The organism is Chitinophaga oryziterrae, from assembly GCF_009758125.1.
Lineage (GTDB): Bacteria > Bacteroidota > Bacteroidia > Chitinophagales > Chitinophagaceae > Chitinophaga > Chitinophaga oryziterrae.
This window is the reverse complement of record NZ_WRXO01000006.1, coordinates 403,699-461,369: the sequence shown is the minus strand read 5'-3', so window position 1 is coordinate 461,369 and position 57,671 is coordinate 403,699. Positions and strand designations below refer to the sequence as shown.

The window sequence follows — 57,671 nt, the reverse complement described above, 5'->3', positions numbered from 1 at the left end:
CAAATCAGAATCCTCTGACGAAACAACAATAATGCTAATGTTTTTTAAATCAGGGTTACGACGCAATTCTTTTATGACGGTCAGGCCATTGGCATCAGGCAAACGAACGTCCATCAAAATCATATCTGGTATTTCGACCCTGGCCCTTATAATGCCTTGTTTGGCATTCTCTGCAGTCATTCTATTAGCACACCCCAATAGTTCAAAGCAATGCACTGCCCAGCTTCGCATTACCGCATCATCCTCGACTATTAGAACGGATCTCGGCACCATAAAAAAAGGCTTTGTTTGACTTTCGGGATGAGCAGTTTTTACTGGCTTTTTAACAATAAGCGACTGAACCTTAACCGGTATTTCAATGGTGAATGTAGAGCCCTTTCCTTCGATGCTTACTGCCTTAATAGAACCGCCCAATAAATCAACGAGGTGTTTAGTTGTCACCATACCAACACCATAGCCTTGCATTAAACCACTCTCTTCTGAGACATATAAACCAGAGAAGATCGATTCTAACCTTTTCTGGTTCATGCCTGCCCCATAATCAACTACCTCCATAACCAGGACTTCCTGGTCCATCTTAATGTTTAAATCAACAGTTGGTTGATTCATATTCAATGAATCAGTTGATTGAGCAAGATGACTGAACTTAATCGCATTGGACAATACATTGGTAAGAATCGCTTTTAATTTTAGACGGTCTGATTCTATCCAATCGGGAACGCCAGTGAGATTATTGATACGTATCAATACGCCATGTTTAGTTGCTGAAGCACTGTATTCACGTAGAATCTCTTCCAGCAGAAAGCGAATCTCAAACAGACTAATTTTAATCTCAGATAATCCGGCCTCAATTTTAGTAAAATCTAATCCATTCTTGACTATTTCAGAGACGCTTTTAATAGCTGCATCAATCCCCCGAAGATCTTCTATTGTCATGGTAATCTGGCCGGTTAAGGGAGCATCATGTAGGTATTTATCCAGGGTTGTTCTGAGCGTATCAGAGGACTTATTGACTTCATGGTTCGTTTCCCGCAAAAAATTACTTTTGTTTTCACTCGCGCGCTTCAACATACGATGAAAAGAATTAACTACAATCCAGGTAAGCGCACAAATAATCCCATCCGCTAAAAACTGTATGAGCAGATAATCTTCGCTGGCAAAAAACCAGGGAACCATAAAATGATATTTTTCATTGAGATTCAGGATAAACATAGAAGCGATACCCACTAAGAGCGAAATAATACGTGCCCTGCGATCCTGGAAAACAAATGTTGACGTAATCATCATTGAACTCAGCAGTATTTTGATAGTCACACCCTGACCCAATAAAATTCCGAAATAAATCGCTGCCAAAGTTTGCGTTAATAACATAACGATCGATGCCGCGAAGTAACGCCGTCTGTAGTTTAGGTATAGAGAAAAGGCAAATCCAGATACTTCTATCATTCCAGGCAGGGTGAATGGTTCATGAGTCACATATTCTAAGGCAGGAGCTAAAATTAAAGCAGTACAACCAGTGACTATGTTTAATGTGTTGACCAACCTTATGCTTCGCTTAGTATCTGAAGCACATTCAGGAGTAATACCAATTTCTATAAGCCCATTTAACCAGTTTGAGACGGGGAATTTCATTGACAAACAAGTGTTTACATGAGGGATGATACAAACTATCTTATATTATTAAGATACGGAAAAATTATATAAAATCTCCTTAATTGTTCAAAGTAGCTGGGAAATTTCTAAAAGCATTATAGTTCCTACATATAAGAAACTCAAATGATGTCGTTTGAGAATTGTTTGGATCAGCATTGATGAGTTAATAAGTGATTTTCATGATTAATTCATTAGGTATTAGGGCATTCAACCACATACAAAATATAATTGCACTTCTTCATAAAAGGTAACATACAGTTTTAACTTTTAAACGGGGACTCACTGGTTGAGCTTTATGGCATCGGGTTAGGATAAGCCATTTTTATTGATGTCATTCAGTACCTCCTGCTCTCAGCAATTTAAAACGGTATTAACGAAACCCTTTAATAACCTGATTGTATTTCTAAGTAAATTCTATTATAATTTGTTAATTAAATCAGGCAATGGGGTTTAGAAAATATTATGATCTGAAAAAATCGGAATGGCGCCACAATCAAGAAGTAGGTTAAGCGTTTCCAATAACTGTGTTGGTTCTATAGGATGAAATAAACAGACATCAGCCCCGGCAGCGATTGCCTTTCTTCCAGCTTCGGGAAAAATACTGTTAGCTATAGCAATTAATGGTAGGTGAGTTGACACAGGGTGTTGCCGGATATCTTTTATCATTCCCAGGCCATCCAGATCAGGCAATGGTATTTCCATAATGATCACATCAGGCTTAAAATGATCCAATGTATTTAATATATTCTGACTACTAACTGAAAAAATGGTTGGGACTCCCATTTCTTGCAGGTATAAATGAATGGGAATCCTATCAGGCTGATTTTCGGATAGGACCAGCATTTTAGTATTAGCTAGTAAGATATTTACAGAGGGTAAGGCTGTCTTCTTATAAAGATCATTTTTATGTATAATACGACTGAACATAGGGAATCCAGGCGATAATGGCCGTACTATATTACGCAGTAGCCATCGATATATGACACGATAGTAATTAACTAAGAGTACAATGAGTAACAAAATAACAGGAGCAATAATAAATACCTCAGTCATGTTTTTCATAACAGATAAATCCGCAAAAGGTTTCGGTCTTCTATAACGGCCGATTAATAATATCTATGATATAAGTCCGCGCCGGTATTGCCCAGACAATGGGACTGCCAACCTATTTTGTGTCTGATAAAACAGTAAGGAAAAGAATGCCACATAACAGGAATATGGCAGAAATGATTTTGTGCAAGAAAAATGCATAACAGGAAATTATCAGGGAGAATAATATAATAAATGCCGGATATGCGGGGTGTCCTGACCAATTTTACATCGAACCAATTTCTGGAAGATTTGGCAAAATTGTATAAGTTGAAAGATGTTTTAGACTTAAATAAGAAATAGGTTAAAAGGTATATTGCAAGATTAAAACTAGACACATGGTAGTAAAAAATAATGCAGACGAGTGGCAGGACTCTTATTTTGATGAAAACAGGGGCAGGCTAACTATACAAGAGCTTAGAACCTTCCCAGGATGTGAACACTATAGTGATGAACAAGCAGAGGAAATAGTTGAATCTATCTATCAGATAGCTCTTCTAGTATTTGATATAGCTGATTGGAAAAGGTCACAAGAAGGCCCTTCCCATATGGACGGCACCTTGTGACCTAAAATGCATATATAAATTGTTGAACTTCCCGATTTCATATCGAACCAATTCTTGGAAGATTTGGCCAAATCGCATAAATTAAGGGAGATATTAAAGGTAAAATCAAGCGATTAACACATCGTATAATCGAGTAGGAAGTAAGGGAAATAATCACTTACTTCCTGCTCGATTCGGGATGTCGTGATCCGTTCCCCATGTTTTTCGCCCAGTTGACGCTCAAGGATTAGACTCTAGGAATAAGAGCCTTCGTTGGCGGATCATCTGGCAATTCAACCAACTTATAAATGCCGTAAACGAAATCCCATATTGTTAAGTTAAGATCAGCCACGATCTGCTTAGTTATTACAGGTTTAGGATATTTATTGTGTACAATATCATTTCTCCACTCGCGTAACTGCAAAATTTCTTTCCACAACGGCTCTAAAGATGAAAAATCCCCAAATTTCTGTATGATCGAATAGTAGTTAATAATTATATTCCTTTTGTATCTGGGAATAATTTTATCGTCGTGATCTAAATAGTGAGATTTACAAATTTCCCGCAATACTTCTTCTAAGTAAGTATATATAGTTAGGAACAAAGAGTTATATAGGATCTTTGGATTAATGGTTTCCAGCACGCCCAGTTTATTTCGCTCAAATTGATTAACATCCCCCAACTCCTCAAATTCAAAAGCATATTCCTTGTCCAGTCGTTCGAGTTCCTCCTTTGCCGTCTTGGCTTTTTCACGTATCCAAGTCTCAGACAACTCCATATAGCCTTCATAATACTCCTTCTGATCCCAACTACTCTTCATGATTTCCTCAAGCCAATCAAAAGCCTCGCCACGGTACCGTGTGGTGGTCTGTCCAGTAATCATTATAAAATCATTTAAAATTCACAATGTTATATCATCAACAAAATTAAACGCGCTGTGTGCAATCTTTTTGCGCACATGTCTCTGGATTATAAAATTAATATACGATAGATCACTTATCAAATAATTTCCAGCTCCACTCTCAGTCGTACCCGAACCCAGGAGGAACAACTCATCCGCCCCTTAATATACAACTAACCATAAATGCCAATAACCTCGAACTCTAATTATATTATTCTAACTTATTTGAGGTAAATTCACCTATTCCCGCTAAATCTCGCATAATTAGGTGCGAGATTCCAATACCCAGACACCTAATTCTGGCAAGCTGACAAATTGATTAATTTTCTTATCTTTGTTTGGACAGGTAGAAAGAGTTAGAAAGTGTGAAAAACTAGCACTCTTTTTCAAAATTGAAATTCTAAGACAATTATTTGACGCTCGGATAGCATAACGCATTGGTATCCAGAACAATAGTATTCCAGTTCTGGGCACTTGGCGAAAAGCCGGAGATTATATCTCCGGCTTTTCTTGTTTTAATATCTTCCGCTGTTCATTCTATTATCGAAGAAATTCAGGATGCCTAAATAATGTTGCTGTATAGTCTTATCAAGGGTTTTGAAGGATGGCAAAAATTGTAGTCTCCCTTTACCAATTATCTATCGTAAAGAACTCAAACAAAACTTCATCAACCGCGATTTTTGCCCACAAAGGCGTGATAGTCACACGCTATATTCCTTTAGCTACTTTAATTCTGCTGAAGAGGGCATCACAGATATTTATGGCAGTTTAGGTATCCCCTGTCAGCGGTGTCTTATTTCTTTTAGTTATTAATTGCGGTTTAACAGTAGCTTTTCCTTCGCCACTGTTGGATAAATTTCTAACCTGTCAATATACGATTTAAAGGTTGCTATTAATAGAAAATACAAGTAAGCTAACTGTGAAACATCGGTTCGTTATGGTACTTTCAGGAACTGAAAATACCTCGTTTTACCAGATTTTCTTCTCGTTTCTACAAAGTACGCACCACTTGGCAGGATTGACACATTGATGGTGATCTTTTCCTGTCTGCCGGTATTGTTCATCATTAGTACCCTTGTACCTAAAGTGCTGAAGACAGTAATCGTGGAAATCTGGTCAAGTCGATTTTCGTCCTGGATATAGAGCGTTGAACTTACAGGATTGGGATACCAGCGGTAATCAGTACCGACTGACGGAGTTCCGGGTGTAGATGTAGGCACATTAATACTTATGGCAATTGGATTGCTTATAGCCATGCAACCTGCATAGGTCTTGCCTATACATCTGATCTTATCGCCGCTTCTAACTGGTGCGTAGTCTATCGTAGTCCCGGCAGCTCCATTGATGTCCTGCCAGGTGTGTAAATGGGTGCTATCCTGCCATTGATATTGTAAATCCATGCCTGAATAGGAGCTGGTAGCTGTTAAATGGCTCTTAACTCCTACTACAACAACTACTGTATCCCCGAAAATCCTGATATCGGGTGCAGGATTGGCCGTAATGATTACAGGAGCGCTGGCGATACTATCAGGGCTGGCGCAAGAAGCGCTACTCCATAGCAAAACAGAGACCGTTGTATTTTTCATAAGCCCGCTGATGGTATAGGTCGGAGAATTATTTTCAATTATTACTCCATTGTTTTTCCATTGATAAACAGGTGCAGAACCCGGGTTCACAGGAAGAGCTGTAATGACGACTGTACTTCCGGCACATACAGAGGTATCATTGGCCGACAGAGAAACGGATGGGATTACGAGACTGTTCACGGCCATTGTAATTATACCGCTGTTTGCCTGATACTGAAGTCGACAGGAACTAGGACTGGTAAGCACACACTGAACGATGTCCTTGTCCTGCAGCGTTGAACTGTTGAACGTGTTTGCGTTTGTACCTGTGCCAATCCCGTTAACCGTCCACTGATAGCTGGCTACAGGACCGGCATTCCCTGGAGTTGCTGTAAACAACACATCCGTTCCGTTACAAACGGTAGAAGTTGCGGTTGATATGCTAACGGACAGCGCACTCGTATCCGCCACCTCCATTGTAAGCACATTGCTCGGGGCAGGGTTGGGATATGCACAGGTGGCAGCGCTTTTCATAAATACCTGCACGAGGTCATTTTTTTTGAGGCCTGAGCTGGTAAATATCCCATTATCTATCCCCTGAGATACATTATTTACCTTCCAGTCATATACCGGCAGGCTGCCAGGATTCACAGGCGTTGCTGTAAATGTAATGGGAGTTCCCATACAGGCCGCGAGGTTGGATGCGCTTATCTGCACAGAAGCAGGATAGCTATTTACATGCACGGTTATAGCATTACTGGTATCTCTGTGTTCGAGGCCGCAAGCATCAATATAGATGAGAATCACCCGCACCTGGTCCAGATCCTTCAGCGTATTGGTTGAAAGCGTATTATCATAAACATAGCCGGTATTCTTTCCATTGATCTGCCACTGCCAAAGATAATCATGTTTATAGCCGGTAGAGTCGTTTGCGGTAAAGGTTACATTTGTTCCAGGACAGAAAGTGGTGTCAGTAGCTGTAATGATTGAACCGGGACTGACATTATAGTTTAGTTGCAGGACAAAAGTGCTGCTGTAACGTCCATCTACTACGCACCGGTATTTATACCCATTCCACGAGTCAGATGTATTATCAAATTGCAGAATGTACGTAGTTTCGTCGTATAGGTTGGTACTATGAACGACATTGGTAAACCCACTGCCGGTATCCTGCTGCCATTGATAAGTGTTTCCGCTGATATCGGACGCCAGCGCGTTATGTCCTTGCGCACCGGTACACATAGGAGCGATGATCGGAACATTGACCGCATTTTTATACACAACGACAAGTTTGGCATCCAAAAGGGTTGACGCAGCAAGGTCAGGTTTCCCATCCCCATCAAAATCCGCCGCCCCAACTGACCGTGCAAAGATACGGGCGGAGTTACCGCTGGGTCCGTATACCATGTTGTCTAGTTTGGGAGTACCGGGCAGGGAGGTATTCTTTCCCAGGATGATCTGTCTATCTCTTATACCAGCAGGGATTACATCAGGTCTGACACTTCCGCTGAAATTTGACACACATCCTCCAGCACCGCTTCCTCCAAAACCAAAGACAACAGGAGGCAAAAAGGAAAAGTTCCCCATAGTACTATTGTTTCGAAGTATGCAGATATTATCGTCATTGCAAATAACAATATCCGATTTACCGTCCCTATCGAAATCAACGATCGAAATAAAGCTAGCTTGAAAACTAACACCCGGCACGCTTACACTGACAAATGAATCGAAAGAAATATTTCCCCGCATGCTGGTATTCCGAAACAATAAAATACTACCGGTGGAGCTACCATTGGGATAGGCGACAACATCTTTCAACCCATCGCCGTTCAGGTCGCCGGCAGCGATCCCCACAACCGTCCCTGAAGCACTGAAATTCTGTGTGGCACCAAAAGACAGGGAGCCCGGCACGCTTGTATTCCTGACTACAGATATGAGAGATTCCCCAAATGACGTCACTGCAATATCATTTTTCCCGTCGTTGTCCAGATCCGCAATTACCGCTTGTTGGGTGCCTTTTCCGGCGGGGACCAGGTATTCCTTGTCAAACGAAACAACGCCCGGACTGCTTACATTCCGAATCACCTTTACCAACTTGTCATTTGTTGGTATCACAACGTCGGGACGCCCGTCGCCGTCCAGATCGTTTATAGCAAAACCACCGAATACGGGGTAGAAAATATAACCGGCATTCACTCTTGGTGCAAAGGAAAGCCGCCCTCCTTTGGTTGTATTACGGTAAACCGCTAGCGAATCGCCCTGTGCTGCGCTTATATTTAAAACCAGGTCAGGTTTTCCGTCACCGTCGATGTCTTTTCCCTGCAAGCCTGAGGGGATTCCCGCGCCTTTATTTACAATAATGCCCTCGGTAAAAGAATTAGGTGTAAAATTCTCAGTGCTGTCAGCGAACGACACATTGAACGTGGATGAGGATTCTCCCGAAAGGCCATTGTCTTTGTTAAGCACCTGAATGGTACCCAGGCTTGCCCCAACAGGCACAGTACATACAATTTGCACGGAAGAAACCGACTGTAGCTGTGCCGGAACAGTTCCAAAGAAAACGTTGTTCTGTGAAGGGGTTGCACTAAATCCGCTGCCGGTGATTGTTACGGTGGTGCCTATCACGCCCGCCGAGGGACTGACGGTCTGGATTACCGGAGGCGGTGAAACTGATGGTGCATTATACGTGAAGTCACCAACCGGAATGCTCCCATAAAACTGCTTTAACGTGATGGTTCCTGTAGCGCCGCCGGCAACGACAGCAGTCATCTCCGTGTCTGACAAAACAGTAAAGGAAGCCGCAGGCGTACCACCAAACGAAACACCCGATACATTGGAGAATTGTGAACCGGATATCGTTACGAACGTACCTGTACTGCCCGATTTTGGATAATAGGAGGAGGCTTTGGGAATGCCCCCTGCATAAAACTGCGGGTATTTTGTGAGTGTGTCGGAAACTCCTCCGGCAGAGACGATCAATTGTATTGTATCAACACTCCTGACGATATCATGTATATAGGATGCGTTATAGCCCGTGCTTATCAATGAACCATTAACCAACCATTGGTATTGATATCCTGTTTTGGAAAAATTCAATAGTTGAACGTGGCCAGCTGTATACATTCCGGTTGTGTCTGTTTTAAAATAAGCAGCAGGTATTGGGGTTCCTCCGCCGTTCGTCGTCATTTCCAGATATCCATGATCGCCACCTGCCCACAGCTGTGTTGAGGAAAGGCACTGCAGGTCATTATGTGAATAACCGAGGTAAGTGAAATTATTTTCCCTTGAGAGCGGTTCCCACGTTACGCCGCTGTTTGTTGTTTTATAAACCCGGTAAGGAGCTACAAGGGCATAGCCGGTATTGACGTCGGTAAATCGCATCTTATCGCAATTGAAGGGAGTGGCGTCAACGTCGTTTTGAAGGATCCATTGCTGGCCCCCGTTTATTGTTTTATAAAACTGCCCGCTACTCATGCTTAACCACCCGACGTTGGTGTCCAGAAAATATGCGTAGGTGAGGACGCCCGTCTGAGGCAATGTTATGTACAGCCAGGACGTTCCGCCATTGCTGGTCTTTAATAGCCTGCTTGCATTATAGTTGGTACTTATAGCAATTACATTATTGTTATCAACCGCCTCGAGATGGTCAAACCAGGCGCCGGGCTGGGTTGCCTGCACAGACCAGTTCAATCCTTTATCTGTCGTCTTCAGAATACGGTCTGCGTCGACAGCATAGCCAATATTATCATTTTGAGGAAAAACGATGTCCTTTATCCCGGTCCTCAGTTGTGAAGGATCATACTGTGAATAGAATACCAGCTTAAAAGAATTTCCGCCATCGACAGAATATAAAATAGATGGTACCAGTCCATAATCTCCATATACGATAAGGGTGTTCTTATCGAAGGCCTTCACGCCCTGGATACCAAACCCGAAGGTTAAATTGATGTTCGTATAGCTACCGTAATTGACGTCGCTGGCTGTAATAAATTTCTTTGTATACGTTCTGCCGCTGTCAGTCGTATAGCCGATCCAATTCGCAAAAGCCACATATCCCTCATTCGGCGAATAAAAACTTACTTTCCTGATATCGTTATCTTCGTCAGTATCCAGGTACATCTGCCGCATCTGCGCCAAAGCAGGTGAAAGGGAAAAAATATAAATAGTAACAAGGGATAAGAAGCCTTTAAAGACTGTTTTTAGGTGGGATCGCTGCATTAATGTGAGATTAGTAGCATTATAGGATGCAAATATATTCAATTTATTTTACCTCAAAAGCAGTACATAAGCGGCTACTCCTACAGAAGATAAAGTTATTATCGATTTAGCTTTCATCAGCTTCGTTTTGCTCCTTTGCTTTTTCCTCCTTAGCAAGATCATCCATCTTTATCACAGTATCCTTCACCTTCTGCATAGAAGCAAGCAGATTTTTACCATGACACTGACTATATGGTTTCAGGCTTCCGCAATAACAGGCGCTTCCCAACTTCGCTCCTGCCCTGAAAAAGAGCAATGCATTATTGAATAAGGTGTCATAGTGATTATAGATATTTCCCGTAAATGTGCTGAAATGATGCTCTTCATTACCTACCCGGGTAGCAAACTTTAGCAGGAAGTCTTTCATTCCGGCGAATAAAATAATATGCTCTGCCAGGGGATTATCTACAATGCTGTTCCTGATACTCCCGATATGCTTCCCCTCATACATAAATCTGTCATCAGGAACAAACAATATTTTGGCTATCGGTATACTTGGAGGTGTGATATCAACTAGATTCCCATCTTCATCTTCCCATACTGCATGGTGCTCTCCCTCGCAAATGATATCACTCAACCAAATGGCCCATCCATAGACTAGCTTTCCGCCATCTTTAGCCACTTTATCCTGTACATTAAAATAACAATTCCCAGGAGTAGTCGCCGGCTCCGGCTTTATAGGAACTATTTCATATTCATATTCCGATCCTATTTTGTCAACTAGTTTCCGGACCGGAGCAATCATCTCAATTGGACTTGTCATACTTAGTAAAAAACATTAAAATGATGTAAAAGTGCAGCTTATACCCAAATAAACTCATCTATACCGCTGTACATGGGCAAAATTAGTGAAGTCCGCTGAATAATCAAGATCCTTGGAGTAGCGGAATAAAACCATACTCCATTTCTATATCTGTCCTTGCTGAAAGAAACACGTTCTCCGGATTCTCCGTAAAATACCAGATCAATTTATCATTATCATAATGAATGATGAGTTGATTATGATCTACTACCTTTCCCAATGTAATGCAGAAAGATACGCTTTAATCTCCTCCGCATCATCAAGCGTGGCGGCATATTCATACCCACATTCCGCGAACTGATAATACAATATCAGTTCAAGAAATTCCAACAACGCTGACCCTTCATTATACCAATCTCACCCTTCATACGCGCGTTGAACGACTTTTTCAGTGACAAGGCCGACTCCACATTAACACACTTCCTGATTTTCTTCCAGGAATACCACGGACTTTGCAGAGCGCAATCGACAATCTACCGGTAGTGTTTTTTTTGCAATTTTCATTCTCACTTTAACTCCCACTTAGTCAATCATAAAAAGTTCGATTCCAGTAGAGTGGTCGAGTTATAAAGCATGCCATTTAGAGGACTTGGACACTGGCAATACATCTAAATACATTTCTCAAAAATCAACTTCTTCACCTCATCTCCATACATCTCTGTAAAACCCTGTTTCATTGCCTGTTTAAGATCCTCACAAGCCTTATCTTTTTCTTTCATTGCAATATATACAAGCGCCCTGTTCATGTAAGCATATGAATTGCCAGGATATAACTCAATAAAATGAGGGATTGCCCACCTTTACGATTCAGATATAAGAATGACATTACCTGCGCTGAAACAAGATCTGATAGATAGCTGGATGACGGCTTATGATGAATATGCAACCAGAAAGGAGATGAAGGATACATCTGTGAAGATGGTGTATGTGAAAACAGTGTACCACCAGGCCAATGAACGTTTTTTATATTTATTGCTATATAGAAGATTCTGATCTAAAATAAAGACCTGACAATTCAAGCTCGTTAATATTTGAAGGTCGCGTTACAATTATAATCGTATACACATCCTTTGAAAAACGGTTACTATTAGCAATATTGGTTAAATACCCAAACCATCGTTCGTCCTAACAGTTTTTTTCGAAACGCCTATAGTCCATGTCAACATTCTGATTGGAAGACGCATTCCCCAAATATTCCGTTACATGAAGGTTTAAATTAAATTTCACAATAGCAATGGGGAGAAAATGCAATTAGCTTTTTCTCCCCATTTAGGTTCGGTATGCATGCCAGCAATTAGTGTCTGACGACCAGTTACCGATAATTCCTTATGCTTTCTTATTAAAGATGTAATTTATCTTTCTTCACCAGCAGTTCTTCTTCAGATTCCTGGCACATTTCGTCTGGTACACAACAATCTACCGGACATGCAACTGCACATTGAGGTTCCTCATGAAATCCCTGACACTCAGTACATTTATCTGAAACAATATAAAACAGATCGGTAGCCAGGGGAGCATTGCGCTGGCTGGCATCAATAATAGATCCGTCCCTCAACACAAAATCACCTTTAACCGTTGTGCCATCAGATATTGCCCATTCTACGCCTCCCTCATAGATCGCGTTATTCGGACATTCAGATTCACAAGCTCCACAGAAAATACATTCATCTGTAATTTTAATAGCCATAATTAATTTTAATTTGGAAGCTGTCTATGCTTCATTATATAATAATAACCAATAAGGTGATAAAATTAGTAGAAAAATAGTTTATGCCACCAAAAACTTCTGAACATTTGTATTTTATTTAACTACCCATAAACGATTTATTTAGTGATCACTCAAAGGCATTTTTATAGTTGTTCATATACAAGAAAATTAATAACAGCAGCCGTTATCACATTTAATTCTAAATTCACAAATTTCAGAGGTGACCTTTATTATATTTCCTTGTGGGGAGCTCCCACCTTCGGCAGCAAAGTAGATAATATGTATTTTTACACAAATATTGCATTGAATGAAATCAAAACTTCTAATCTCCTTTCTAGTAATTATTTTCAGTGTTACATGTAAGGCGCAGACCAAAACAGCTCCGGATCAGAACATTAGTATGTTAAAGCAGTTTTATACCAGTTATATTACGCAAGTCGCAAGCAGCGAGGGTACGGAGAAAAAACTGGATATAATCAAAAAGCGGTATTGTACAGCTAAATTGTTAAATAAACTAGATAAGGAAGAGCTGGATAGTGATCCTTTTATAGATGCACAGGATGCTGATATTGATTGGGTAAGGACATTGTTTGTAGGTAAGGATGCCCCAAAGCACGACGTATATATTGTATCTTATATGGACAATTACAACAAGAAGCGAACTGTGATTAAATTACAGGTAATAAATGCCAAAATAACTGCAATTCTGTAGATAAAAGTAAATATTGAAAAACGGCCAGGGTGTAATAGATATTATTGGAGGAGAACACAACTCTTCATCTTCATTGGCTACCCTGATTTGAGTATCACCCTTCCCATTTTCTTTAACGAGATTACTTATTGATGTTAATTATAAATAGGACAGATTTCATAAATCAAAATCAAGAAGTTATTTTGAATATTTAGACTTCTTTCATATATTACGCATATTTTTTAAAGTTTAACAAAATATATAAACTAATTGCGGCTTAATCACTGCTGTTTTAGTATTAGAATGTGATTAATTATAATATATCAATATACTTTATACTATCGGGATGCAAAAGCTAACATATGAAAGGGAGCGGGAATTACTTAATCAGCTTACACTTGACGATGAGCAGGCATTTACCACACTTTTTCACAGCTATAAAAATAAGATTTACGGTTTCATTCTCGGGATAACCTCCTCCAAAGAAATCTCAAAAGACATTGTCCAGGACGTTTTTTTTAAAATATGGAAAATGCGTCGTCGTGCCTGCGAAATTGAAAACTTTAATGCCTTAGTCTATCGTATGGCCAGGAATGCTGCGCTTGATCATCTGAAGCGGGCTTCACGCGAGTCTACAGTGCTTTCACATCTTAGTGTAATCTCAAAAGAATCTACTTCTGATGATCCTTTCGAGGATATCAAAGCTTCAGAAATTAAAGTAAAGTACGAAAGCGCTTTACAAAAATTACCCAAACAACAGCGTCTGGTTTATGAACTAAAGCATCTTCAAGGGATTGAATATGCTGAGATTGCAAAAAAACTCAGTCTTTCTGTTCCAACCATAAGAAGTCACTTTAGAAACGCCCTGAATTCCTTAAAATCCAACCTTTTTTTGACCCTGTTCATTATAATTACCCACTTTTAAAAGTCGGAAAAAAAATCTGAATCTTTTTTGCACGTTTGGGTCTTTTGATCGTCTTACAGATATATGCATGGGAAACCTGTGCTAAATAAGTTTAAACAAATGTCTGAAGATAGAATAAGATTTTTACTGTCAAAATATATCCACCGCCAGTGTAACTCGCAGGAACAGTCTGAATTGTTCGGATTGTTCAACGAGCTTAGCGATGAACAAAAGGACGCTCTCCTAAGCAATTTCTGGGATGATTTTGAGTCTGAAGAAGAGCTTCCTGAAGATGAGGCTGAGCAAATACTGGATACTATTTTGGCCAGAAGGAGCCGGCTCTCGCTTAAATTTATCTCAATTGCCGCATCCGTCCTGATTGGGTTGTTTACCGGTGCATATTTATTATTAAACTCACACAAGCACTTATCTGCTGACAATAATAAGATTGCACTCGCTGATATCAGGCCAGGTGAAAATAAGGCTGAACTCACCATGGCGAATGGCAAAAAATTCCTGCTTGGCAGCGGCGTACAAAAAATTACAGTTCCGAATACGGATGTTGTGATTCAACAAAATGATAACGGATCGCTTACTTATAATAAGGGTACGACCACTGATGCTGAGCAGATAGCCTACGATACACTCAGGACGCCGAAAGGAGGGGTTTACCAGTTAAACCTGGGTGATGGTACCAAAATCTGGCTGAACACAGCAAGCGCCATCCGTTTCCCGGAAAAACCTGGACACAGGAGCCGCGATGTGGAACTCCTTTATGGCGAAGCGTATTTCGAGGTGCAACATCGGACAGATGCGCCTTTTACTGTTAAAACTGCAGCTGGTGTGATACGTGATTTAGGTACTCATTTCAATGTTAATACCAGCATTGGCGATGGCCATGTAGCTGCTACCTTGTTGGAAGGTGCCATTCAGATTGAAACAAACAATAACATAAAGAGAATAAAACCAGGTCAGCAAGCCTTATTTAATGGGAAAAAATTATCAGTGCACGAGGTAGACGTTGAAGAAATGATTGCCTGGAAAGAGGGGTATTTCATGTTTGATGAAACCATGGCAAGCGCCATGCAAAAGATCAGTTTGTGGTACGATGTTAAAATTGAATATCAGGATGAGGGGATAAAAGGAATTCCTGTACTGGCAACCATCACACGTTATAGCAACATCAGTAATGTATTGAGCATTCTTGAAATGACGAAAAAGGTCCGCTTCAAAATAGACGGCAGAACAGTCAAAGTTTTTTACTTCAACCAAAATACAGCCAATTAAGTAAAATCACGATTACCAAAAAACACAAAACAGCATGAAAATAATTAAATGATCTTTTCTATAAGAGGAAAAGAAAAGGAGTGCTGGAACACCCCTTTTCAAACTCTTAAATCTTTCCGACGTGATCGGGAATGAACGTTTCCTATAAGATAATTCACGATTTAAAAGCATGTAAATGTATAAAATTTCTGTAACAGATTTTATGCAGCACCCTCGCTGTGCCCTTAATGTTTTAAGGGATGTAAAGCTATCTGCTATTATTTTACTCTTGTTATTGCTACAAGTGAGTGCGTCCAGTAAAGCACAAAGTATTACACTCAACCAAAAAAATATTTCTCTGGTAAAAGTGTTCAGAGAAATCCGAACCCAAACCGGCTATAGTTCCGTATGGTCAGTTACTGATGAAAAGGATAAACTGGTAAATGTGGCTTTTAAGAATACACCCCTGGAAGTTGCACTTAATCAAATACTTACACCCTATGACCTGACTTATAACATTGACAGGGAAAATAAAGCCATACTGATCCATCCGATACAAACAAGTACTCAAACTACAGCTGTCCCGCTCATAGATGTGAAGGGTGTTGTGGTGAATGTTCTGAAACAGCCATTGCAAGGAGCTACGATCAAAATAAAGGGTGGGACCAGGTCTACACTATCAGGATCTGACGGATCATTTCGCCTGACAGGAGTTGCCAGTGAGTCTACTTTAATAATCTCTTTCGTGGGTTATGCCAGCAGGGAAGTGAATGCATCGACAGATCTGGGTACAATTCAGCTTGAGTTTGCTATTAGTGATCTGCAAGAGATAAAAGTTACCTATTCTACCGGCTATCAGACGTTGTCACCGGAACGAAGTGCAGGCGCTTTTTCTAAACCTGGTCTGCATGCGATGTATGACAGGTCTAACAGTACAAACATATTACAACGGCTTGATGGCTTAGTTCCCGGTTTAACAGTAAATAATGCTCCTGACGCCGGCTCTAACCCTTTTTTAATCAGGGGGCTGACCTCTATTAATTCAACAAGAGGTCCCCTGGTAGTTGTTGACGGTGTTCAGGTACCGGATAATTCTATCCAGAATATCAATATGCAGGACGTTGCGGACATCACCATACTCAAAGATGCTACCGCCGCTTCTATATGGGGCGCCAAGGCAGCAAACGGTGTAATTGTAGTTACAACAAAAAAAGGGAGCCCCGGTGATAATCTGAAAATTGATTACGATGGATATTACAATTTTCAGGGTACTCCAGACCTAAGCTATATTCAGAAAATGAATAGTAGCCAGTTTATAACTACGGCAGAGGAACTTTTCCCTCAATACGTTGATGGTAATTCCTGGAGCTCAGTACAGTTGATAGCACCTGTTACACCACATTTACAATATCAGTATGACGCATACAGAGGCCTGATATCCCAGGATCAGGCTAATGCGAAATTAGACAGCCTTGCCCGTATTGATAATGCTGGTCAGGTTAAAAAGTACTTTTACCGGCCTGCAGCGACCACCAATCATACCGTATCTGTTTCCGGTGGCGGAAAGGCATACTCTTTCTATGGCTCTGCTAATTATACAGGAGTAGTAAACAATACGCCTGGTCAAAAAGACAACCGGTACAAGATTAATTTACGACAAGACTTTAAATTCAATACAAACCTTCAGGCTTACCTGATAACCGATTTAACTAATCGTGTTACAAGTAGCAACAATTTAACCATACCAAGCCTGGATTTAGTGCCTTATCAGCTTTTCGCCGATCCGGCAGGTAATCCGCTAACGGTTAACCATATGGGTAATTACAGTGATGAGCTTCGCGAAGATTACCAGGCAAGAAGCCGTATTAATCTGGATTATTCACCGTTGCAGGAAATCAACAGAGGGTATTCTAAAGGAACGGTACTGTCCACCAGGATAGTGAGCGGAGTAAAATTAAAGATCTTAAAAGGGCTGCACTATGAAGGAACCTTTGGCTACAGCATCAACTCTTCAAAAAATCGGGTTCAGTTGGATCAGAACAGCTATCCGGTGAGGGATGAAGTGATGACCTTCACGCAGGCGCCAACGATCAATAGCACCCCGGTTTATAATGTTCCGGCTTTTGGTGGACGACTTACCGCCACTGATGACATGCTGAAAAGCTGGACAGTAAGAAACCAATTGTTTTATGATCATAATTGGCTGGATAAGCATCAATTTACCATAATGGCCGGACAGGAAGCAACCAGCAGCTCGCCAATTTCGACTACTGTGATTTATAGAGGATGGGACGACCAGCTTCAGATAGCAAGACCTGTTAATTATGAATTATTGGGTGCTGGAATTACCGGAACAGTTCCCGGTGGCACAAGGACTTTAGATAATAATATAACAGGAGGAGAAGGTGTTATAACAAGAACATCATCATACTATGCTAATCTGGGCTATACATATAATCATAAATATACCCTAAACAGCAGTTGGCGTGTAGACCGGAGTAACTTATTTGGCTTTGACAACTCCGCCCAAAACAGGCCGGTTTGGAGTATTGGCGGCAAATGGGCACTGGGCAGCGAACACTTTATGCAACCTGTCACATGGTTAAGCCATTTGGATGTCCGGCTCACCTACGGTATCACCGGTAACGCACCTACGCCTGGTACCGCTGCATCCTGGGACATATTACATGCTGAAACAAATGTGAATTACCCGACAGGAGTTGGCCTGGTTGTCACCGCACCCGCAAATAAAAAACTAACCTGGGAACTCACTAAGAACTACAACTTCGGCTTTGACTTCGAAATAAAGAACGGCATATTGCACGGATCGGTGGATGCTTATCTGAAGAAGACAAGTAATCTGATAGGAACCCTAAGCACTGCCCCACTTACGGGATATCCTTCAGTCATTGGTAACTATGGAGATTTGGATAATAAGGGAATTGATCTTTCCCTCAACTCACTTAATATCAGTACGGGTGTTTTCACCTGGTCTACTTCATTTAATCTGGGGTACAACAAAAATAAAATTACGCAACTGGCCAATCCTGCGCCAATTACAACAGGACCGGGCATGATCTCCACAAGATTTTTGGTAGGACATCCTGCATTTACAGTATTCGCCTACAACTATGCAGGCTTAAACAATTCCGGGGATCCACAAATAACAAAAGCTGACCGAACCATTACCTCAGCACCCAATGCATCAACTGCGCAGGACGTAGTTTATAAAGGTAGTTCACAGCCGGTTTATAGCGGTGGCCTGTCTAATTATTTTCGTTATAAAAACTTTGCCTTAGGAGTCAATATTATCTATAACGGCGGTAACGTCCTGTTTCGTGATGTTAATACTTTTTGGTCTGGCGTGCCTTACTCTAATTATATGCACAGCGAGTTTATAAACCGTTGGAAAGCGCCAGGTGATGAGAAGTTTACAAACATTCCCAGGTATGCTGCTACAAGTGCAGTTAGCGGCAATAGGAACACAAATTATTATACCTATGCCAACTCCAATGTTTTTAATGCATCATTTGCAAAAGTCCGGGATATTACTTTATCCTACGATCTTAAGAGCGCTCTCCTGAAGAGAATTCACGCCCAGGCTGTTACATTCAGGGCACAGGTTTCTAATCTGATGCTATGGAAAGCAAATGATTTTGGCATCGACCCTGAGTTTCAATCTTTAGGAAACATTGGTCCAATGCTCACAAATGGAAGCACGGGCGCGATAAGAAACCTGCGTACCGGACAGGGAACAATAACATTAGGAGCCCATATCACACTTTAAAAGATTAACAGTCATGAAACCATCAATACAATACTTTTTGATGACGTCGCTTGTCTGCGCAATGCTACTAGGTAGCTCCTGCAAAAAAAGTTTTTTGGAAATACAGACCAAAGGATCACTGATTGCGCAAACTACGAATGATTATGAGCAGATATTAAATGGTACATTCCTGCAGACTACACTGTCGGCGCCCGTGTATTTGGGAGATGATGTTGCTTTGCAGAAAACTTATATAGACGGAGTACCATTAAGGGTGCAACGTCTCTTTAGGTATGAAGACAGAGTTTATGAGTCGAATGAATTGCCGCAGGAAATAACAGCAGCTACAGGTTATATTCAGAGATTATACCTTTTTAACAAAATAATAAACGAGGTAACGTCATCTTCAGAGGGTACTGATCAGCAAAAAAAACAGTTACTCGCCGAAGCAAAAGTTGGCAGAGCCGTTTGCAACCTGGCCTTTTTAAATGATTTTTCTTTACCCTATAACCCTTCGTCAGCTACAACTGACCTGGGTATACCAATTATAACCACATCTGATGTTACCCGCACATCTTTTACCCGCTCAAGTGTTAGCGAATGTTATTCGGCGGTTATTAAAGATCTTACAGAGGCACTACCAGATGTAGGTGTCTTGGTGCATAGACGCCGGTTTTCAAAAATGGCTGCTGAATTCTTCCTGACGAAGGCGTATATGAATATGCTGGATTTTACCTCAGCCAAAACACATATTGACGCCGCATTTTCTGAGTCATCGAAATCAACAATTCCGTTAGCGTTATATGATTACAATGTTGTTTTGGATCCTGATACCGACAGTACATGGTTTCCAGTTAACTTTTTAGGGGCATTGTCAAACATGCCACTTGCAGCTAATAATAGTCAAACTATTTACAACATATCAACTACGGTGTGGGGGTTGGATTTTGCCGACGCAATAGTTTACACTCCATATGTTGCTTCTCTTTTTAGCACAACTGATAAACGTTTGCTGCTTTATTCAGACACTGAAATGTTCGGTACATTTATTTACCCAAAACAAGTTCGCCGTTATCCCAATTTTTTCTTAGACCTGGGACCGTCTTTACCTGAGATGTATTTAATGCGGGCGGAGATCAATGCCCGGAATAATGACCTTTCAAATGCGAAAGCAGACCTTGAAGTACTCAGGTCTAAAAGAATGCCGGTAGCAGACGCCATAGTACCTTCAAACGTCGCCTCAGACCAACAGGCACTGGTACGCTTTATTCTTGATGAGCGGGTAAGAGAATTTGCGCTTTCAGGCCTGCGATGGTCAGACATGCGTCGCTTATCGGTTGATCCTGTTTACCATGACCATATTAAACCGAATCATGACCTGATTGACGCTGACGGGAATGTGGTAAAATCTTATACATTAAAGCCTCAACGCTACGCCATGAAATTCGGAGAACTTATGTTAAACCAGAACAAAGGGTTAATAGATAATCAATAATAGTTTATAGCGGATCGTTTGGTCCCGCTGCCTTTAAATTAAAATCTAAAATTTAAAATATGAGAATTAATACGTTGTTTAATGTCTTCAGGGGGGTGGGTATTGTGCTCATGATCAGTATGACAGCCAGCGCACAGCAGTCCAATCCTATCGCAGAGAAATTTGAAGACTTCAAAATACTTGGCAAAGTGCAGGACCAGGAAAAATTTTATAAAGATTTGATAAAAAAACAACCCATAAACAATACCAATCAAAAGATATATAACGCGTTCCGCGCTGAATTGGCAATAAACTGGCTGGCACAGGAAAACATAGACAAGTATAAAGAATACAGAAAGACAACCACTATTGATAATGGACTTCAACTTTTCGAATTAACAAATGTCCTGGAGCCATGGGTGGATGACAAAAAACATCTTGATTGGATCACTGAAATCTCGAACGAATTTATACCCGGTCTCGAAAGCGGGGCTATTAAGGACGAATTTGAACGCGCCCACGAGATATTCCTGGAAATATCTGCCCTGTCCGATAGTTACAATGGACACAACCAGTCTGCTTTAGAAAAAATTCAAAAAGCATTATTGGAACCTAAGATGAGAGATCTGAATTATTTCAAGGATTCTAAACCCAATTTTATTAACCGTTACGCAATAATACTGGCAGCGTCCGGTCAAGACCAGAAAGCGATAGATACCCTGTCTGCTGCTGTTCGAAATGCAGAGTCCAACCCTAAATTGCTGACAACTCTTAAATCTGTCTATGAGAAAGTACATCCGGGTGAGTCAGAAAAATATGCCATAGCACTTCAAAAGGAAGCTTACCAGCACTATTATAACGAATTGGAAGCCGGCTGGGATGCAACAGGGAAGCCTGCTCCGGATGTTGTGATACATAAGTTGAATGGCAAAAACTTTAAAATCTCAGACTACAGGGGAAAGATCCTGGTGATTGATTTCTGGAGTACCATCTGCAAACCTTGTATTGCTGCCTTTCCTGCGTTTGAGCGTGTGGCCACAGAGTATAAGGATCAGCCTTTTCAACTGTATGTAACAGATATTGCAGAAGATCAGGAATCTGTTCAGGCATATGTAAACCACACTAAGCTTACGTTGGATGTATTACGGGATCCTGATATGGAGCTTTTTAAAGCGATAGGAGCAAAAGGAACCCCTCATAAATTCATTATCGACCCGCAGGGAGTTATTCGTATGGAAGGAATTGGTTATGCGGGTTCTTCAGATCGCGAGTATTATAAATTGAAAGCGATGGTAGAAATTACAAAAAAGCATGCTGCAATTAATAATTGATATAAAATATAAGCTGTAAATGAAAAAATCTGTTATCCTCCTTGTTATAGCCACTTTTCTTGCATTTAAAGGGTTTGGCCAGATATTAGATCCGGTGAAGTGGAGTTATGCTGCTAAGAAAACAAGTAAAAATGAAGCTTTAGTATGTGTAACAGCTACACTGGATAAAGGTTGGCATTTGTATTCCATGTATGTTAAACCTGGTGGGCCGCAACCAACTAAATTTAAATTCGAAAAATCAAAGGCTTATGATCTGATGGGCAACACCATTGAGCCAGCACCAACTGTTCGGCTGGAGCCTGAATTTATGATGGAAGTCGGTTACTTTGAAACTTCAGTAACATTTCAACAAAAGATAAAATTAAAGGGGAAAAAGGTAACCGTAAAAGGTGTGGTGAAATTCATGGTTTGCAACGATAACCAGTGTCTCCCTCCTGATGAAGCAAAATTTACAGTTGAAGTACCTTAAATATAACATCACTACATTAAATTTTCAATAAATTATATGAAGAAATTAACGATTGCGGCCTTGTCAATATTTCCGTTAACTGCGTTCTCTCAGGGCAATAGCAAATATTTAATTGAAGGTAAATACGGCACTTATGACGCGCCTGTCAAGGCTTACCTGGCATATACTGTTAATGGCAAAGACATATTAGATTCCGTAATACTGAAAAATGGATTTTTTAAATTTACAGGGAAAGCGTCATCTACGCCGGTATCCGCAAGTCTGACTTTTGACCCAAAAGGCGTTGGTAGAAATAGTCTTGAACAGTGTACTGTTATTATAGAACCTGGTACTATCAAGGTTGAAGCAAAAGGTAGTACAGTTGAAGGTATTCAGATAACCGGAACACCTTCCAATAACGATAATACCGACTTCAATAACATTGTAGACGTGGAGTTCGACAAAATGAGCCCTGAGGATAAACGTTTCATGGAAGGCAAGGAATCTCCTACGTCTACACCGGATTATGAAACTAAATTAGAGGCGTTTAAAAAAAGGTATAGCAAACTGACAACAGACGCATATACAAAATTTATACAGTCCCATCCTAACGCAATGCTCAGTTTAGAACTATTGCCTAAGGTAGCTTATGAACAAGAGTATGAGGCAGTAAAACCCATATTTGACGGATTAACAGCAAGGGTAAAAAATAGCCCTGAAGGTAAAAAATTCGCCGAAAGCCTCCGGCAGATGAAAGTGACTGCAATTGGACAAAGGGCACCGGATTTTGAGATGTCTGATACAAAAGGAAAGCCGGTTAAACTTTCTTCTTTTCGAGGCAAATATGTACTTCTTGACTTTTGGGCATCCTGGTGTGGACCTTGCCGTGCTGAAAATCCTAATCTTATTAAGATGTATAATAAATTTAAAGACCAGAACTTCACTATCGTAGGTATATCACTTGATAGAAAAGAAAGTAAAGCACTATGGTTGGCTGCAATCAAAAAGGATGGGTTGACATGGCTTCAGCTTTCTGATCTTAAATTCTGGGATAATTCGGCGGCTAAATTATACGGCGTTCGTGCAATTCCACAGAACTTTCTGATTGGTCCTGACGGGAATATTATCGGTAAAACCTTATTTGGAAAAGGTCTTGAAACTAAACTGACCGAAATACTTACTCAGGTAGCTGAAAGTAATTAATTTGCGTAATTAAACAAAGTTTAAAAAGCACCCTGATTAACATCGGGGAGCTTTTTAAACTTTTCTTTAAGAAAAAAATAAGACTATTTCGCTAGTGTATGTATTTCATAATTTATTTACTCAGCAACCGCCTTTGCGAGGGGCACGTTTATAAATTATTTTACTATCTCGTTCTACATAGTCGCCCGATACTATTGGATATGAATACTTTGGCGCATACGATACAAAATGGCTTCTTATAACTATTTTGTCGTTAACTTTCAGGCTATGCAATTGCTGAAATTCATTGGACCCTTCCAGCCCAAAACTAAGAATATAATCGTCACCATTAATCCTGGCCATCACTCCGAAACCTAACCGTGAGCCTGGCGGAAGAGAAAGAGAGGTTATAACAGCCTCCATATTGGTAGAATCACTTATCTGGTTACTTATTTTAGCAGCACCGGCAAGCACTTTTTTACCTTCTGGAGACGCTTCCCATTTTTTGAACTTTATACCTTCAGGGGTAGCCTCCCATTTTTTCAATTCGGCTTTCCTTTCAGCAGCAGAGAGTGGCTTTGGGGTTGATTTTTTAGAAGTTTCATTTTTGATTTCGCGATTGGCAAATACTAGTCCGCTTACCACAACCAGCAATACGATCAGCGCATAAATAACTTTTTTCATATTTTTTTTAAGGTTTAATTAACATAAATTATCTCCTGATAAATCAGATCCGTTTAAGGCATTTCTTTTTATTTTACGTATCCTTTTAAAGTTGATGCAACAAAAATACTTTGATTTATTTCTGCCTAAGGAATCTGTATTGTAAATAAAAGTGTAAACATTGTAAATAAAAGCTTGACACTATGCATCTTAGGCAAAATCTCCTCTCCGGACGACGCAAATAACTGTCTGGATTGATAATATTCCTATTTATCTCTGGAATCTGCGTGGCTTTCAATATGGAGGATAGTGACGATTTTGGAGGTGGCCGCCTCTTTAAACTGAGACTCAGAGTAGCCATTGTGTCCTTTACTGAAATTATCTTGTGGTACGTTTGTTTGATTTTGTCCGCAGGAAGTGTGAAAAACAAAATGTTACAATCGGAAAATATTTTTTATTAATTGTGAAGCCAGGCTTCATTCCTGTAACAGATTTGCGCGCTTGCGAACATCATAGATGCAAATGATAAAACAGCAAGTCCGCCCCAGATTGGTTGGGCTGACCTTAAAAAACAATTAGGCGTCTCAATTTGAGGCGCCTAATTGTTTTTTATACTCCTGAGGTGATAAACTGGTCTTTGCTTTGAATAAGCGGCTAAGGGACTGTGGATGCTCGAACCCCAATATATAGGCAATTTCACTTATTGAGTGATCAGTTGTTGACAACTGGTCTTTGACATGTTCAATAACTCTATCCTGTATATAGTGCTGTGTACTTTCTCCAGTTAGTAATTTTAGTAAGCTGCTCAGATACCCCGGCGATATGTTCAGAGATGAAGCTATATCTTGTACGGTTGGAATACCTTTATTAGACAAATGTTCTTCGTTGAAATATTCATCCAATAATTGTTCCAGGCGGTCAATAATTGAATGGCCCGACTTTTTGCGGGTAATGAATTGACGTTGATAAAACCTGTCGGCATAGGTCAGCAGCAATTCGAGTTGTGCAAGGATTACAGGCTCGCTAAATTTGTCAATATTATTTCTATATTCCTGTGCCATAATTTCCATAATGCCAAGAATGGACTTTTGTTCCTTATCGGACAGAAACAATGCTTCGTTGATGGAATAACCAAAATATTCGTATTGCCTGATCGACCTGGACAGTGGTGTTTTCCAAAGAAAATCCGGATGAATGAGTAATACCCAGCCAGAGCGGTCGATCGGATCTGTGCTCAGTAGCTCGACTTCAAATATCTGTCTGGGTGCCATGAAAAACATTACACCATCTTCAAAGTCACCGGACTGCTGACCGTATTTCATACGGCCTTTAAAATCTTTGTCCAGCAGGATAGTGTAAAAATCAAGGGTAAAGCTCATGCTGGCTTTGCAAGGCAAGGTTATTGATTCGTAGTCAATTACGCTGATGAGGGGATGTTCCGGTTTGGGAAGTCCCATTACCTTATGGTATTCACTAATCGTTTTTATATTATGGATCACTCTTTTTTCCATACTTAAAGTTAATGATTAATGTTGCGTGATATCTTCCAGTTTTCTCACGAGATTTTCGGGTTGTTCACGCATGGCGTAATGTCCGCCTTCAAGGGTATAGATTTTCCAGTTTCTTGCTTTTGCTCTTAAAAGACCCATTTTGTCGTGGGCTGGACTTCCTTTTCCGTCTTTGGTCATCTGGAGAAATGCTGTCGGTATTTTTTTGACAATAGGATTGTTAAGTATTACTGGTTCAGTAAAAGTATTCAGGGGCTGTGAGACATCTTTTTGCGTAGCACCAAAGGGATAAAGAACCATGCTATCTTTGATATTGCCTTTGGTCATGGGAGTCCATAGATCGCCACATACATCTCGTGCGCTTTCTCCGTTGTTTGGGACCATAGCATCCAGGTAAATAAGTTGTTTTATGCGAAAAGGGGCCTGTTCTGCTACTCCGGAAATCACCATGCCTCCGTAGCTGTGTCCTACAAGAATAACGTTATGCAAGTCCTCGAATTTCATGATATTCAGAATGTCGTTGATGTAGGTCGTCAGGTTAACGCCTGGGTTTGCCAGATGCACTCTTTCTCCCAGCCCGGTAAGCGTTGGCCGGTAGACGGTGTTTCCGTGTGCGCTTAAGATGGAATCTACCGCTGCGTAGTCCCATCCCCCATCCCATGCACCGGGGACGAAAAGGTAAGTATTATGCTGCTGCCCATGACAGATGGACGAAATAGTGATACTTAAAATGAAAATTAGTCTTTTCATGAAATGATGTTTTTATGGTACAAAGTTGGGACGTCTACTGGTGGCAGAGCTAACCGAATCTGCTTTTGTCGTAACAGAATATTATATATAAAGAGAACTCCGGGATTATCAAATATCAGGAAGTTGACGTCTATTGCAGATAGAGGAATGATGATGTAGAATTTAAGACGAATGATGTAGTTATATGACCCGGCAATAGATGTGATCAAGGTATCCCCGAACAAAAGAAATCCTGATACCGTTACTCTAAAATGAAGAATTCTATACGTCTGAATTTCGGTACATACTACATTAAAATTCAGTTAACACCAATATCAATCATTAAAGGTAGTGCCTCAGTTTGATTATATAATCTTCGCGCCAGATGTTGCTGATCTACGTGGTCATAATATTCAAACTGAGGCACTGCCACATTAAAAAGTATTTGTTCTTTTTCCTGAAATCTTCCTAAATTGCCGTTGTTAAACACCTATAGCCACGAACTTAAATAACCCTGTATCATTTTCCATTACCCATAATCACAAACCCAAAAGTCAGATGAAAACAAAAATCTGTACGTTGCTGCTCTGTATGTCAGCAATCATGTTCGGCTGTAAAAAAGAAGCAGCCAAAGAAACCCACAAGGCCCGCGCCGCAACAAATGCCCGTACACTCGGTGCACGCCTACAGGATCAGGGTGCATACCGGAAATTAATTCGTGAAGACCGCTTAAAAGGTGCAAAAACTGCGGCCCTTTGCAGCGCAGTAGACATTGCCTACTTATTCCCTGCCCCCGGAGACCAGGGCTTACAGGGAAGCTGTGTGAGTTGGGCAGTAGCATATGGCGCTAAAAGTTATTATGAAAGAGGTGAGATCGGCTGGCCACTAACCTCAAACAATCATGTTTTCAGTCCGCAGTATGTGTACAGCCAGACGCACTACGATAATTCTGAAGGAGGTGGCGGTTCCTTTTTCAGTGATGCATTGAATCTTGTGGTAAACCAGGGTGTGTCTACCCTGGATGTCACTCCTTATGATCCATGGGATGCCTATGGGTACCAGTCCACTCCAAATCCTGATCAGCGTCGCCAGGCATTCTACTTCAGGAACACCACATGGTCAGCACTTCCTTCCCGTAATGTAGAAGAAATCCGCGTGCACTTATGTAACCGCGAGCCGGTAATATTAGGCTTTCCGGTATATCCGGATTTTGACAATCTTGGTCCCGGTAATGAAGTATACGACGACCTTTCCGGCACCTCTCGTGGTGGCCATGGCGTGGTAATCGTCGGGTATGACGATGCCCGCCAGGCATTCAAGATCCTCAATCAATGGACGCAATGGTGGGGCTTAGATGGCTATGGCTGGATCAGCTATGACCTCATCGCCAACAACAACTGGGAAGCTTATGTGATGTACGACAGTCCGAACCCGCTACTTGGTGAAACCTACAATGCTACCACTGCCGCCGGAATGAGTACGATCGGTTATGTCAGCGGTGACTTCAACGGAGACGGTAATACGGACATTATCCACCCCTGGGATTATAACGGCAACCTTGCTATCCTGGTACACAACATCTCCGGCGGGTCCGGCACAAACATCATCTGTGACCAAACCAGCACAGGCGCCGGCTCAGGAAACGTTGGGATGGTAGCCGGAGACTTTAACGGGGATGGTAAATGTGACCTGATCCAGGGCTGGAATAACGGTGGCCAACTGGCACTCACTGTATTCGCCTCCAATGGCTCCTCGTTCAACGTTGCCTGGAATGCCCCTATGGGACAAGGCTACGGTAATATCCGCCTCCTGCCTGTAGACATGGATGGCGACGGCAAAACAGACATCGCCCAGCTCTGGAACAACAATGGTAAACTGGGTATCTTCATTTATCGCTCTACCGGCTCCTCCTATTACCAGGCAGCCTACCTCCCTACAGACATCAGTCCCAGCAATGTTGGCATCTTCCCGGCCGACTGGAATGGTGATGGTAAAACAGATATCATCCAATGCTGGAATAATGGTGGTGCACTCGGTATTATCGTCTATGGCTCCAACGGAAGTGGTTATTCCGTCGTTCACACTGGCACTGCACCTCAGGGCTATGGTAATGTAGGACTTGTACCGCTGGACTACGATGGAGACGGTAAAACAGACTTCGTACAATGCTGGAATAAGAACGGTATGCTGAACTTAATCCTTTACAGGTCTACCGGTTCTTCATTTGAATATATCGGTAATTATGCCACTATGGAAAGCGCCACAAATTATGGAATGCTGCCGGTAAAACGGTCTGGCATGAAGGATGGAATTGCGCAGATATGGAAAAATGGGTCCAGTACAGCGATCTTCAGATATGATGTGTTAAATTATCAGTAACCCCTGATCAGGTTGTAAAGTAACTAATACATCCCCGATATATTTGTAGAAAAACATAAATAGGCTCTTAACGGAGCCTATTTAATATCTCCTGATACTTTTCATTGTTTGTAAATCGTATCCGTCTTCCAACATCCGGCAGATAATTACAGCGACATACCACCAGTTACCTCAATACGCTGACCATTCACCCATTTGGCATCATTACTACAAAGGAAAGCCACCACGCCACCCACATCATCAGGCAACCCTACACGTCCCAGCGCCGTTATTCCTTCCACAAATTTCCGTATATCAGGATTATCCTCCATTGCCCCTCCGCCAAAGATAGCCCCAGGTGCTACGACATTTGCAGATATCCCCCTTGTGCCCAGTTCTGCAGCCAGATATCTGGTATACACATCCATTCCGCCCTTCATCATCGCGTACGCTGATGCCCCAGGGAAAGAGACCCGCGATACCGCAGAAGAAATATTTACAATCCTTCCGCCATCCTGTAACAACGGTAACATCTTTTGAGTGAGGAAATAAACCCCTTTCAGATGAATATTCATCATCTCGTCAAACTGGCTTTCAGTAGTAGCATTAACCGGAGCCTGAATACTGGTACCGGCATTGTTGATCAGAAAGTCGAAGTGGCTCGTTCCAAATGTGGTCTTCAATGTATCGCTTATCTGCTCTACAAAAGCATCGAAACCTTTAATATCCGATGTGTTGAGCGGCAGAGCTACAGCCTTACGCCCAAGTGCCAGAATTGAGGCTACGGTTTTTTCCGCACTCACCTTATTGCTGAGATAAGTAATAATGATATCGTTGCCTTTATGTGCCAGGCTTAATGCAATATTTTGACCAATACCCCGGCTACCTCCTGTTACTAACGCAATTTTTGAAGAACTCATTTGTTATACTGTTTTGATTTAAGAACAGTACAAAATTCCGCCAAATGAGTAATCCGCACAATAGCAGGATCAATCCATTTTATGTATAATTCAAACTTTTGGGTTGTGAGCGATAAACCCCGGGAGAAATAGAAGTTTCATTCTTAAAGAACTTCGCAAAATGTGCAACGTCTGAAAACCCCAGGCTATCTGCAATCTCAGCGATAGTCCAGTTTGTCTGACGCAACAGAATCTGCGCTTCCTTGAGAATTCTTCCGGCTATTAATGCAGATGTTGTCAGGCTTGTGGTTTCTTTCAATATTTTGTTTAGATGATTGACATGTATGGATAGTTTTTCAGCATAGTCTTTTGGAGCTCGCAGATTAATTCTTTGCCGGGGGTTTTCCACTGGGAATTGCCTTTCAAGTAACTCAATGAACAGGGATGTTGTCCTTGCAAAATTGCTGTGATTAGGATGAAGCATTGTTATTGACTGTAACTGTTGCCCCAGATGAATGAGCTCAAGGGTATACGCACGCAACAGATCATATTTGTAAGCATAAGTAGAAGCGATGGCGGTCTGCATCTTCTCAAAGATGTCTTTTACATTCTTTACATCACTTTTCTGCAGCGGGAATACAGGATGTTCCGGTGATTTATAAATAGGCAGTTCATCGAGTATTACACCACTCCGGGTTGGATGAAGAAACTCCGATGTAAATACACAGCACATCCCTGACTGACGTTCCAGCGGTAGCCATGTTACAGGGCTTTTGGGTGTGGTAAAAACAAGTGTAGGCTGCGAAAGATCTATAATGCTATCGGGATATCCGATTTTTGAATGCCCCAGTAAAAGACTGACTTTGTAAAAAGTGCGGCATTGATAAGGTTCACTGGGTGTGTTGGAAACAGTCTGCCGGATTTTCGACATATTAAATACGTTGAAATGACCGATCTCATCCTGGATACCTACAGGCAACAGCGCCTTCAGCTCGAGAGAAGAGCCGGTAGCAAAGCGTTTATCAAATTCATCAAATGAAAACACTGTTCATAACTTTTATTTGTAAAAATCAAATTTCAATTAAAGTTAAATCATAACCATTAAAAATCCCTCACCATTCCTTTCAAAGTAATTTTTCCTTTAGTTCCCCCGGACATTATTGATTTAATCTATACAAACTATTTGATTTTTATTCAATTCCTGCCTGTCATAGAACGCGAGGCATGGTGCAGAGCGTATTTTATTGCAGGATAGCACAACTGCTAAATGTTTACCTTTTCCCCATCACCTCATTAATCTCCTTCTCAGATAAAGGAGCGGCAAAAACCTTCACTTTATCCATATATCCGTTAAATATCCTCGCTGAAGGGAATTCCTCATTCCTTCCCAACGTCCACTTATTGATCCCGGAAAGGTTCACATTATCAGAAACTATTGTTGTCCCTTTTAGTTGCCCGTCTATATACAATTTAAGACTATCCCCATAACACACGCCGGCAATATGATGCCAGTGATCTTTCCAGTTATCCGGCACAGGCACCGTCACATCTCCTCTGCCCCATCCTCCTGCAAAAAACGTCAGTGTCTTACCATTCTCCGTTTGCAACACATGACTATCCCCTTTAGTCACCATATCGATCAAACCTTTGTCATGTCCGATAGGGTATACCCAGGCCATCATAGTCAGTGTATTCCCCATCACATCAAGACTGGGCGCATTAGGTACTTCTACAAAACAATCCTTACCCAGTAAAAAAGGCTCACCGGAAGAAGCCCCAATGATCTCCCCATTATTCCCAAACCCGGACTTATCCAGAGCAGCATCTTTACTCAAAGACAAATCCAATAAAACAGTATTCAAAGGATGACTATACACGCTAAACTTCCCCTTCACCTTATTCACACTCACCGTATGCCATCCATCTTGTTTCACCACAAAAGGAAAAGTAACCCTCACACGTTCACCCGGCTTTAATATGACGCCTTTCTCTACATGCACTACCTGGTTATCCACTTTTACAGGAATATCAAAATGCCCGGCCTTACCATTAATATTCTGCACCGTAAAAGCTATCTGCTGTATAGAATCTCTCGGGATAAGCGCCTGTAAAGTAAGGTCCGTTATTTTCGCATCAACAGCAGGAGCATTTCGCACAGTCATCTCTATTTCTTTCCCCTCAATAAAAACAGGTGTAAGCCCCAATGTATAAAACCTGCAGATGATAGCGTCTTTAATAGTAGACCCACTATCCACCAGGCAATTCTTCTCCGCTATTACCCATCCATCCTTATCCAATATCTTCACGGGCATAGTACCCATGCTTCCATTATTCTTAATAGTAAACTCCACTTTAAAGGGTTCATCAGGTGCGACTATCCTTTTCGAAACCTTGTAGTTCTGTATATGGAAATCCGGCCGGCCAGGGTTACCTGATAAATCTGATATCTTCCCTGCAGAAGCATCATTCATCTCAAAGGCCAACTCCCCCCCTTTTATAATAGCAGCATGTGATAACATCATACTATTATAAGGCTCATTATTTACAGCAAGAGAATGAACATAATTCCCGGTTCCTCTACGTTTAATCTCAAAATCCTTCCCATTCTGCAAATGCAATTTCATTGACTGAAACAAAGGCACTCCTATACTATACTCCGGCAAACCCGGAGCTACCGGATAAAAGCCCATTGCACTTAATACAAACCAACTGGAGGTAGACCCAAGATCATCATTCCCAGGTAATCCACCCGGAGTAGCACTAAAGCGTGTATGCATAATATTGCCAATCCACTGCTGTGTCTTACCCGCTGCCTGTGCTGCATTAAATAAATAAGGAAGATGGAAAACAGTCTCATTATCAAAAACTATCTGGTTGCGCATCAACGCAGTATCCAGCCGGTGTATAAAGGATACTTCCCCACCCAGCAGATTAATCAGTTCCTGTGGATGCTGCGGCACAAAATAAGTATACACCCATTTATCCCCTTCTTTATAACCGGAATTTCCCGGCTCCTGTTTAACATCCTTTCCATTACGTGGTAACATGAACATATCCGCAGGATGGAACAGATTCCGATAGTTATAACTACGCTCCATAAACAAGCGATAGTCATCTTTATTATGCATCACCTGTCCTGCAAACTGAGCCAGCGCCCAGTCATCATAAGCATATTCAACGGTGCGTGTAACAGATTCTGAATAAGAAAAAGGAATATAGCCCTGCTTTTGATAAATCGCCATATCCTGCTGTAAATGAGGAGTATCCCCAATACTTTTCTTCATAGCAGTATAAGCAAGTATACTATCTATCCCCGGAACACCTTTCAGATAAGAATCTACAATGATAGGCACTGCATGATTGCCCGTCATTGTTTCAATAGGCAGGAACCCTGTCTGCTGATAAATATCCAGCATGGATAATACCATCTCCGATTGTTTATCAGGAAACAATAAACACAAGAGCGGATGTAAAGAGCGGAAAGTATCCCAGGGAGAAAATCCACCATATTCCACCCGGTCTTTAACAACATGCACCTGTTTATCTGCTCCCCGGTAAACCCCATCCACATCAGAAATGATCCAGGGCATTAAGAGAGAATGATACAACGCAGTATAAAAAATAGTCTTATTAGTAGCAGAAGTATCCGTAACCGTAATCACAGATAAAGCCTTCTCCCATTTAGCATATGTCTCTTCCTTTATCTTATCAAAACCGGGTTTTAACTCAACCGCTATATTCCGTTCCGCACTTTCCTTACTCACCGTAGAAGCGCTCACATTCAGCAAAATCACCTTCTCTGAAAAACCAGGAGCAAATGTCACCACATAGCCCTTATCCACCTTTTCCTTACTCAGATAAGGCTCATTAAAAGTCACTACCGCCTTATACCATCCACTATCGCTCACAAAAATCTGAGGCACCACATGAGGCATAAAAGTAAACCGGAACATCCCTGCGCGCCCGGTAGCCGTGGCTTCCACCAATGTCCCGTTATCCCTGAAAAGCACACTATAATATCCGGGCGTAGCCTTTTCATCTGTATGAGAAAACGGCCTCGGGTTAAATCCGCCATTTACCGGCATCACCCGTAAATCCCCCGAAGAACCGGAAGGAAACCCGCTAAAGTGAGCGATACAACTAAAAAAGAGAATACTTTGATCACCGTAATCATACCCGGCAGCCCTGGTCTGCGGAGTAAGCTGTACAAACCCGTTAGGCGCTACCGCACCAGGGTAAACACCGCCTTCACTTCCCCACCTGGTAAGTACATTACTTTTGCCGGTACCAATAAACGGATTTACGTAAGAAACCTGTGCAAACAGACCGTTTGCTATAAAGAGCAGTAAGAATAAAAATACTTTGTTCACATGAATTGAATTATCCCACACTAAAAATAGAAATAATTCAATGCTAATTTCAATTAATGATCAGCCGGTAAGTTTCTTCGTGCCAGATGTTGTGATCAATAAATACACCTTATCTGACGTGAATTTTAGGTGAAGTTAAATTGAAAAACAAATCCTGAACCTATATTCCAAAGCTAAATCAGAGAACTAAACAGTCAGATGTAGTGTATTTATGATCACAACATCTGGCCATCTACGCTACCGGTCCGCAGCAACTGCCTTAGGTTTATTATAGACAGGCAACGCGATTAAACTGGCAAAACCCAGCACCATCACCAACACTGTCTGAGCGCTCCACACGATCCAGCCAAAGGCATAGGCAGAAGTCTCCAGTACACCATACAACATCAGCGTCTTCTGTACGATCAGTTGATAAGCGCCCATACCACCCGGCGTTACAATCATGCCCACACTACCAAAAGCCAGTACCGCCAGTGCAGCCTTTAAGCCCAGGTAACGGGTTTCTTCCATGCACATAAAGCCCAGGTACATCATAGTGAAGTACAGCGCCCATATCAGCACAGAGTAAAAGATGAACCAGCCTTTCCTTTCCATTTTACCAATGGAGATAAAGCCTGTCCATACACCTCTTGCCATATTACGGATAGTAATACCAAATTTAGAACGGGATAATAAACGGAGCCCCAGCAGCCCTAATCCAACTACGACCACCACAGCCAGCAAAAGCAGCCAGCCCTTGGCGCCACTCACTTTACCAATTTTATCCTGGATAGGAATAACCACATGTTCCGTAAAAAAGGCCCCAACCAGGTCAATCTGTACAACTACAGTACCTATCATAATGAGGACCAGCAGTAAAAGGTCTACCGCACGCTCGGCTATCATGGTCCCAACCAGTTTATCCGCAGGTACCTTTTCATAGCGGGCTACAATACCGCAGCGGGTCACCTCTCCCAGGCGGGGAATCGCCAGGTTCACAAGATAACCGACCATTACGGCAAAAAACGTATTAAGAGTAGTGGGTTTATAACCAATAGGTACCATCAGGAGCTTCCATCTTACGGCACGGTACCAGTGACTGGCGACACCAACCAGCATCACAGGGATGATCAGCCAGTAGTTAGCCCTTTGCAGGGAATTAATGATGTCCAGTTTATCTTTTTCAGTCTGGTTTCTGGTCACCAGCCATATCAACCCCAGCCCAATGGCCAAAAAGCATATAAACTTAATAATTGTCTTAAGCAATTTGGGCATAGTCGTTCGTTTAAACGGGGTTAATGTACTTACAATTTATTATTTTCTTTTGGAAAAACGGCAATGGGAGTATGTTTTTTGCCTTCTTCGAAGTCTATGGTAGCATAAGAGATGATGATAACAATATCCCCGACAGCACATAAACGTGCGGCCGGACCGTTCATACAAACAACTCCTGAACCACGTTTACCTTTAATAATATAGGTTTCAAGGCGTTCGCCGTTATTTACATTTACTACCTGCACCTTTTCATACTCGATCATGTTCGCAGCATCCATCAGATCCTCATCTATTGTAATGCTGCCTACATATTGCAGGTTGGCTTCTGTAATGACTGCCCGGTGTATTTTAGACTTTAATATTTCGATCTGCATAACGTAATCCTGCTGGATTTTAAGCGTTCGCAAAGGTACGGAATAATTAATTACATCTGCATGTTGTCAATAAGCCTCACCCCGCTACTTACTTCTTTGGCTGCAACAACCAGGTATAAAGGCCTGGAACTCATTTCTTTGGGAAAAGTGACCGTACCGTCCTCCTCTACGCTGACCAGGGACAAATAATCAACATCGAACTTGTTCATTTTCAGTTGATTCACCGCACTATTTAAAATTTCAGAGAAAGATGCGATATGAATGTTATCTTTAACATAGATAAGTGCTTTGTAAATGTTAAGCGCATTTTGCCTTTCTGCAGGATTCAGTCGCATGTTCCTGCTGCTCATTGCAAGGCCATCAGGTTCACGGAGGGTAGGGCAAACCACTAATTCAGCCGGGGAATGAATCAGCTTTAATAAGCGGTTCACGATCAGGCACTGCTGAAAATCCTTTTGTCCCATAAACAGTTTATCCGGCTTCACAAGGTCGAGGAGTTTATGAACGATCTGACCAACACCCTGGAAATGTCCGGGACGGTGAGCGCCTTCAAGCACTGTTTCCAGCTGGCCAAAGTCATAATGTGTTTTCACAGTGAGCCCATCGGGGTACATTTCCTGTACAGATGGCAGAAATAGCACATCGGTACCGGCATCTGTTAACTGTAATATATCATTATCTATTGTAACGGGGTATTTCTCAAAATCGGCGGGATCGTTAAATTGTGTAGGATTTACAAAAATACTACATACAACCACATCGCAGTTTTCTTTTGCATTTGCAATTAATGACAGGTGTCCCTGGTGTAAAGCTCCCATAGTTGGCACAAAACCAATGCGTTTGCCATTCTTACGTGCTGTTGATAAATGCCTGTCTAGTGTGTCTTTCTGCTTAAACAAATACATAATTAATTGCTTAAAAGGATGTTAAAAGTGCCAAATTGTCCTTTATTCCGTTAAAAATCCGTAATTTTGCAAACCAAATTAAAATTTTCTGCATTAATATCAGCATTAGATGTCCACAAAGAAACGAATTCTTTTTATTGCTCAGGAGATGTCGCCTTATCTGGAATTAACAGATTATGCGAATATGATCAATAAGATGGCAATTAAGTCCAATGAGTCTGGTCTGGAAGTGCGGGTGATCATGCCGCGGTTTGGCATTATCAACGAAAGAAGGCACCGGCTTCACGAGGTGGTAAGACTGTCTGGCATTAACATTGTGATTGAAGGAGATGATTATCCGTTGATTATCAAGGTGGCATCATTGCCAAACGCCCGGTTGCAGGTTTATTTCCTGGACAATGAAGATTACTTCAAACGCAAAGCTTTATTCACTGACGAGAGCGGACAGTTCTACGACGATAATGCAGCACGTGCAGTATTCTTCTGTAAAGGAGCTTTAGAAACAGTGAAGAAGTTTGGCTGGCCTCCCGACATTATCCATTGCAGCGGCTGGATGACCTCACTCATTCCTGTATATCTGAAAACAGCCTACAAAAAGGAACCTGTATTCGCTCACTCCAAAGTGGTGTATTCCATGGAAGAGAACTCATTTACAGAAAATCTCGGCGCAGGCTTCATTAAAAAAGCGATCATCAGTACCCAGATCAAGGAAAAAGACCTTGAACCTTATAAAGAAGGTACAAACAGTGCCCTCAATAAAGGCGCTGCTAAATATGCTGATGCGGTAGTATTGGCCAGCGATAAAGTAGATCCGAAAGTAGTAGAAGAATTACAGGCAGAGAAAGGCAAGATCGTTATTCCCTACAAAGATAACAACGAAGATCTCGCAGATTACCTGCAATTGTACGCTCAGTTACTCGGAAAGTAACACTCATCAACGATCCGTAATAATTCACAAGATTTTTATATAGCGTCCCGGGAGACTCCCGGGACGCTTTTTTATGCTTAAATTGTTAAAACTGAATATTTTCCCTAGAGAAGCGACAGAATATAGTTAGATTACTTATTTTTGTGCCGGTTTACCAGTAAGCATACCACCAAAATGCCAAATAATGGTAAATTATACTGCAAAATCATACTAACTCTTTAAAGCCGTAATCATTTTATGCCTTATTTATTTACCTCAGAATCAGTATCCGAAGGACATCCGGATAAGTTGGCCGATCAGATCTCCGATGCACTGATAGATAATTTTCTTGCTTACGATGCCACCTCTAAGGTAGCCTGTGAAACACTGGTAACTACCGGTCAGGTAGTATTAGCCGGAGAAGTAAAATCTGAAGCTTACCTGGATGTGCAGGAGATTGCGCGTGAGGTGATCCGTAAGATAGGTTACACAAAGAGCGAATATATGTTTGAAGCTAACTCCTGTGGTATCCTCTCTGCGATTCATGAGCAGTCCCCGGATATCAACCAGGGCGTTGAACGTAAAAACCCGGAAGAACAAGGCGCTGGCGACCAGGGTATGATGTTTGGCTATGCTACCCGTGAAACGGAGAACTACATGCCACTGGCCCTCGATCTGGCACACAAACTCCTGATCGAATTGGCTGCTATCCGCCGCGAAAACAAAGAAATCACTTATCTCCGCCCGGATGCTAAATCACAGGTAACTATCGAATATTCCGATGATAATCAGCCTATAAGAATTGATGCTATCGTTATCTCTACCCAACACGATGATTTCGATGAGGAAGGGAAAATGCTGGCAAAAATCAAGGACGATATGATCAAGATCCTGATCCCACGCGTTAAAGCACAACTGAAACCCGAGTTACAGAAACTCTTCAGCGATAAGATCATCTATCATATCAACCCAACCGGTAAATTCGTAATCGGCGGTCCTCACGGTGATACCGGCTTAACCGGCCGTAAGATCATCGTAGATACCTACGGTGGTAAAGGCGCTCACGGTGGTGGTGCTTTCTCCGGTAAAGATCCTTCCAAAGTAGACCGCTCCGCTGCATACGCTACCCGTCACATCGCTAAGAACCTGGTAGCTGCCGGTTTAGCAGACGAAGTACTGGTACAGGTATCCTACGCTATCGGTGTTGCCAAGCCTTGCGGCCTCTTCATCGATACACACGGTACCGCGAAAGTGAAAATGACAGACGGCGAAATCGCCAGGAAAGTAGAAGAGATCTTCGACCTCCGTCCTTACGCGATCGAACAACGCCTGAAACTCCGTAATCCTATCTACAGCGAAACTGCTGCTTACGGTCATATGGGTCGTGAAAGCAAGATCGTTACCAAAACCTTTAACAAAGGTAAAAAGCTCGAAAAGACCGTAGAAGTGGAACTGTTTACATGGGAAAAACTCGACTATGTTGATAAAGTAAAAGCTGCATTCGGACTGTAAGTTCGTTTTACAAAATATAATGAAAGAAGCCGGTTCCAATATTTTTGGAACCGGCTTCTTTCATTTTTGTTATTTTAGCCATGAATGCATGCATCTATATACACTGACAAAGAACTGTTCCAATTGATATCGGAAGGAGATGAATCGGCTTTCCGGAAGCTTTTTCATGCATATGTTCCCCAACTGCGCCCTCTTATAATGCATATTACCAAAACGGCCGCCATCACAGAAGATATTATACAGGAAACCTTTTTACGATTGTGGATCAGCCGCGACAAGCTGATTGATATAGAGAATCCGCGTTCCTGGATCCTACGCATTGTTTTTCACCAGTCATTCTCCTATCTGCGCCATCAGGCAGTCCATCACAAAGCAATGGATATCATGGCTTCTGTTAGTGAAAGCGACAACAGCACAGAGGAAACCCTGGCATACACTGCTATGGTGCAACTAATAGGTAATGCGGTACAGCAATTACCCCCACAGGCAAAACGGATCTACCTGCTCAGCCGGGAAAAGGGATTGAAAATTCCTGAGATTGCCGCAAAACTATTCATTTCTCCCAATACCGTTAAAAACTCCCTGGTGAGGTCCCTTCAATCCATCCGCAAATACCTGGAAGCATCCGGGCACCTAATACCGGCCTTTTTAATATGGCTGCTGAAGCTGTAAAAAATATTTTCCGGTTGATAGGTCCTAAATGTATCCCCGGGCGTCTGTTATAATAGGGCATATACTCTTTGGGGGGGAATAATAACACGTTTACTGAAAAAGCCACGTTTAAAAAGATAAAAATTGCAAGTCCAAGATCGCTTAGCGTACCTGATTCTGCAGGCTGCCAGTCATACTGCTACCGTTGATGAATTACAGGAATTGTCAGACCTGATCAAAGCAGATCAGACAGGCAACATTTCCCGGCAGATAGAAACAATACTGCTGGAGGGAATGCCAGCGGATAATACTGCTTATAATACCGCCTATTGGGACAAGGTTGCTGATAAAATACTGGCTGCCGATCATGCTACGGCCGCTAAACCTGTGACGCTTTACAAATGGATGGCTGTTGCTGCTGCCATCGCCTTATTAATCATTTCCGCCGGCGCATATCTGCTGCTGCAACCACACAAACAACCACTTCCAATAGCTGCCGTACAACCTGCTATTACTCCCGGTGGGAACCGGGCCGTGCTCGTACTGGCAGACGGTACACAAATTCCGCTGGATAGTGCTGTAAACGGCACGCTTGCACAACAGGGCAATACACAGATCATTAAACCGGGCAGCGGTCACCTCACGTATACGCATAATGGTGCAACACCAAATGCCGAAGTACAGTACAATACCCTGCGTACGCCACGCGGCGGCCAGTTCCAGCTTCAATTGCAGGATGGTACCAAAGTATGGCTGAATGCCGCCAGCTCATTAAAATATCCGACAGCTTTTACTGGCAAAGAAAGGAACGTAGAACTTACCGGGGAAGCCTATTTTGAAGTAGCTCACTCTTCTGCCCTGCCCTTTCGTGTGAATATAAATACCGGCCCGATGAAAGTAGATGTGTTGGGGACCAGATTCAATATTATGGCCTATGAAGAAGAAGAACTGGTAAAAACGACTTTGCTGGAAGGTGCAGTAAAAGTAACGGGTAACGGCAGTGCCAAACGTCTGCAACCCGGTCAGGGTGCCAGTTTAAACAGGCATAACGGTACGATGGAAGTACTGGACCATGTGAATACGGAAGAAGCAGTAGCCTGGAAGAACGGTTCATTCCAGTTTGAAGGAAATGATATCCAGTCTGTCATGAGGCAGATAGCCCGCTGGTATGATGTGGACGTTGTATACAAAGCGCCCGTTCCGGCTCACTTCCGGGGTATAATACCCAGGAACGCAGAGGTATCACAACTGCTGCATACGCTGGAACTTACCGGTGAAGTTCATTTTGAAATACGCGGAAAACAAATCATTGTATCACCATAAAATATTTAAATGCTGTAGTGATGAGTCCTTAATATTCTTATACCTGTACTTGAATTCCACGTTGACCACCCGGCAAAAAAAACCGGAAGCGTTCGTACCGCTCCCGGAAAATTCAGGTCAATAAATTACAATCGTTTAGCGCAATTATTCATTATTTACCCAAACCATACAAATGTATGCAATTGATGCTTTTTTCCCAAAGCAGGAGGACCTGCTTTGCCAGGAACAAAAAAATTCCACGCTTATCAGCAAAAACGTTACTGATTATGAAATTAACGGCGCTTTTGATGACTATTGTACTGCTGGAGGTAAATGCCGCAGGATTTTCACAAACAGTTACCCTTTCCCAACACAATACGTCTCTGGATAAAGTTTTTAACGAGATAAGGAAACAAACCGGTTATACATTCCTGTATACCGATGAACAATTATTCCACGGGCATGAAGTGACGTTGCAATTAAAAGAAGCCTCCCTGAAACAGGCACTGGATGCCTGTTTTCGGAATCAGCCACTCACCTACACTATCACGGAGAAGATCATCATTGTTAAACGTAAACAGCCGGATGATACGGCTCCCCAGATGACGATAGCTGAAAGGGAAATAAAAGGGAAAATTACAGATGCCAAAGGAGAACCACTTCCCGGTGTTACCATACAGGTAAAGGGTACTACCAAAGGAGTGCTGACCAATGACAAAGGGGAATACACGATCAGTGTACCGGACGAAAATGCAGTGCTGATCATTTCATCCCTGGGTTATAACAAAGAAGAGGTACCGGTAGCGGGTAAAACGGAAATAGCAGTAACACTGCAGTTGTCAACCTCCAATATCAATGAGCTGGTAGTAATAGGTTATGGCGAACAAAAAAAAGGTTCCATTACCAGTTCCATCACCTCTATCTCTTCCAAAGAATTTGAGGGGCAGCCGGTGAACAGGCTGGACCAGGTCCTGCAGGGCCGGGCATCAGGCGTACAGGTTACGAATGCGGCCGGTTCTCCGGGTGGCAGTGTAAGGATCAGGATCCGTGGCGCCAACTCTATCAATGGCGATAATGGTCCCTTGTATGTAGTAGACGGTTTTGTAGGAGCGGAATTCTTCGCTATTAATCCGGATGATATCGAATCTGTACAGGTACTGAAAGATGCTGCTGCTACTGCTATTTACGGGAGTCGTGGCTCCAATGGCGTCATCATCATCACTACCAGGAAAGGTGGTAAAAGCGGATTAAAAGTGAACTTCACTACCCGGCTCTCATCTTCCACAGTGATAAAAAAGCTGGACCTGCTGAATGCGGGTGATTTCGCGACGACAGCCAATGCACATGCAACAGCGGTAGGTACGACTAAACCCTTTACAGATCAACAGATAGCCGACTATTACGCTAAAGGCGGGACGAACTGGCAGAATGAGATCTTCAGACGCGCTCCCAGTCAGGAATATCTTCTGAGCCTGGCAGGCGGGAATGACAAGTCCGGTTATTTTATTTCCGGTAACTACCTGAACCAGGATGGTGTTATCATTAATTCCGGCTACAAACGGTACACCCTTCGTTCCAATATTAATGCGGCCCTTTCAAACAGAATATCCGCTTTCCTCAATATCACCGGTTCTTACAGTACAGCGCAGAATGTTGATATCCCTGCTGATGGACCCAGTAGTCCTTTAGCACAGGCTATCACCTGGTCGCCAACCGTTCCTGTGAGGAAAGCAGATGGTACCTATACTATTGCCGATCCGGTTGGCTCCGTTTTCTCTAATCCTGTTGCACTCACAATAGACAGGCTGGCTGTTACTGACAGGATGCTTGCCAACATGATAGGTGGTTTTAAGTTTGATATTTTACCCGGACTTACATTTAACCTGCAGTATGGCGCCAACTACCTGGAATATGAGAATAAGAGTTTTGGCGGTAAGGTGACCAATTCCGGTACAGCTACCAGTAGCCTGCGTTCCAATAAAGAGATCAGGTTACAGAACACCAACACGCTGAACTACAGCCGGTCATTCAATAATATACACCGGCTGGATATCACTGCTGTAGCGGAATACCAGCAATCTGTCTACAACTACTTTAGTGCCGGTGCATCCAATCTCACCTATGAATCTTTTCAATGGAATAACCTTGCGCTTGGTACCCCCAGCAGTCCTTCTTCGGGGTATACCAAATGGGCTTTATTTTCTTTAGTAGGTCGTGTCAACTACGGATTTAAAGATAAATACCTGGTATCTGCTGCGTTAAGACGCGATGGTGCATCTAAATTCCTGGGCAATAATAAATACAGCTATTTCCCTTCTGTTTCTGCGGGATGGATATTGTCTAAAGAATCATTCCTCCAGGACATATCCGTACTCAGTAATTTAAAACTGCGGGGCAGCTGGGGACTTACAGGCAGTCAGGGTGCAAATCCCTACAGTACTTTTTCTTCTTACTCCAACAGGATTGCATCGTTTACCAACGCTACGTTTCTCAATGGGATCGTACTGGGTAACATCGGTAATCCCGATCTTAAATGGGAGACCACAGAACAAAAGGATGTGGGATTGGATATAGGATTATTTAACGGCAGGATTGCACTTGCGGCCGATTATTTCATTAAGGATACACGCGATCTGCTGCTGAATGAATCACTGCCCTTATACCTGGGTGGCAATACGATTACCAGGAATGTAGGTTCCGTACAAAATAAAGGATGGGAATTTTCTCTCGAAGGTATGGTGATAGATCACCATCATTTTACCTGGAATAGCTGGTTCAATGTTTCTTTTATTAAAAATAATGTCACGTCTATTGGCGCTGGTAAAAAACTGATCTTCGATCCAAATGACCGTAAAATAGGTGGAGGCATGTCTCCGCAATCAGAGTTTGTGATCATGCCGGGTCAGCCACTGGGAGCCATCTGGGGTTTAACCTACCTCGGCACCTGGAAACCGGGAGAGGAAAAGGCCACTGCATATGGCGCAAAAGCAGGTGATTCCAGGTACCTGGATGTGAATAACGATGGTGTGATAGATGCAGGTGACTACGCAGTCATCGGCACCGGGATCCCAAAAACATCCATTGGCTGGAACAATACGTTCAGTTATAAAGCATTCTCCCTGAACGTCCTTCTGCAGGGGCTTTTCGGATTTGATAAATTAAACTATAACAAAGCGGCCGCCATGTATTACGGTGGTGATGCCAGGGAAGCTACACTGGTAGATATAAAGGACCGGTATATCCCCGGTGTGAATGAAACTTCCAATATTCCTGCATTCAGTTCCACCAACAGGAACTTTACGCAAAGCACCCGCTTCCTGGAAAAAGCAGATTTCCTTCGTCTGAAAAACGTGAGCCTGTCTTATGATATACCAAAGTCCATGCTGAAGAATACCGCAGGTATAAAGCTTTTTATCAGTGCTACCAATCTCTTTACCATCACAGGTTACAGCGGGATAGACCCCGAAGCCAATTCTTCTGCAGGTGATATCCGTCAGGGTATTGATTATGGCTCTTATCCCAATGCAAAAACCATTACAGGAGGATTAACACTTAGTTTTTAATGATAATTACTATGAACATGAAGAGAATATACTTAGTTGTTTGCCTGTTCCTGGCAGCCGGTTGCAGCAAAGAACTTACTGAAGAACCCAAAGGTCTGGTGGGCGGCGCTGCAGCACTCAGCAGTATGGCAGGCCTGGAATCAGCGCTCACAGGGGCATACGGCAGTTTAATGGTGCCCTGGACAAGTGGTTTTACCACCGTGTCACAGATTGCGATGACGATGGGAGGTGATGATCTGACCACACATCCCGGTTCTAACAAAGAAGAATTCAGGGAATTTGACCGCTTCAATGTATCCTCCCTGAATAGCAGGATGACTCCCATCTGGCTGGGTTGTTATAAGACCATCCAGTCAACCACCAACATCATCAATAACTATTCTGCCGTACTGGATGGTAATCAAACCACCATCAACACGATTGCAGGAGAAGCCTATTTTTTGCGGGCACTTTGTTATTACTGGCTCACCAGGTTATGGGGAGAAGTACCTATTATTCCATCTGAGAATTACTCACCATCCTATCTTACATTATCAAAGAGTTCACCTGCTGATGTTTATAAACTGATAGAAGAAGATCTGGCGAAAGCAGAGGAACTGGTACCCAATACCAAACGTGATCCGGGAAGGCCCAACAAAGGTTCCGTGAAGGCATTACTGGCAGATGTATATCTTACAGAAGCCGGATGGCCGCTGAAAGACCAGTCGAAATACGCACTGGCGGCCGCAAAGGCCAAAGAGGTGATCGATAATAAAGCAACCTATGGTTTTGACCTGTACCAGGGCGGCTACCTGAAAGTCTTTGCCGGTGGTACAACAGAAGATGTGTTCACCCTTTTTACAAGAGGACAGTGGTCTACCTACAACTCATTCTACGGCCTATCAACCATGCCGGAGAATGAAGGCGGCTGGAGCGACTTCTTCCCGGAGCTGCGGTTCTTTAATAACTTCCCCGCCGGTACCAGGAAAGATGCCACCTTCTCTACCGAATTTGTTATTAACGGAGATACGATTCCCTGGCAGGAAACCACTACAAAACATCCGTATTATAAGAAATTCACGATACAATCCGGTACAAAGGCCACCTACATGTCTAACAATCCCGTTATCCTGGTCCGTTATGCACATGTATTACTGATCTATGCCGAAGCACAGGCAAGGGCAACCGGTACACCCGGTAATGAAGCCTATGCTGCCGTGAATGCGGTTCGTGCAAGAGCCGGACTGCAAGACCTCCCAACGGGTTTATCCGGGGCCGATTTTGCAGATGCGATCGTGAATGAAAGAGCCTGGGAATTTGCAGGAGAATGGAATCGCTGGTTCGACCTGGTAAGGCTGGAAAAAGTGGAGGCTGCTAATGCTGATAAAGACCCGGCAGATCTGCAACCTGCCCAGGCGATCACCAAAGCTAATTACCGGATGCCAATACCTGGTGCCGATGCGTTAGTTAATCCGAATCTATAGATACGATACTTTTTATTCCACGATAATGTTTTAAAAAGCAAGGGAACATCCTTGCCCCTGTTATTCATTGTAAAATAAACCGTTATGAAAAACATCTCAACACTTCTCGTGTTGCTGAGTGTATTGCTATGCAATCAACTCAAAGCACAATTCCTTTTACTGGATGATATGGAAGGCAACGGTCCCTGCGCCGGCAGGTGGACCTACTACGCCGGAACGACCACCACCGGTAAGGTGGAGTTTGGCGTACCTAACCCCGATCTGTCCGGTCTTAATACCAGCGCACATGTAGCAAAATTCACGAAAGACACCAGCTGTTTTGAGTATATGAGCGCCGGCTGTAATATGACTGATTCGTTTGATCTCTCCAATGGCAGCGTATTTAAAATGCTGGTGTACTGTAGCACAAAAGATGAGATCATGTTTAAGCTGCAACCGGGTAATGATTACAGCAAAGCTGTTTACTTCACCTATAAGGTAAGCCAGATCAACCACTGGGAAGAAGCCACCTTCAATTTCCAGAGTGTACAGCAAAGAACGGATTTCAACCGGGTGGAAGTACATTATATTGATGGGAAAAAGGCGGCCGGTATCTTGTATTTTGATCTCGTACAGGCGCCTAATCCTACCGGTATCACGTTAACCAATACACGTATTCTGATGGGACAGGAAAACGGTACCATCATCCCTGCAAAACTGCATGGTGATGTATTCAAACCCACACTTACTAAAGCTAACTGGACAAGTCCTAACCTTCCATCCGGTGTTACTATCTGTGATGTACAACGTGTAAACGATACCATGGCCAATATTAAATTGCATGGTAACTCTCCCATCAACTATTCACGTACTACACTGAAATTATACGTATCCGGACAGGAACTTGTAAACTCCAACGCCAGCAGTTATCCCGCAAAAGGCAATGTAATATTTGAAGGCAACCCCAACTGGACCATGATCTATAACGATGAATTTAACACTGACGGGCTGCCCGATGCTACGAAATGGACCGTTGACCCACGCCCCAAAGGCTGGATCAATGGTGAGCAACAGGTATACACAGATACAACACATGATAATATACGTGTGAAGGATGGCCGCCTTATTATTAAAGGTAAAAAGGATTTCCCTACAGGTAATACCAGTGAACCCTGGTCGTCCGGCCGCCTGATTTCACAGGGTAAGATGGATTTTATGCACGGTAAAGTGGAAGTAAGAGCAAAACTGCCACGTGCCCGCGGTTCCTGGCCAGCTATCTGGCTGATGCCGACAACCAGCGCTTATGGTGGCTGGCCTAAAAGCGGGGAATTGGATATCATGGAACATGTAGGTAATAATTTCGGTACCGTACTCTCAACTGTACATACCCAGAACAATAACTGGACGAATGGAGGGCATCTTTCAGCTTCCCTTCTCCTGCCTGATGTAGATACCGTATTCCATGTATACGCGCTGGAATGGACGCCCGATTCTTTGCGGTTCACATATGACAGCACTAAATGTTATACCTATGTTAACCCACAAACAGACTGGAAGGACTGGCCCTTTGATCAGCAATTCTATGTAATACTGAATGTTGCCATTGGCGGCGGTATGGGTGGTACTATTACTGAAGCCGACTGGCCGGATAGTATGACAGTAGACTATGTACGCATCTACCAGAAAGGGTTGGGAACACCCGTGCTAGATACCATTATCGTCTCTCCTTCCAGCCTCTCCTTTGTACCCGGAAAAACGCAGCAGTATACGGCAAAAGCGCTTGATCAGAACGGTCGTCCAATGACCATCACCCCCGTCTGGAGCATTACCGGTAACGGTAATACGATTACAGCAAACGGGCTGGCTACACTGGATACAACCGGCAAAGTTACAGCTACCGCTACGGTAAACGGCGTAACTGTTTCCGGCAGCGCGGATATGACTGTGCGGGCTACCAACTATAAACCCATACCGGTTAAAATAGAGGCGGAAAACTTTGATAATTCCAACTCATGTTGCACAGAACCAACGGCTGATACAGGTGGTGGTGTGGATGTCAGTTATATAGGTAGTGGTACCTGGTTTGATTATGACCTTACCGTACCGGACTCCGCCAGCTACCGCATACAGTTCAGGGTGGCTGTCAGTACTGCCTCCAGTATAAAGATCATGGATGATACCACCACTTTGCAAACAGTAAACCTGCCCGCCAGTGGTGGATGGCAGAACTGGATAACAGTTACATCTGCCCCTCTTGCTTTCACTCCGGGACACAAAACCATACGCATATATTCTAATACTTCCGGCTTTAACTTTAACTGGCTTAATATTCTGTATGCCGATTCCGTGACTTTGTCGCGCATCAATGTTACACCGGATACGGCCATGCTGAATACAGGGCAAACAAAACAGTTCACCGCTACGGGTTATGATGCGAACAATAATCAGATGGTCATCTCCCCCGTATGGAGCGTCTCCGGAGCTACTATCAGCGCAAATGGCCTGTTCAGCAGTACCGCTGCCGGTACTTATGTCATAAAAGCTACTGCTGATGGCATCAGCGATAGTTCCGTTGTTCAGGTGAAACAAGCTCCCGTATTAACCACTATCCGCATCACACCGGCGGATACCGTTACCGTACCTTTGGGCGCTGCACAGCAATTTACGGCAAAGGGGTACGACCAATATGATAGTGTGATCACAGTTACTCCCACCTGGACTGTTACCGGTGCGGGTAATGTTATCAGCAATACAGGCATCTTCATTGCGGGTAATACACCTGGGACCTATACCATTACTGCTACCGCAGGTAGCGTATCCGGAACGGCAGTTGCCGTAACGGGCTATACCTGTACGGTCAATAATAAAACCGAAGCCGAAACCGCCTCTTCCTATGCTTCCGGCCCTTATTTACAAACCTGTACAGATGTTGGCGGCGGACAGAACTTCACGAACCTCTACGCAGGTAACTGGTTTGCATACAGCAACCTCAATGTACCTGTTGCGGGTCGTTATACTATCAGTTTCAGGGTGTTAACAACGGCGCCGGCAACATTAAGTGTGGGACATAGCGGTATGACCTTCGGGACTATCAGTCTGCCGAACACCGGTGGGGTCTGGAAAACGATCAGTGATACCATTACTTTACCGGCATTAACTTACACCGGTCTGCATGTAATCTCCGGTACCTATAAAATAAACTGGTTCAGTATAGATAATTGTGCACATGACACAACTACACTTCTTACAACAGGTCTGGCAGTAAAAACGGATAGTAAAACTACCGTGAATACCGTATATCCGAATCCCACTACCGGACCGGTTATAATAGACCTGCATAACCAGTCTTACAAGCAGCTTACCCTGCTGGACCTGCAGGGTAATGTACTCAGGCAGTGGAATATCAGGCAGCATGAAACAAGGATCAGTAAAGATCTCAGTTTCCTGCCCAGTGGCATTTATATACTAAAACTGGAAGGAGGCAGCAAAACAGGCATATTCAGGGTTGTTAAACTTTGATGCTGTAATAATAGTTGTAAAGGCTTACCAAAACCGGGTTTTGGCAAGCCTTTACTGCTTTTGTTAATATCTGCATAAAGAGACTGCTATTATATCTTCTCTATCAACAGATTATCTTATCTTTAGTACATATCATAAATTTAACATTGGATATTATCCAAAATCTGTATTGTTGTGGTAACAGTATAACCACAACCGTTAATTGCCCATAATATGCGATTGTCAAATAGTGAGCCGTTTGATATTATAACTCAAGAACAGGCAATGGAAAAGAAGAATAACAGCAAAAAGAATTTGCCGGCAAAAAGGAAAATGATTCCCAGGGATATCAGTTGGCTGGCATTCAACGCAAGAGTATTACAGGAAGCTGCCGATGCCAGCGTACCCCTTCATGAAAGGATCCGTTTCCTCGGTATCTTCTCCAACAACCTGGACGAATTCTTCCGCGTACGCGTAGCTACCCTTAAAAGGATGCTGACAGTAGGTAAATCCGCCCGCATGCATCTGGAAGAAAACCCGGAACAGATCCTGGACGAAATCCAGAACGTGGTAATAGATCAGCAACGTGAATTTGACCGCATCTGGGAAGGCATCGAAGACGAACTGAAAGAACATAAAATATTCATCCGCACAGAAAAACATCTCAATAAAGAACAACAGAAGTTTGTGCTGAACTACTTCAATGAAGAGGTACGTACCAATATCATCCCCCTGATGATAGAAAGTATACAGCACTTCCCGTTCCTGCGCGATAAATCTATCTACCTGGCCGTAGTACTGGCCCGGCAGGATAATTCCGTAAGACAGAAATTCGCACTGATAGAAATACCTACTACCGTCCTGCCCCGCTTTATCATATTACCACCGGCTAAAGAAGGGGAACACGATATCATCCTGATGGAAGACCTCGTGCGCTTCTGCCTCCCGCATATCTTCTCCTTCTTCGGTTATGATAAATTCCTGTCACATATTATCAAAGTGACCAGGGACGCGGAACTGGATATAGACAACGATATCTCCACGAGCCTCATCCACCAGCTGGAAAAAGGCATCAAAGAGCGACGCAAGGGTAAACCGGTACGCTTCGTATACGATAAAGACATCGACCCCCTGTTACTGGAATACCTCATGCGCCGCCTGGGCCTGTCCAGGAAAGACAACCTCATTCCCGGCGCCAGGATCCATAACTTCAAGGATTTCATGGACTTCCCCTCTTCCGTATTCACAGACAGGATCAACCCTGCCAGGAAGAGCTTCATCCATCCGCTGTTTGCAGAAGCGACCAGCGTCATGCATGTGATCCAGGGACAGGACGTGATGCTACACCTTCCCTACCACTCCTTCGATACCATCATCGACCTCCTGAGGGAAGCCGCCATCGATCCAAACGTTATCAGTATCAAGATAACGGCTTACCGCCTGGCCAAAAACTCCCGCATCGTTAATGCACTCACCAACGCCGTACGTAATGGTAAACAGGTAACTGTAGCTTTGGAATTAAGGGCCCGCTTTAACGAAGCAGATAACCTGGAATGGAAATCACGACTGGAAGATGAAGGCGTAAAGGTACTGATCGGTATACCCGGACTGAAAATGCACGCCAAACTATGCGTCATTAAAAAACGCATTGGTATCAAAACCGTGCAATGTGGATTCGTCAGCACCGGTAATCTCAACGAGAAAACCGCCCGCGTTTACGGAGATCATTGCCTGCTCACGGCTAACCGCAGCATCATGGCGGATATTAACCGGGTATTCAGTTACCTGGAAAGTCCCAAACATGACGTGAAAATACTGGAAGCCTGCAAAACCCTTCCCGTAAGCCCTTACAGCATGCGCTCCTTCTTTACCCGCATGGTGGACAGAGAGATCAAGAATGCCCTCAGCAAAAAGAACGGTGGCAGCATGATCCTCAAAATGAACTCCCTCTCCGATCCCGAACTGATCAACCGTTTATACGAAGCAGCCCGCAGTGGTGTGAATATCAAACTGATTATAAGGGGTATCTGTTGTGCCTACACGGAAAACAAAAAATGGAAGAAGGATATTCAGGCCATCAGTATCGTGGATGAATACCTGGAACATGCACGTGTGTTCGTGTTCCATCAGGGCGGACAGGAAAAGATCTACATTTCTTCCTGCGACTGGATGCTGCGCAATCTCGATCATCGCGTGGAAGTAGCCGTACCCATCCTTGATCCGCATATCTGCCAGGAACTGAAAGATATACTGGATATCCAGCTGAGCGGTAACGTGAAAGCACGTATCCTCGATAACGATCAGAAGAACGAATACAAACGTGAAGGCAGCAAGAAAGTACGCTCCCAGATTGAGATATTCCGCTATCTTCATGAAAAGCAGTACAAGTAATTTTTAGTTACTTTTGCACCCGGATAAACACTAAATATGAAGCTAGCTGCCATTGATATAGGTTCCAACGCTGCCCGCCTGCTCATTTCAGAAGCATCGCCGAACAGCCTGGGACGAATGGATTTCACCAAGGTCAACTTTCTGAGAGTTCCGTTACGACTGGGAGTGGACGTATTCACCAATGGCACAATCACCGAAAAAAGAGCAGATCACCTGCTTAAAACCATACAGGCATACAAACTGTTACTGGAAGTATACGAGGTAAAACACCTCAAGGCATGTGCTACCTCAGCCATGCGTGATGCCTCCAATTCTGCCGAGATCCTTGACAAGGTAAAGACACAGACCGGCATTGATATACAAGTGATATCCGGACAGGAAGAGGCTTCTTTCCTGTTCGAAAGTCATGTGGCGGAACATCTTGATAAGAGCCGTTCCTACATGTATGTGGATGTGGGCGGTGGTAGCACAGAAATAACCCTGTTCAGTAATAACGCACTCGTACATAAAGAATCTTTCAATATTGGTACCATCCGTCTCCTGCAAAAACAGGTCACGGATGAACAGTGGCAATATATGAAGGAGACCATCAAACAACGGATCAAAGGATTGAGCGCTGTCACCGTCATCGGTTCGGGCGGTAATATCAATAAAGTCTTTTCCCTCTCCAAACGCAAAGAAGGTAAACCACTTACGCTGGATGTATTAAAGGACTACTACAAAGAATTCAGCAGTTTTACCGTAGAAGAAAGGATCCACCTGTACAACCTGCGGGAAGACCGCGCAGACGTGATCGTCCCCGCCTTACAGATCTATGTGAACGTAATGCGCTGGGCAGATGCTACGGAGATCTACGTGCCCAAGATCGGTCTGGCCGATGGCCTGATACAATCCCTCTACGCTGAGGTTAGCCATAATAAATAGACTGATTTGCCCGATTTAATGATTATGCCTACCTTAACGCGCTTTTAATCATTATATACGATGTCTACGCACAAGGAAGTTAAGAGGATCACAACGCATATTCTGCAGAAAATGAAGGACGATGGGGAGAAGATCTCCATGATAACAGCTTACGATTACTCCATGGCCCGTATTTTTGACGACGCCGGGATGGACATATTACTGGTCGGAGACTCTGCGGCCAATGTAATGGCCGGATACGAAACCACACTCCCTATCACACTTGATAACATGATTTATCATGCCGCCTCTGTAGTAAGGGCCATCAAGCGTTCATTTGTAACGGTAGACCTTCCCTTCGGTACCTACCAGGGGAACTCCAAGGAGGCCCTTGCATCGGCCATCCGCATCATGAAAGAAACAAGCGCTCACAGCGTGAAAATAGAAGGTGGGGAAGAAATCCTGGAATCGGTAAAACGCATCATTTCAGCAGGCGTCCCTGTCATGGGACACCTGGGATTAACGCCACAATCCATCAATAAATTCGGAACCTACGCAGTACGGGCTACCGAAGAATCCGAAGCACAGAAGTTACTGAACGATGCCCGTTTATTACAGGACGCCGGCTGTTTCGCCATTGTACTGGAAAAAATACCGGCATCCCTGGCCAAACAGGTAGCAGAAAGCGTCCGTATCCCGATTATCGGTATCGGTGCTGGTAAACATGTAGACGGACAGGTACTGGTGATGCACGATATGTTAGGAATAAACAAAGATTTTAAACCACGTTTCCTCCGCAGATACCTCAATTTATATGAGGAGATCAAAAAGGCCTCCCAGGCATATATCCACGATGTAAAAGCGAAGGATTTCCCCAATGATAATGAACAATATTAAAATTGTTGTATGTTAGATTATGTTCTGAATGGCCTGATGCGCCGCTATCAGGAACGTGTACCTGATGTTGCCGCCATCATACAGGCAATGATCAACGAGAACATTATTCAGCGCGCAGAAGACATTGAAAACGACCATATTGCCTTCAGGACAATAGGTGTTCCGCAGCTGGGTATACAATCGTTCGAAAAGATCTTCCTGCATTACGGTTACACGAAAAGAGACCCCTACCACTTTAAGGAAAAGAAACTGGACGCCTTCTGGTATGCCCCTCCTGCCCCCCATTACCCGCGTATTTTCGTGAGTGAGTTAAGGGTAAAAGATCTCAGTAAAGAGGCACAGGCTATCATTACGAGTTACACCAGCGAAGTAATCACGGACCCTGTCAATCAGCTGGACCTGAACAGCGGTGTAATAGTAGACAACTTCCTGCACAGCGCTTTATGGCGTACACCTACCATTCAGGATTATCAGGCCCTTGCCGCAGAAAGTGAATATGCTGCCTGGGTAATCTATAACCGGTATTACCTGAACCATTTTACGATCAGCCTGCAAAACCTCCCTGAAGGATATAATACCGTTGCGGATTTTAATGCCTTCCTGGAAAAGAAGGGTTTTGTGCTGAACAATGCAGGTGGTAAGATAAAGACCAGTCCGGATGGCCTGTTATTACAAAGTAGCACCGTTGCAAGAATGATCCCGGCCACCTTTGCAAATAATGAGACGCTCCGGATAGCCGGCTCTTATGTAGAGTTTGCAGAACGTAAGGTGTTGCCCCAGTTCGCACATCTCCCTGCGTCGTCCATTACCCGGGAGCAACGCCGCGAAGGCTTTGAAGCCGGTAATGCCGATAAGATCTTCGAAAGCACTTATAGCTCTCAGACAACTCAGAAGGGACAATAAGATGTTGTTTATCATAAATACACTACATCTGACTGCTTAGTTCTCTGATTTAGCTTTAGAATATGGGTTCAGGATCTGTTTTTCAATTTAACTTCACCTGATATTCACGTCAGATAAGGTGTATTTATCAATAAACAACATCTGGCGCGAAGATTATGTAATCAAACTGAGTCATATTCAATATAATATAGCACCAAAACCTTTCTTAATTTTGCTCTTTAATTCTCATTTACATGGTTAACGATATTTTACAGCAACTCAATATAAAGCCGGAGAACAGCGGCGTAAGCACCGGAACAGTATGGTTGGAAGCCACCGGCGACTACCTCCAGGCAGATTCTCCGGTAGATGGTCAGGTGATCTCCAAAGTAAAAACTGCCAGTCACAAAGACTACGATACCGTAATAGAAAAAGCGACCGCTGCTTTTAAGGAATGGCGTCTATGGCCCGCTCCGCGTCGCGGTGAAGTAGTAAGACAGGCAGGGGAAGCGCTGAGAAAGAACAAAGAAGCCCTGGGCCGCCTGGTTTCCTATGAAATGGGAAAAAGCCTGCAGGAAGGGTATGGTGAAGTACAGGAGATGATAGACATCTGCGACTTTGCTGTAGGGCTCTCCCGCCAGTTATACGGTTTAACCATGCATTCTGAAAGACCTGGTCACCGCATGTACGAGCAATGGCATCCCCTGGGCATTACAGGCATCATCTCGGCCTTTAACTTCCCGGTAGCTGTATGGAGCTGGAACTCCATGTTAGCGATGGTATGTGGTAACGTATGTGTCTGGAAACCATCAGAGAAAACACCGCTGTCTGCTATTGCATGTCAGCTGATCATACAGGACGTACTCCGTGCCAACAATGTTCCGGAAGGGGTTTGTAACCTTGTAACCGGAGGGCGTGAGTTAGGCGAATGGATGGCCGCGGATACACGTATTCCTTTAGTATCCGCCACCGGTTCTACCCGCATGGGTAAGGCCGTAGGCGCCGCAGTAGGTACCCGTCTGGGGCGTTCCCTGCTGGAACTGGGAGGCAACAACGCCATCATCATTTCCGAAAACGCCGACCTGGACATGTCCCTCATCGGTTGCGTATTTGGCGCCGTAGGTACTGCCGGTCAGCGTTGTACCAGTACCCGCCGCTTAATCATCCACGAAAGCGTATATGAAGCTTTTACACAGAAACTGGTAAAAGCATACCAGCAACTGCGTATCGGCAACCCGCTGGATGAGAACAACCACGTAGGTCCCTTGATCGATAAAGCCGCAGTACAGTTATACCAGCAGGCAATTACCGAAGTAAAGGCCGAAGGCGGTAGCTTCCTGGTGGAAGGTGGCGTACTGGAAGGTGACAACTACACATCCGGTTGTTATGTAAAACCTTGCATTGCAGCAGTTGAGAACAACTTCAAAATTGTACAGCATGAGACTTTTGCTCCCATCCTGTATGTAATGAAATACAAAACACTGGAAGAGGCGATCGCCATGCAGAACGGCGTTCCACAGGGTTTATCTTCCGCCATTATGACACTGAATCTCAGGGAAGCAGAACTCTTCCTCTCCCAAACAGGTTCAGATTGCGGTATTGCCAATGTAAATATCGGTACTTCCGGTGCAGAGATCGGTGGTGCTTTTGGAGGTGAGAAAGAAACCGGCGGCGGGCGTGAAAGCGGTTCTGATGCATGGAGGGCTTATATGCGCAGGCAAACCAATACGATCAATTACTCAACACATCTTCCTCTTGCTCAGGGAATTAAGTTTGATCTATAAAAATAAGGGGCTGTTACTCAGCTCCTTATTTTTATAGTTTATACAATAAGCAGCAATTTCAACCGTTATATACTTACAAAAAAATAGCGAGGCTAGAGAACCTCGCTTTTTCGTTAAACGGAAACCATGCTTATGAGAAAAATCACCTGATAGCCAAGGCTACCGGGCATTCTTCAAAAACTAAATATTATACTTTTTTCTGGAATTTCATATTCAACTTTTGTGCTACTTTAATAACCTGTACCCACCCTACATTGTTCAGTTATCCATGTTTTAACTCGCTTATCACTAAAGCCCCTCTCCAAACATTACATTTTACATATCTTTAACCAAATATGGTATTCGTATTGCAAACAGCTTATTGAGAAAAAAATAATCTAATGAAATTTAGCAGAGCGCTGGCAGTCATGGCAGGTGGTGTTGCGATGGTGACTGCACTTACAACGAGCAAATCCTATGGTCAGGGTACTACAGCTATTCCCAAAAACTGGCAGTTACTAAACTACGCTACAGACAGTGTTTACGGTACCGGTGTTGAAAAAGCCTATAAGGACCTGCTGAAAGGCAAAAAAAGCACCCCGGTAATAGTGGCAGTAATAGACTCAGGTATAGATACTACACATGAAGACCTCAAATCCATTTTATGGACAAATCCTGGAGAAATTCCAGGTAATGGAATTGATGACGACAGAAACGGTTACGTGGATGATATTCACGGATGGAATTTCCTCGGCGGCAAAGACGGTAAAAGTGTAAAAGAAGATACAGATGAAGGGACCCGCGAATACTACCGTTATAAAAGACTGTATATCAACCCGGACTCCGTTCTAGATAAACAATCTAATGAATATGCCTACTGGGAGAAACTGAAAGGCAAATATGTAAAACCTACAGGGGAAAACAAGATCAACTACAAAAAGATGCTGACCCTGCAGGAGAACATGAAGAAATGTGAAGACCTTCTCTCCGGCTACTTACATACAACTGATTTCACTACCAGTAAACTGGACAGCATCCAGACTACCGACCAGGGGGTAATGATGGCGAAGAACTTTATGTCCCGGTTGATGAAAAGCACTGGTGAGCAGGACATTACTTACGCCGACTTCAAGTCTGAACTCGAAGAATACGTAGATGATCTGAAACGGAAAGCAGAACAGGCAGATGGCGAACCTACCGATAAACGCGCAGAAATCATCGGAGATAATATCAACGATATCAACGACCGCTACTATGGTAACAACGATGTAATGGGTCAGTTCGGCTTCCACGGTACACATGTTTCCGGTATCATCGC

Annotated in this window: 40 protein-coding genes (2 of these 40 only partly in view); 24 read left to right on the top strand and 16 right to left on the bottom strand. The window is 43.1% G+C overall.

The window, feature by feature from the left end; all coding sequences use genetic code 11:
- A protein-coding gene (locus GO495_RS21575; RefSeq protein ID WP_157301799.1) for a hybrid sensor histidine kinase/response regulator crosses the window boundary here: on the bottom strand, positions 1–1,632 show its 5' portion. 108 nt of this gene lie to the left of the window's left edge; the window shows 1,632 of its 1,740 coding nt (coding positions 1–1,632); the start codon lies at positions 1,630–1,632; its stop codon lies off the left edge, out of view.
- A gap of 471 nt (positions 1,633–2,103) precedes the next feature.
- Positions 2,104–2,706, bottom strand: a complete 603-nt coding sequence (locus GO495_RS21570; protein WP_157301798.1) for a response regulator — start codon at positions 2,704–2,706, stop codon at positions 2,104–2,106.
- A 374-nt stretch (positions 2,707–3,080) separates the two neighbouring features.
- Here GO495_RS21570 and GO495_RS21565 point away from each other — a divergent pair, with 374 nt between their 5' ends.
- The gene (locus tag GO495_RS21565; protein WP_157301797.1) at positions 3,081–3,308 is read left to right on the top strand and encodes a hypothetical protein; all 228 of its coding nucleotides are present in this window, start codon (positions 3,081–3,083) and stop codon (positions 3,306–3,308) included.
- Between the two features lie 226 nt (positions 3,309–3,534).
- On the opposite strand, the gene GO495_RS21560 is transcribed toward GO495_RS21565, so the two are convergent.
- From GO495_RS21560 to GO495_RS21545, 4 genes are all read right to left on the bottom strand, one after another.
- Positions 3,535–4,170: a hypothetical protein gene (locus GO495_RS21560; RefSeq protein ID WP_157301796.1), complete on the bottom strand. Its 636-nt coding sequence runs from the start codon at positions 4,168–4,170 to the stop codon at positions 3,535–3,537.
- 953 nt (positions 4,171–5,123) lie between these two features.
- Positions 5,124–9,971: an FG-GAP-like repeat-containing protein gene (locus GO495_RS21555; RefSeq protein WP_157301795.1), complete on the bottom strand. Its 4,848-nt coding sequence runs from the start codon at positions 9,969–9,971 to the stop codon at positions 5,124–5,126.
- A 106-nt stretch (positions 9,972–10,077) separates the two neighbouring features.
- Positions 10,078–10,773 (bottom strand): hypothetical protein, encoded by a 696-nt coding sequence (locus GO495_RS21550; RefSeq protein WP_157301794.1) that lies wholly within the window; start codon positions 10,771–10,773, stop codon positions 10,078–10,080.
- 647 nt (positions 10,774–11,420) lie between these two features.
- Positions 11,421–11,558, bottom strand: a complete 138-nt coding sequence (locus tag GO495_RS21545) for a hypothetical protein (protein WP_157301793.1) — start codon at positions 11,556–11,558, stop codon at positions 11,421–11,423.
- Between the two features lie 73 nt (positions 11,559–11,631).
- On the opposite strand from GO495_RS21545, the gene GO495_RS21540 reads away from it, so the two are divergent.
- Positions 11,632–11,805, top strand: coding sequence for a hypothetical protein (locus tag GO495_RS21540; protein ID WP_157301792.1), 174 nt, complete (start codon positions 11,632–11,634; stop codon positions 11,803–11,805).
- A 346-nt stretch (positions 11,806–12,151) separates the two neighbouring features.
- Here the strand turns inward: GO495_RS21540 and GO495_RS21535 are convergent, their stop codons facing one another.
- Positions 12,152–12,499 carry a 4Fe-4S binding protein gene (locus GO495_RS21535; protein WP_157301791.1) on the bottom strand — a complete coding sequence of 116 codons (348 nt, stop codon included), beginning with the start codon at positions 12,497–12,499 and terminating at the stop codon, positions 12,152–12,154.
- 328 nt (positions 12,500–12,827) lie between these two features.
- Between GO495_RS21535 and GO495_RS21530 the strand changes: the two genes are divergently transcribed.
- The 8 genes from GO495_RS21530 to GO495_RS21495 all read left to right on the top strand — a co-directional run bounded on the left by GO495_RS21530 (position 12,828) and on the right by GO495_RS21495 (position 23,603).
- A complete protein-coding gene (locus tag GO495_RS21530; RefSeq protein WP_157301790.1) occupies positions 12,828–13,232 on the top strand; it encodes a DUF3828 domain-containing protein in 405 nt (134 codons plus the stop codon).
- A 325-nt stretch (positions 13,233–13,557) separates the two neighbouring features.
- Positions 13,558–14,136 carry an RNA polymerase sigma factor gene (locus GO495_RS21525; protein WP_157301789.1) on the top strand — a complete coding sequence of 193 codons (579 nt, stop codon included), beginning with the start codon at positions 13,558–13,560 and terminating at the stop codon, positions 14,134–14,136.
- A 99-nt stretch (positions 14,137–14,235) separates the two neighbouring features.
- Positions 14,236–15,402, top strand: a complete 1,167-nt coding sequence (locus GO495_RS21520; protein ID WP_170302702.1) for a FecR family protein — start codon at positions 14,236–14,238, stop codon at positions 15,400–15,402.
- A gap of 175 nt (positions 15,403–15,577) precedes the next feature.
- The gene (locus GO495_RS21515; protein ID WP_157301787.1) at positions 15,578–19,168 is read left to right on the top strand and encodes a SusC/RagA family TonB-linked outer membrane protein; all 3,591 of its coding nucleotides are present in this window, start codon (positions 15,578–15,580) and stop codon (positions 19,166–19,168) included.
- Positions 19,169–19,181: 13 nt separating this feature from the next.
- The gene (locus GO495_RS21510) at positions 19,182–20,642 is read left to right on the top strand and encodes a RagB/SusD family nutrient uptake outer membrane protein (protein WP_157301786.1); all 1,461 of its coding nucleotides are present in this window, start codon (positions 19,182–19,184) and stop codon (positions 20,640–20,642) included.
- Positions 20,643–20,701: 59 nt separating this feature from the next.
- Positions 20,702–21,952 carry a TlpA family protein disulfide reductase gene (locus GO495_RS21505; protein WP_157301785.1) on the top strand — a complete coding sequence of 417 codons (1,251 nt, stop codon included), beginning with the start codon at positions 20,702–20,704 and terminating at the stop codon, positions 21,950–21,952.
- 19 nt (positions 21,953–21,971) lie between these two features.
- Positions 21,972–22,421 carry a protein-disulfide reductase DsbD domain-containing protein gene (locus tag GO495_RS21500; RefSeq protein WP_157301784.1) on the top strand — a complete coding sequence of 150 codons (450 nt, stop codon included), beginning with the start codon at positions 21,972–21,974 and terminating at the stop codon, positions 22,419–22,421.
- 36 nt (positions 22,422–22,457) lie between these two features.
- The gene (locus tag GO495_RS21495) at positions 22,458–23,603 is read left to right on the top strand and encodes a TlpA disulfide reductase family protein (protein WP_157301783.1); all 1,146 of its coding nucleotides are present in this window, start codon (positions 22,458–22,460) and stop codon (positions 23,601–23,603) included.
- Between the two features lie 120 nt (positions 23,604–23,723).
- Here the strand turns inward: GO495_RS21495 and GO495_RS21490 are convergent, their stop codons facing one another.
- The 3 genes from GO495_RS21490 to GO495_RS21480 all read right to left on the bottom strand — a co-directional run bounded on the left by GO495_RS21490 (position 23,724) and on the right by GO495_RS21480 (position 26,503).
- Positions 23,724–24,266 (bottom strand): hypothetical protein, encoded by a 543-nt coding sequence (locus GO495_RS21490; RefSeq protein WP_157301782.1) that lies wholly within the window; start codon positions 24,264–24,266, stop codon positions 23,724–23,726.
- A gap of 563 nt (positions 24,267–24,829) precedes the next feature.
- Positions 24,830–25,756 carry a helix-turn-helix domain-containing protein gene (locus GO495_RS21485; protein WP_157301781.1) on the bottom strand — a complete coding sequence of 309 codons (927 nt, stop codon included), beginning with the start codon at positions 25,754–25,756 and terminating at the stop codon, positions 24,830–24,832.
- A gap of 15 nt (positions 25,757–25,771) precedes the next feature.
- A complete protein-coding gene (locus GO495_RS21480) occupies positions 25,772–26,503 on the bottom strand; it encodes an alpha/beta fold hydrolase (RefSeq protein WP_157301780.1) in 732 nt (243 codons plus the stop codon).
- Positions 26,504–27,040: 537 nt separating this feature from the next.
- Between GO495_RS21480 and GO495_RS21475 the strand changes: the two genes are divergently transcribed.
- Positions 27,041–28,861, top strand: a complete 1,821-nt coding sequence (locus GO495_RS21475; protein ID WP_157301779.1) for an FG-GAP-like repeat-containing protein — start codon at positions 27,041–27,043, stop codon at positions 28,859–28,861.
- A 146-nt stretch (positions 28,862–29,007) separates the two neighbouring features.
- On the opposite strand, the gene GO495_RS21470 is transcribed toward GO495_RS21475, so the two are convergent.
- The 6 genes from GO495_RS21470 to panC form a co-directional block, all read right to left on the bottom strand.
- Positions 29,008–29,760, bottom strand: coding sequence for an SDR family NAD(P)-dependent oxidoreductase (locus tag GO495_RS21470; protein ID WP_157301778.1), 753 nt, complete (start codon positions 29,758–29,760; stop codon positions 29,008–29,010).
- 79 nt (positions 29,761–29,839) lie between these two features.
- Positions 29,840–30,784 (bottom strand): helix-turn-helix domain-containing protein, encoded by a 945-nt coding sequence (locus tag GO495_RS21465; protein ID WP_338075452.1) that lies wholly within the window; start codon positions 30,782–30,784, stop codon positions 29,840–29,842.
- Between the two features lie 226 nt (positions 30,785–31,010).
- Positions 31,011–34,109: a GH92 family glycosyl hydrolase gene (locus tag GO495_RS21460; protein WP_157301777.1), complete on the bottom strand. Its 3,099-nt coding sequence runs from the start codon at positions 34,107–34,109 to the stop codon at positions 31,011–31,013.
- Positions 34,110–34,346: 237 nt separating this feature from the next.
- A complete protein-coding gene (locus GO495_RS21455) occupies positions 34,347–35,363 on the bottom strand; it encodes a lysylphosphatidylglycerol synthase transmembrane domain-containing protein (protein ID WP_157301776.1) in 1,017 nt (338 codons plus the stop codon).
- A gap of 29 nt (positions 35,364–35,392) precedes the next feature.
- A complete protein-coding gene (gene panD, locus GO495_RS21450) occupies positions 35,393–35,770 on the bottom strand; it encodes an aspartate 1-decarboxylase (RefSeq protein WP_317042625.1) in 378 nt (125 codons plus the stop codon).
- 17 nt (positions 35,771–35,787) lie between these two features.
- A complete protein-coding gene (panC, locus tag GO495_RS21445) occupies positions 35,788–36,642 on the bottom strand; it encodes a pantoate--beta-alanine ligase (protein ID WP_157301775.1) in 855 nt (284 codons plus the stop codon).
- A 109-nt stretch (positions 36,643–36,751) separates the two neighbouring features.
- Here panC and GO495_RS21440 point away from each other — a divergent pair, with 109 nt between their 5' ends.
- From GO495_RS21440 to GO495_RS21380, 13 genes are all read left to right on the top strand, one after another.
- Positions 36,752–37,570 (top strand): glycogen/starch synthase, encoded by an 819-nt coding sequence (locus GO495_RS21440; protein WP_157301774.1) that lies wholly within the window; start codon positions 36,752–36,754, stop codon positions 37,568–37,570.
- Positions 37,571–37,807: 237 nt separating this feature from the next.
- On the top strand, positions 37,808–39,061 hold the full coding sequence (gene metK, locus GO495_RS21435) for a methionine adenosyltransferase (protein ID WP_157301773.1): 1,254 nt from the start codon (positions 37,808–37,810) through the stop codon (positions 39,059–39,061).
- 84 nt (positions 39,062–39,145) lie between these two features.
- A complete protein-coding gene (locus tag GO495_RS21430) occupies positions 39,146–39,733 on the top strand; it encodes an RNA polymerase sigma factor (RefSeq protein ID WP_157301772.1) in 588 nt (195 codons plus the stop codon).
- A 123-nt stretch (positions 39,734–39,856) separates the two neighbouring features.
- Entirely contained in the window at positions 39,857–41,035 is a 1,179-nt protein-coding gene (locus tag GO495_RS21425) for a FecR family protein (protein ID WP_157301771.1), read from the top strand.
- Positions 41,036–41,301: 266 nt separating this feature from the next.
- On the top strand, positions 41,302–44,577 hold the full coding sequence (locus tag GO495_RS21420; RefSeq protein WP_157301770.1) for a TonB-dependent receptor: 3,276 nt from the start codon (positions 41,302–41,304) through the stop codon (positions 44,575–44,577).
- A gap of 17 nt (positions 44,578–44,594) precedes the next feature.
- The gene (locus GO495_RS21415; RefSeq protein ID WP_157301769.1) at positions 44,595–46,040 is read left to right on the top strand and encodes a RagB/SusD family nutrient uptake outer membrane protein; all 1,446 of its coding nucleotides are present in this window, start codon (positions 44,595–44,597) and stop codon (positions 46,038–46,040) included.
- Positions 46,041–46,124: 84 nt separating this feature from the next.
- Positions 46,125–49,538, top strand: a complete 3,414-nt coding sequence (locus tag GO495_RS21410) for a carbohydrate-binding protein (RefSeq protein ID WP_157301768.1) — start codon at positions 46,125–46,127, stop codon at positions 49,536–49,538.
- 264 nt (positions 49,539–49,802) lie between these two features.
- Positions 49,803–51,908: a polyphosphate kinase 1 gene (gene ppk1 / locus GO495_RS21405; protein ID WP_240915286.1), complete on the top strand. Its 2,106-nt coding sequence runs from the start codon at positions 49,803–49,805 to the stop codon at positions 51,906–51,908.
- A 36-nt stretch (positions 51,909–51,944) separates the two neighbouring features.
- Positions 51,945–52,832 carry a Ppx/GppA phosphatase family protein gene (locus GO495_RS21400; RefSeq protein WP_157301766.1) on the top strand — a complete coding sequence of 296 codons (888 nt, stop codon included), beginning with the start codon at positions 51,945–51,947 and terminating at the stop codon, positions 52,830–52,832.
- Between the two features lie 60 nt (positions 52,833–52,892).
- Complete coding sequence (panB, locus tag GO495_RS21395; protein WP_157301765.1) at positions 52,893–53,708, top strand: 3-methyl-2-oxobutanoate hydroxymethyltransferase; 816 nt, start codon at positions 52,893–52,895, stop codon at positions 53,706–53,708.
- Positions 53,709–53,717: 9 nt separating this feature from the next.
- Complete coding sequence (locus GO495_RS21390) at positions 53,718–54,611, top strand: DUF1338 domain-containing protein (protein ID WP_157301764.1); 894 nt, start codon at positions 53,718–53,720, stop codon at positions 54,609–54,611.
- Positions 54,612–54,844: 233 nt separating this feature from the next.
- Positions 54,845–56,374 carry an L-piperidine-6-carboxylate dehydrogenase gene (gene amaB / locus GO495_RS21385; RefSeq protein ID WP_157301763.1) on the top strand — a complete coding sequence of 510 codons (1,530 nt, stop codon included), beginning with the start codon at positions 54,845–54,847 and terminating at the stop codon, positions 56,372–56,374.
- Between the two features lie 380 nt (positions 56,375–56,754).
- Positions 56,755–57,671 carry the 5' portion of a S8 family peptidase gene (locus GO495_RS21380; RefSeq protein WP_240915285.1) on the top strand. Its footprint extends 772 nt past the window's final position, so the window shows 917 of its 1,689 coding nt (coding positions 1–917); it begins with the start codon at positions 56,755–56,757; the stop codon falls past the right edge of the window.

Excerpts from the sequence above, each read along its gene's own strand:
- GO495_RS21570 (WP_157301798.1), bottom strand. The coding sequence starts at position 2,706 with ATGACTGAGGTATTTATTATTGCTCCTGTTATTTTGTTACTCATTGTA.
- GO495_RS21565 (WP_157301797.1), top strand. The coding sequence starts at position 3,081 with ATGGTAGTAAAAAATAATGCAGACGAGTGGCAGGACTCTTATTTTGAT.
- GO495_RS21560 (WP_157301796.1), bottom strand. The coding sequence starts at position 4,170 with ATGATTACTGGACAGACCACCACACGGTACCGTGGCGAGGCTTTTGAT.
- GO495_RS21555 (WP_157301795.1), bottom strand. The coding sequence starts at position 9,971 with ATGCAGCGATCCCACCTAAAAACAGTCTTTAAAGGCTTCTTATCCCTT.
- GO495_RS21550 (WP_157301794.1), bottom strand. The coding sequence starts at position 10,773 with ATGACAAGTCCAATTGAGATGATTGCTCCGGTCCGGAAACTAGTTGAC.
- GO495_RS21545 (WP_157301793.1), bottom strand. The coding sequence starts at position 11,558 with ATGAACAGGGCGCTTGTATATATTGCAATGAAAGAAAAAGATAAGGCT.
- GO495_RS21540 (WP_157301792.1), top strand. The coding sequence starts at position 11,632 with ATGACATTACCTGCGCTGAAACAAGATCTGATAGATAGCTGGATGACG.
- GO495_RS21535 (WP_157301791.1), bottom strand. The coding sequence starts at position 12,499 with ATGGCTATTAAAATTACAGATGAATGTATTTTCTGTGGAGCTTGTGAA.
- GO495_RS21530 (WP_157301790.1), top strand. The coding sequence starts at position 12,828 with ATGAAATCAAAACTTCTAATCTCCTTTCTAGTAATTATTTTCAGTGTT.
- GO495_RS21525 (WP_157301789.1), top strand. The coding sequence starts at position 13,558 with ATGCAAAAGCTAACATATGAAAGGGAGCGGGAATTACTTAATCAGCTT.
- GO495_RS21520 (WP_170302702.1), top strand. The coding sequence starts at position 14,236 with ATGTCTGAAGATAGAATAAGATTTTTACTGTCAAAATATATCCACCGC.
- GO495_RS21515 (WP_157301787.1), top strand. The coding sequence starts at position 15,578 with ATGTATAAAATTTCTGTAACAGATTTTATGCAGCACCCTCGCTGTGCC.
- GO495_RS21510 (WP_157301786.1), top strand. The coding sequence starts at position 19,182 with ATGAAACCATCAATACAATACTTTTTGATGACGTCGCTTGTCTGCGCA.
- GO495_RS21505 (WP_157301785.1), top strand. The coding sequence starts at position 20,702 with ATGAGAATTAATACGTTGTTTAATGTCTTCAGGGGGGTGGGTATTGTG.
- GO495_RS21500 (WP_157301784.1), top strand. The coding sequence starts at position 21,972 with ATGAAAAAATCTGTTATCCTCCTTGTTATAGCCACTTTTCTTGCATTT.
- GO495_RS21495 (WP_157301783.1), top strand. The coding sequence starts at position 22,458 with ATGAAGAAATTAACGATTGCGGCCTTGTCAATATTTCCGTTAACTGCG.
- GO495_RS21490 (WP_157301782.1), bottom strand. The coding sequence starts at position 24,266 with ATGAAAAAAGTTATTTATGCGCTGATCGTATTGCTGGTTGTGGTAAGC.
- GO495_RS21485 (WP_157301781.1), bottom strand. The coding sequence starts at position 25,756 with ATGGAAAAAAGAGTGATCCATAATATAAAAACGATTAGTGAATACCAT.
- GO495_RS21480 (WP_157301780.1), bottom strand. The coding sequence starts at position 26,503 with ATGAAAAGACTAATTTTCATTTTAAGTATCACTATTTCGTCCATCTGT.
- GO495_RS21475 (WP_157301779.1), top strand. The coding sequence starts at position 27,041 with ATGAAAACAAAAATCTGTACGTTGCTGCTCTGTATGTCAGCAATCATG.
- GO495_RS21470 (WP_157301778.1), bottom strand. The coding sequence starts at position 29,760 with ATGAGTTCTTCAAAAATTGCGTTAGTAACAGGAGGTAGCCGGGGTATT.
- GO495_RS21455 (WP_157301776.1), bottom strand. The coding sequence starts at position 35,363 with ATGCCCAAATTGCTTAAGACAATTATTAAGTTTATATGCTTTTTGGCC.
- panC (WP_157301775.1), bottom strand. The coding sequence starts at position 36,642 with ATGTATTTGTTTAAGCAGAAAGACACACTAGACAGGCATTTATCAACA.
- GO495_RS21440 (WP_157301774.1), top strand. The coding sequence starts at position 36,752 with ATGTCCACAAAGAAACGAATTCTTTTTATTGCTCAGGAGATGTCGCCT.
- metK (WP_157301773.1), top strand. The coding sequence starts at position 37,808 with ATGCCTTATTTATTTACCTCAGAATCAGTATCCGAAGGACATCCGGAT.
- GO495_RS21430 (WP_157301772.1), top strand. The coding sequence starts at position 39,146 with ATGCATGCATCTATATACACTGACAAAGAACTGTTCCAATTGATATCG.
- GO495_RS21420 (WP_157301770.1), top strand. The coding sequence starts at position 41,302 with ATGAAATTAACGGCGCTTTTGATGACTATTGTACTGCTGGAGGTAAAT.
- GO495_RS21415 (WP_157301769.1), top strand. The coding sequence starts at position 44,595 with ATGAAGAGAATATACTTAGTTGTTTGCCTGTTCCTGGCAGCCGGTTGC.
- GO495_RS21410 (WP_157301768.1), top strand. The coding sequence starts at position 46,125 with ATGAAAAACATCTCAACACTTCTCGTGTTGCTGAGTGTATTGCTATGC.
- ppk1 (WP_240915286.1), top strand. The coding sequence starts at position 49,803 with ATGGAAAAGAAGAATAACAGCAAAAAGAATTTGCCGGCAAAAAGGAAA.
- GO495_RS21400 (WP_157301766.1), top strand. The coding sequence starts at position 51,945 with ATGAAGCTAGCTGCCATTGATATAGGTTCCAACGCTGCCCGCCTGCTC.
- panB (WP_157301765.1), top strand. The coding sequence starts at position 52,893 with ATGTCTACGCACAAGGAAGTTAAGAGGATCACAACGCATATTCTGCAG.
- GO495_RS21390 (WP_157301764.1), top strand. The coding sequence starts at position 53,718 with ATGTTAGATTATGTTCTGAATGGCCTGATGCGCCGCTATCAGGAACGT.
- amaB (WP_157301763.1), top strand. The coding sequence starts at position 54,845 with ATGGTTAACGATATTTTACAGCAACTCAATATAAAGCCGGAGAACAGC.